The organism is Gordonia sp. 852002-51296_SCH5728562-b (assembly GCF_001665475.1).
In the GTDB taxonomy this organism is placed as follows: Bacteria; Actinomycetota; Actinomycetes; order Mycobacteriales; family Mycobacteriaceae; genus Gordonia; species Gordonia sputi.
Genome location: NZ_LZMI01000135.1, coordinates 1 through 57671, shown reverse-complemented (window position 1 = coordinate 57671; position 57671 = coordinate 1). Strand labels below are relative to the sequence as shown.

Sequence of the window (57671 nt, the reverse complement as noted above, 5' to 3'; positions counted from 1 at the left end):
GCGGCCACATCTCGACGTACGCGTCGTCTGCCTCGCTCTACGAGGTGGGGTACAACCACTTCTTCCGCGGACTCGACCATCCCGGTGGCGGCGACCAGGTCTTCATCCAGGGGCATGCCTCACCGGGTATCTATGCGCGCGCCTTTCTGGTCGGCAGGATCAGCGCCGATCGCCTGGACGGTTTCCGTCAGGAGCACAGTCATGCCGGGCTCGGCGGCGGGTTGCCGTCGTATCCACACCCCCGGCTCATGCCCGACTTCTGGCAGTTCCCGACCGTCTCGATGGGTTTGGGCCCGATGAATGCGATCTACCAGGCCCGCTTCAACCAGTATCTGCACCACCGCGGCATCAAGGACACTTCCGACCAACACGTGTGGGCGTTTCTCGGCGACGGCGAGATGGACGAGCCGGAGTCACGCGGACTTCTCCAGTTGGCCGCGACCAATGCGCTCGACAACCTCACCTTCGTGGTCAACTGCAATCTGCAGCGCCTCGACGGTCCTGTGCGCGGCAACGGCAAGATCATCCAGGAACTCGAGTCGTTCTTCCGCGGCGCGGGCTGGAACGTCATCAAGGTCGTCTGGGGCCGCGAGTGGGACGAACTCTTCCACAACGACAAAGACGGCGCGCTGGTCAACCTGATGAACGCGACCGCAGACGGCGACTTCCAGACATTCCGCGCCAACGACGGCGCCTACATCCGAGAGCACTTCTTCAACCGTGATCCACGCACCAAAGAACTAGTCAAAGACTGGTCCGACGATCAGATCTGGAATCTCCACCGCGGCGGACACGACTACCGCAAGGTGTACGCCGCGTACGCGGCAGCGATGGCGCACAAGGGGCAACCGACCGTCATCCTCGCGCACACCATCAAGGGCTACACGCTCGGTCCGCACTTCGAGGGCCGTAACGCCACCCACCAGATGAAGAAGCTGACCCTCGACGATCTCAAGGCGTTCCGCGACCACACCGAGATCCCGATCAGCGACGAAACCCTCGAAGCCGATCCCTACCTGCCCCCGTACTACACGCCGGGGCCCGATGCGCCCGAGATCGAGTACATGATCGAGCGGCGCAACGCGCTCGGCGGATTCATGCCCAATCGGCACACCGCTCCGAAGGTCCTCAAGGCCGATACCGGCCGGATGCTGCAGACGATGGCAAAGGGCTCGGGCAAACAGCAGGTCGCCACCACCATGGCACTGGTGCGGGTCTTCAAAGACCTTCTGCGCGACAAGGAAATCGGCAAGCGCATCGTGCCGATCATTCCCGACGAGGCACGCACGTTCGGGATGGACTCCTGGTTCCCCACCCTGAAGATCTACAACCCGTTCGGACAGCTCTATACCTCAGTCGACGCCGACCTGATGCTCGCCTACAAGGAGAGCCCGGACGGCCAGATCCTGCACGAGGGCATCAACGAAGCCGGATCTGCAGCATCTTTCACCGCCGTCGGCACGTCGTATGCGACGCACAACGAGCCGATGATCCCGCTCTACATCTTCTATTCGATGTTCGGTTTCCAGCGAACCGGCGACAGCTTCTGGGCGGCAGCCGACCAGATGACCAAGGGCTTCATCATCGGTGCGACCGCAGGCCGGACGACGCTCACCGGAGAGGGTCTGCAACATGCGGACGGGCACTCGCCCCTTCTCGCGGCCACCAACCCCGCTGTGGTGTCCTACGACCCCGCGTTCGCTTACGAGCTCGCGCACATCGTCGACGACGGCCTGAGGAGGATGTACGGCGAGGATCAGGAGAACATCTACTACTACCTGACCGTCTACAACGAGCCCATCACACAACCGGCGGAACCCGAGAACCTCGACGTCGCGGGTGTCCTCAAGGGCATGTACCTCTTCCAGCAGGCGCCGTCGGACAAGCAGCTCTACGCCAACATCCTCGTCTCCGGCGTGACGATGCCCGATGCGTTGAAGGCCGCGGCGATACTCGCCGACGACTGGGGCGTCGGAGCGAACGTCTACTCGGTCACCTCGTGGGGCGAGCTTGCTCGTGACGGGATCGCGTTTGACCGCGCCGCCGTGCGCGAACCGGGCGTCACACACCCTGAGCCTTATCTGACCGAGGTACTAGCGCAGACCGTCGGCCCGTCGATCGCGGTCAGCGACTACATGCGCGGCGTCCAGGAACAGATCCGCGCATACGTTCCGGGGACCTATCTGACGCTCGGCACAGACGGTTTCGGGTTCTCCGACACGCGCCCCGCTGCACGCCGGGTATTCAACGTCGACGCCGAGTCGATCGTCGTCGCGACGCTTGTCGGCTTGGCACGCGACGGCAACATCCCGTTCACCACCGCTGCAGAGGCCGCCGAGAAGTACCAGATCACCGACGTCCACGCAGCCAAGGTGTCCTACGCCGACACCGGCAGCGCCTGAGCGCAGCAGGGTCTCGGCGACGAGCGACGGTTCAGCGTCGAGGCCCGGCGACCTCGTGGTCGCGACTACATTGAGGGTGTGTCCGAGCCCAACATGACGCCCCCGCCCGTCGATGTCTTCGGCGCGCGGGGCGCTCATGTGCCCGCACCGGCAACCGTCCACGACGCACTGCCCGACACCCTGTTGCGCCGCGTCAAGCAGTACAGCGGCCGACTGGCGACCGAGGCCGTGCATTCGATGGCCGATCAGCTGCCGTACTTCTCCGACCTCGACGCCGCGCAGCGCGCGAGCGTGCAGTTGGTCGTCCAGACCGCCGTCGTGAACTTCGTGGAGTGGATTCAAGACCCCGAGGGCAACGTCAAGTTCACCGTTCAGGCGTTCCAGGTGGTTCCCCAAGACCTCGCACGACGCATCTCGCTGCTTCAGACGGTCGAGATGGTTCGCGTCGCCATGGAGTTCTTCGAGAAGTGGCTGCCGTTGCTCGCGCGCAACGACACACAACTGCGCGCCCTGACCGAATCGGTGCTGCGCTACGGCCGTGAGATCGGATTCGCCGCGGCGTCGATCTACGCGTCGGCCGCGGAATCGCGCGGAGCGTGGGATTCGCGCCTTGAAGCGCTCGTCGTCGACGCCGTGGTCCGCGGCGACAGCGGACCTCAGTTGATGTCGCGCGCGGCAGCCCTGAACTGGGACTCGGATGCGCCTGCAACCGTGATCATCGGAGCGCCCCCGCCGGAACAGAACGTGTCGGTACCGCTCGCCATCCACAACACGGCCAAACAGCACGACCGCGCCGCACTGTCGGTCGTGCAGGGGTCGATGCTGGTGGCCATCGTCAGCGGACCGATCGCGACGAGCGACGCCTTCAGCGGCGCGCTCCTCGATCACTTCGCCGACGCCCCGGTCGTCATCGGACCGACAATGCCCAATCTGACCGCCGCACATGCGAGCGCCAACGAGGCAATGGCCGCGATGGCCGCCGTCGACGGCTGGCCGAACGCCCCGCGTCCGGTACACAGCGTCGAATTACTCCCGGAGCGCGCGCTGAATGGAGACCCGTCGGCGACCACGGCACTCATCGATACCCTCGTTCGGCCACTCGCCAAGGGCGGGCCCACGTTGGCGACGACCCTCGAGACCTATCTCGACACCGGCGGCTCCGTGGAGGCGTGCGCACGCGAACTGTTCATTCATCCAAATACTGTTCGCTATCGCCTCAAGAAGGTCGCCGAATTGACCGGACGTGATCCAACACACTCCCGAGATGGCTATGTCCTACGAATCGCCGCCACAGTAGGACGTTTGACACACTTCAAGAACGAATCATCGTCACGAGCCACATGAGAAACATCGTTAACAAGACCTCCGTACCGTTTTCGCAGGCAGACGCGTTTTGGGCACATTTGTGTAACGAATCTCAGAGTGGTGACGATGGGGTAGCCACTGAGGTCACCATTGTGGGAACTCCACAAAAACTCTCGTGAAGGTTCATCGACCTCAACACCCACAAATTCACGCCAGAGGGTGTTCTCTGGTCACGTGCTTTCCTTGCTAGCGCCCGGACAGGGCTCACAGACACCCGGCATGCTCGCTCCTTGGCTAGAGCTTCCCGGCGCGCGTGACCAGCTGGCCATCTGGTCCAAACTCGCGGGACTCGACCTCGAACGGCTCGGGACGACCGCAACTGCCGACGAGATCACCGACACCGCGGTCACCCAGCCGCTCGTCGTGGCGAGTGCGCTTCTGGCGTTCAACGAGTACGCCAAGAACCACGAGCTACCCGACGATGCTGTCGTCGCGGGCCACTCCGTCGGCGAGCTCACCGCGGCAGCCATCACCGGTGTGATCACCTTCGACGAGGCCGTTACGCTCGCCGCCGTGCGCGGCGCCCAGATGGCCAAGGCATGCTCGCTGCAGCCGACCACGATGGCCGCCGTTCTCGGAGGCGACGAGCAGGAAGTCCTCGCACGTCTCGACGAGCTCGATCTGGTCCCGGCGAACCGCAACGCCGTCGGCCAGATCGTCGCAGCCGGTGACGTCGCAGCGATCGACGAACTCATCGCCAATCCGCCCGAGAAGGCACGCACCCGCAAACTGGCTGTCGCGGGCGCCTTCCACACGCGCTTCATGGCACCGGCACGCGACGCCGTCGCGCAGGCGGCCGCGTCGATCACCCCGTCCGACCCCACGCGCACGCTGCTGTCCAACTCCGACGGCCAGCCCGTCACGACGGGCACAGAAGCCCTGAGCAAGCTCGTCGAGCAGGTCACCTCACCTGTCCGCTGGGATCTCTGCTCGGCCTACATGCGCGACGCGGGCACCGACAGCATCATCGAGCTGACACCGGCCGGAACCCTGGTCGGCATCGCCAAGCGCGAACTCAAGGGCGTCGGTTCGGTGGCGCTCAAGGTCCCCGCCGACATCGAAAAGATCTGACCGAGAAAACCTGACCGAGAAGGTCGACAAGCTTGGATAGCGGTCGTGCTCATCCGCGACCCCCGGAAACCGGATGAACCGGTTGTCCAAACATCAGTGGCCACGCGCCAGCGATGTTCCGGAGTTCACATTCACAAGCACAACGAAGGGAACCACACAGTGGCTGCCACCCAGGAACAACTCATCGCCGGCATCGCCGAGATCATCGAAGAGGTCACCGGCATCGAGCCGTCCGAGGTGACCATGGAGAAGTCGTTCGTCGACGATCTCGACATCGACTCGCTGTCGATGGTGGAAATCGCCGTGCAGACCGAGGACAAGTACGGCGTGAAGATCCCCGACGAGGACCTCGCGGGCCTGCGTACCGTCGGCGACGCCGTCTCGTACATCCAGAAGCTCGAAGCAGAGAACCCCGAGGCTGCGGCCGCGATCCAGGCACAGGTCGCGTCCGATCAGAAAGCCGGCTCGTGACCTCATCGCTCCGCGATTACTCCACGCTGGGGGGCAACTTCCCCAGCGTGGTGGTCACGTCGATGGTTGCTTCGACATCGCTCGGTGAGGACCTCGATTCGACCTGGAAGGGTCTTCTCGCAGGCGAAACCGGCATTCGTGAGCTGACCGACGACTTCGTCACGAAGTACGGTGAGCTCCCCTGCCGCGTCGGTGGCCGCATGGTCAAGGACCCCGCGGAAGAGGTGACCCGGATCGAGGCACGCCGCATGGCGTACGTCGAGCGCGTCGCCCACGTCATGAGCAAGCGCCTCTGGGCGCAGGCGGGCGAGCCCGAGGTCGATCCCGACCGGTTGGCCGTTGTGATCGGCACCGGACAGGGTGGCGGCGACGCGATGGTCGACGCCGTCAAGGCGATCGAACAGTCCGGCAACTACCGCAAGGTGTCGCCGCTGGCCGTCTCGATGGCCATGCCGAACGGTCCCGCGGCGGTCGTCGGACTCAACATCGGTGCCCGTGCGGGCGTCATCACCCCGGTCTCGGCGTGCTCGTCGGGTGCTGAGGCGATCGCCCACGCATGGCGTCACATCGTGCTCGGCGAGGCCGACATGGTGGTTGCCGGCGGCGTCGAAGGACACATCGATGCGATCCCGATCGCGGCGTTCTCGATGATGCGCGCGATGAGCACCCGCAACGACGACCCGGCAGGCGCTTCGCGCCCGTTCGACAAGGATCGCGACGGCTTCGTCTTCGGTGAGGCCGCAGCCATGCTGATCATCGAACGCGAAGAGCACGCCAAAGCACGCGGTGCGCATATCCACGCGCGCATCCTCGGTGCGGGTATCACGTCGGATGGCTTCCATCTGGTCGCACCTGATCCGAGTGGTCAGGGCAACGCGCGGGCGATGACCCGCGCTATCCAGACGGCGGGCCTGCAGCCCTCCGACATCACCCACATCAACGCTCACGCCACCTCGACCCCCATCGGCGACACCGCCGAGGCAGCGGGTATCGCGGCGGCGATCGGCAATCACGCCGCCATCTACGCGCCCAAGTCCGCTCTCGGTCACTCGATCGGCGCGGTCGGTGCGCTCGAGTCGGTGCTGACCATCAAGAGCGTCGAAGAAGGCGTGATCCCGCCGACGCTGAATCTGGAGAACCTCGACCCCGAGTGCGGCGACATCGACGTCGTGCACGGCGAGTCGCGGTATGGGCAGATCGATTACGCCCTGAACAACTCGTTCGGATTCGGTGGACACAACGTGGCATTGGCCATCGGTCGCTACTGAGTAGCACCCCGACCGGTCAGTGCTACTGACCGCGACGTCGACGTCTCCGATGTATCACCTGACACCGGATGGTCGACGTCGCGGTCGGCGCCACCACACCTCCCCAACTCGCAACGCAGCAGTAGGAGACAGCGATGACCACACTGGCCCCCCTCACCGGCCACGAGGACGCGGTCGATCCCCGCGATCCGATGCTGCGACTGACCAACTTCTTCGATGAGGGCGCCCTCACGCTCCTCCACCCGCGTGACTCCTCGGGTGTGCAGGCTGCGATCGGACTCGTTCACGGCGTGCGCACCGTCGCCTACTGCACCGACGGGACCGTCATGGGCGGCGCGATGGGCATCGTCGGATGCGCACACATCGTCAACGCCATCGACACCGCGATCGCCGAGCAGGCCCCGGTCGTCGGAATCTGGCACTCGGGCGGAGCTCGCCTCGCCGAAGGTGTCGAAGCACTACACGCCGTCGGCGGAGTGTTCGAGGCGATGGTGAGGGCCTCCGGCTACATCCCGCAGATCTCCGTGGTCGTCGGCTTCGCGGCAGGCGGCGCGGCATACGGGCCCGCACTGACCGACGTCGTGATCATGGCCCCCGCCGGACGTGTCTTCGTGACCGGTCCCGACGTCGTCCGCAGCGTGACCGGCGAGTCCGTCGACATGGAATCGCTCGGCGGACCGCACACCCACGGCAAGAAGTCCGGCGTCAGCCACATCACCGCCGACTCCGAACCCGACGCGTATTGGCGCGCACGACGACTCGTCTCGACGTTCGGCAAACAGGGCCACTTCAACCGAGAGCAGGCAGAAGCAGGCGACTCCGACCTGCAGGCCCTGCTACCCGAATCTCCACGACGCGCCTACGACGTCCACCCCATCGTCGCGAAACTCCTCGACACACAACTCGCCGCCGACGGTGAGACCGAAGTGTCGAGTTTCGAAGAGCTGCAAGCGAAGTGGGCTCCCAACATCGTCATCGGCTTCGGCCGACTCTCCGGCCGCAGCGTCGGCGTCGTCGCCAACAACCCACTGCGCATGGGTGGCTGCCTGAACTCCGAAAGCGCCGAGAAGGCCGCGCGTTTCGTGCGCCTCTGCGACGCCTTCGGCATCCCACTCATCGTCATCACCGACGTCCCCGGCTACCTGCCCGGCGTCGACCAGGAGTGGAACGGCGTTGTTCGACGCGGCGCAAAACTGTTGCACGCCTTCGCCGAATGCACCGTGCCCCGCGTGACGCTGGTGACCCGCAAGATCTACGGCGGCGCCTACATCGCGATGAACTCACGCTCACTCGGCGCGACCGCCGTATTCGCCTGGCCCGGATCCGAAGTCGCCGTCATGGGCGCCAAAGCCGCCGTCGGCATCCTCCACAAGAAAGCACTCGCCGCCGCGCCAGACGACGAACGCGACGCACTCCACGATCGGCTGGCCGTCGAACACGAACAAATCGCAGGCGGACTCGACCGTGCACAATCTATCGGCGTCGTCGACGAGGTCATCGACCCCGCCAAAACCCGCAGCATCATCGCCGAAGCACTCGCGTCCGCCCCCGCGCGGCGCGGGAGGCATAAGAACATACCCCTGTAATTGGCGGCGACTCCGTCGCCGCGTGTTGTCGGGCCTTAGCCCCCGGTCTTCCCTCCTCGTCGCATCGGTCGCTTCGCTCCCTCGCTCCTCGTCAGTCCAGACCGGGGTCGGCCCGACAACTTTGCGGGCCGCATCGGTCGCTTCGCTCCCTTGCTCCCTCACTAACGCTAGCCGGCCCGCATCGGTTGCTACGCTCCCTCGCTCACCAACGCGATTCGGCCCCGGCAGTACTCTGCCGGGGCCGAATCAGTGTGTCGGGTCGGTGATCGGAGGTTGGTCACCAACTCCGATGTGGTTCATCCGACGCGTTGCGTCAGCCAGGTCACCTCGGCGCCCGCGCCGCCCATGCGGTACGCCTCGAGAGCGTCGTCCCATGCGGTACCGAGCGCAGCTTCGAGTTCGCCTGCGAGCCCAGCGCTGTCCGGCTGGGCCTCGATCAGCGAACGCAGTTGCATCTCGCCGATGATCACGTCGCCGTTGGCGCTCGTCGATCCGCGCCACAAGCCAAGTCCCGGAACATAACTGAACCGCTCGCCGTCGACGCCCTCGCTGGCATTCTCGGTCACCTCGAAGCGCAGCGACGACCACTCGCGCAGCGCATTCGCCAGCCGCGCAGCAGTACCTACCGGACCCGTCCAGTCAACGGTTGCCCGTTGCATGCCGGGTTCGGCATCCTGGGCGGACCACTTCAGGTTGGCCCGCGCATTAAGGGTCGACGACAGAGCCCACTCCACATGCGGGCACAGCGCAGCCTGCGCTGAGTGGATGTACACCACTCCGGTCGTCATGTCCGCAAACTGATTCAGGTTGCGCACCTTGTTCACCTCCGTTGTCGACGAGGAACGTCTTCCCCAACACACCTCGCGACAGCGGATATCACACTCGTGTTGTTTATTGTGCCTGATGTTGTACGTGTTGCGCTAGTTTCCGAAGGTGATTGGTGTGAATTACTGATTCACCGGCCCGCCCGATGTCAATCGTCCGCGACGAGAGTGTCGACGACGGCGTCGTTGAACTCGGTCCACAGCGGCTTGGCCCAGGCTCCGAACGGCCGGTCCGTCAACACGACGCAGGCCGCGGCCAGCTCCGGATCGACCCAGAGATAGGTTCCCGACTGTCCGAAGTGCCCGAACGTCGACGGCGAGTTACGTGTGCCCGTCCAATGCGGCGACTTGTGCGAGCGGATCTCGAATCCGAGGCCCCAGTCGTTCGGCTTGTGCTTGCCGTAGCCGGGCACGAAGCCGTCGATACCCGGAAACCACACCGAATGCGCCGAGTCGGCGAGGTCCGACGAGAGCAGGCGTGGTTGCAGCAGCTCGGCAGCGAAAACGGCAAGGTCGTCGACGCTCGATCGTGCTCCGTGGCCGGCAGGTCCGTCGAGCGTCGTCGACGAGAGTCCCAGTGGCGCACAGACTCCCTCGGCGAGGTAGTCGGCGAATGCAATCTCCGTTGCGGCCTCGACGGTCTCGGCAAGCACCTCGAACCCGGCGCTCGAGTAGATCCGCTTCGCCCCCACCGGCGCCTCGACCTCTCGCTTGTCGAATGCGAGTCCCGACGCGTGCGCGAGGAGATGAGCGATGGTCGCGCCGGGCGGCCCGGCCGGGTCGTCGAGTTCGACGGCGCCCTCCTCGACCGCAACGAGAACCGCCTCGGCCACCAGGAGTTTGGTGACCGAGGCGAGCTCGTAGATGCGGGCGGTGTCCCCGTGTGCGACGACCCCCTCGGGAGTGACGATTGCCGCGGCGACATTGTCGACCGGCCAGGAATCGAGGGCCTCGAGAACACTCACGGGGACCTACGTTACCGGTAGACGACGATCAGTGATCCTCGTCGGTGTAGCGGATGACTCCGCGAATGTTCTTGCCGTCGAGCATGTCCTGGTAGCCCTGGTTGATCTGATCAAGCCGGTACTGCCGCGTGATCATGTCGTCGATGTTGAGTTTGCCGATCTTGTACATCGAAAGCAGTTGCGGGATATCGAGCTTGGGGTTCGCACCGCCAAAGATGCTGCCCTGCAGGTTCTTCTGCAACAGGGTGAGCATCGCCAGATTGAGCGTCACCTCGGTGTCGAGCATGTTGCCCATGCCGGTCAGCACGCAGGTGCCCGCCTTGGCCGTGATGCCCAACCAACTGTCGACATCCTTGCCGTGTACCTCTCCGACCGTCACGATGACCTTGCGGCACATCGCTCCGTGAGTGGTCTCGGCAATCGCTCCCGCAGCCTCGTCGATCGACGCAAACGCCGCCGTCGCACCGAATTTCAGTGCCTGCTCACGCTTCCACTCGACCGGGTCGATCGCGAAGATGTTGCGCGCTCCCGCGATCACCGCACCCTGCAGTGCCGCTGTTCCGACGCCGCCGACACCGACGATCGCGACGTCTTCGCCCGGTCGGACATCGCCACTACGCGTCGACGACCCGTAGCCGGTGGGAATGCCACAACCGACGAGAGCCGCCACCTCGAATGGGATGTCGTTGTCGATCTTCACCACCGATGCCTCATGCACCACCATGTACGGCGAGAAGGTACCGAGCAGCGTCATCGGATAGACGTTCTCACCCTTCGCGGTGTGAATACGGAAGGTGTGGTCCGACACCGCTTCTCCCTGGAGGAGCAGCGCGCCGAGGTCGCACAGGTTCGCCAGCCCCGACCGACACGACGGACACTTGCCGCAGGACGGGATGAAGGACAGGACCACGTGGTCGCCGACCTCGAAATCGGTGACACCCTCGCCGAGTTCCTCAATGACACCCGCACCCTCGTGACCGCCGAGAATCGGGAAGCCGCCCAGCGGGATACCACCGGTCATCAGGTGATGGTCGGAGTGGCACATCCCGGCGGCTTCCATCCGGATCTTGATCTCGTGCGCCCTGGGCTCGCCGATCTCAATTTCTTCGATCTCCCACGGCGAGTTCAGTTCTCGCAGCAACGCACCCTTGGTCTTCATTCATGTCCTCCGCTTGTTGTCGTACACGCGCAGCGTGCCCTTGGTGCCGGCACGGCCTGGCGTCCCTACTGAGACGATAGTCACTTTTCGTCGGAAATGGAACGTGTTCTACTTTTGTGGCGAGATCAGTTGGCCAGACCCTCGTCTTTGCTGCCGTAGCTCTCGCGCAGACGCGGCTTGACGACCTTGCCACCCGCGTTGCGAGGTAGTTCTTCGACGAGAACGATGTCCTTGGGCTGCTTGAACCGCGCCAGGTTCTCGTCGAGGTACGGCTCCATCTCCTCGAGGGTGAGGTCGGCGCCGTCGACCGTCACCACCACGGCGACCGGCACCTCACCCCACTTCGGATCGGCCCGTCCGATCACAGCGGCCTCGACGATCCTCGGGTGGCCGTAGAGGACGTTCTCGACCTCGGCGCAATAGATGTTCTCGCCGCCCGAGATGATCATGTCCTTCGCACGGTCGACCACGTAGAGGAAACCCTCGTCGTCGCGACGCACGAGGTCTCCGGAGTGGAACCAGCCCCCGCGGAAGGCATCCTGTGTGCCCTGCGGGTTCTGCCAGTACCCGAGCATCATGTTCGACCCGCGGTACACGATCTCCCCGACCTCGCCGTCGGCGACGTCGTTCATCATCGGGTCGACGACGCGCGCGGTGACCGCCGGAACCACCTTGCCGATCGATCCGATCTTGCGCAGCGCGTCGGCGCCGTCGAGAACGCAAGTGATGGGCGACATCTCGGTTTGTCCGAAAACCGCGACGTTGAGCGCATCGGGAAAGGTCTCGTTCATCGCGTTCAGCACGGTGTCCGAGGCGGGCGCCGCGCCCCAACTGATCACGCGGAACTTCACGTCGCGTGGTTGTGCCTGCTGCGCCGCGCAGACCGCCTGCCACTGGGCCGGTACCAGGAAGATCGACGTGATGGCCTCGCGTTCGCACATGTCGAGCATCTGGTCGGGGTCGAACGCGCCGAGCGGATGGATGACCGACGTCGCGCCCATGTAGAACAGCGGCGCCATCGCTCCGATACCGGCGATGTGGAACATCGGCGCAACACCGGCACAGATGTCGTCACGGCTGGTGTGCAGCGCCTGTAGGCAGGTGAGTGCCTGCGACTGCATGTTCGTGTGAGTCAGCATGGCGCCCTTGGGTTTTCCCGTGGTGCCCGACGTGTACATGATCAGCGCGACGGTCTCTTCCGGAATGTCGATCTCCGGGAGGTCGGACGCGTCTTCGGCGATGAGATCGGCGTAGTCGAGGTGGGCATCGTTGTCGGAGCCACCCACCACGATCACCTGATCGACGTCGCCGGTTGCGGCGACAACCGCATCGGCAAGTGGGGCGAGCAACGTCTCGGTGACGATCGTCCGCGCGCCGCTGTCGGTCACCAGGTAGGCGACCTCGGCGGGGCTCATCCGCACGTTCACCGGCACCGGGATGGCACCAATGATGTTGGCCCCCAGGATCGCTTCGACGTATTCGGTCCTGTTGAGCAAGATCATCAGCACCCGATCGCCGAACCCGACGCCACGACGACTCAGCGCCGCCGCGAACGCAGTGGTGCGCTCGTCGAGTTGCTTCCAGGTCGTCGTCTCACCCAAGAACTTGAGTGCGGGAGCGTCTGGCTGCATCAGCGCATGCCTGCGGACCTGGTTGTTCCAGTGGTTGCGGCGAGACCGCAGCGGTTCTGTGTTGAGGTCTTGGCCCGAGGCGACGGTCGCGGTCATGGAACTCTCCTTGGATTTCTCGACGTTGGTTCGCAACGTCAGTGTCGGCGTGCGGTGGTGAATGCGGCTATGGCCGCCTGGAATTCGTCAGATTGCAGAAGTCGAGTCTGTCCACTGGTCTCCCGTTCCAGGGTCGACTCGAATCCCGCGAGCGTGTTGGCGTCGAGCGCGGATTTCGCCAGACGCAACGCCTGCGTCGAACTCTGCGCGAATCGCTTGGCGACGCCGGCGATCTCGGCGTCGAGCGCGGTTCTGTCGTCGACGAGTCCACTGATCAGGCCGGCGTCGAATGCTTCTGGCGCAGGCAACTTTTCGCCGAGGAGGACCAGCCGATTGGCGCGCGCCCGACCGATCGCGGCCGACACCGTCGCGGTCGCTCCGCCGTCGGGCATGAGCCCGATGTTGGTGAATGCCAGAAGAAAGTAGGAACGTCGGGTGGCGAAGATGAGGTCGGAGGCGAACGCCAGCGATGCCCCGATCCCGACCGCGGCGCCGTCGACGGACGCGACAACCGGAACCTCGACGCAGCGCACGGCACGAGCCAACGCCGACCCTCCGCCGATCACGGATGCCGCACTCCGCTCGTCGATGCCGCCGTTCTCCGACGCCCGGGCAGCGATGTCGCGAATATCGGCGCCGGTGCTGAAGTGTCCCCCTGCGCCGTCGATGATCACCGCGCGTATGTCGTCCGCGGCGCATCGAACGGTGAGGAAGTCGATCAGCGCGCTCGAGGCGTCTCCGTTGAGCGCATTCATCCGTTCCGGACGATCGATCGTGACGCGGGCGATCCCCCGATCGTCGACCTCGGTCCTGATTCCGGTAGCGATCGAGGCGTCAGACCCTGCGCCACCGGTCACCCGACTGTCAGACCCAGTCGCCCGATTGTCAGACACAGCCCGTCCCATCGCTCGCCGGTCGCGTGATCATGCCGCCACCATACATGCTAATGAGATGTAGACCACAGGAATCGCGATTAACTTAGCCAACTCGTACGACGCCGCTACCACCCGTTTTAGACGATTCAGCAATTTGTTCTCTGACAAAGGCGCTCTCGCTCTACTCTGGACCGATGAGCAGTCAGCCCTCGACTGACCACCCTCCGACACACATCGACGGACCGCCACGTCGACGCCCCGCCGACCGCCGAGCGCTGATTCTGCGTACCGCGGCACAGGAGTTCAGCGACCGCGGATACCACGCGGTGCGCCTCGAGGAGATCGCCGACGTCGTGGGCATCTCCACTCCCGCGCTCTACCGCCACTTCCCGACGAAATACGCACTTTTCGCCGAGGCCACCGGACTACTCGCCGACGTGCTGGCCGAGGCGCTCGAGACATCGCAGAGCGACCTCGAGTCGGCACTGACCGCTCTCGCACAGTCGGCCATCGACCACCGCAGGACCGGTGGCCTCTACCGCTGGGATCAGCGCTACCTCGACGGTGATGACGCCACGAAGGTGAAAGTCGTTCTGGTGGACCAGCATCGACGAATCCGCGCAGCGCTTCTCGATGCACGCCCGAACATCCCCCGCCCACACGCCGACCTTCTCGTCGCGGCGATGATCAGTGTCGTGGCAAGCCCGACCACACATCGGACTGCGTTGGCAGACCGCGACATTCGTCGACTACTCGTCGCCACCGCGCTCTCACTGGCCGACGTCGCACCGCTGCTCGCCACCGACGCCTCAGTCCAGCGCCCGCCATCCGGGCTGGCGCCGGCGTCGAAACGCGAACTCATACTCACCGAATCGATCTCACTCTTCTCCGCACGAGGCTTCCGAGAGGTCACGATCGACGAGATCGCCGCTGCCGCAGGCGTTCCCGCATCCGGCGTCTACCGCCAATTCGAGAACAAAGCCGCGATACTGTCGGCTGCATTCTGGCGAGCGTCCGACCGCGTCAGTGCCGCCACTTCCGACGCACTCGCGGCGTCGACGACCAGCCGCGCAGCGCTCGAGTCGCTCGTTGCCCGCTACGTACGACTCTTCGTGCGCGACACCGCACTCGTGACGGTGTACCTGAGCGAGATCGGGCACCTGGCCCCGTCGGAGCGCAGCGCGTTGCGGCGTCAGCAGCGTGCCAACGTCGACGAGTGGGCCGCATGGGTCACGCGCGACCGCCGCGACGCGATCAGTCGTGGACAGGCCCGCTTCCTCGTGCACGCGGCACTGAACGCCATCTCGGATCTGCTTCGACTACGCCGCCCACCAACCGCCGAGCAGGTCACCGCGATCGGCTGCGCCATTCTCGAAGGCCCCCGACCGGGCCCACAGCAGCGCTGACGTGTTGGCTGCCTGATGTCAGACGGTCGCCAGATCGTCGAGCAACCACGTGCCGTTCCGCTTGGCGAGCGTGATCTCGACACGCGATTGGTACGGGATGCCGTCGGGAACCTGCGCGGCGATCTCCGACGACTTCACCGTCTGATCCAAAGCCACGAGGACCACCGCACGGTCGGCAGTCATCGATTCGATCCCCGCACGCTGCGCCTTCGCCGTCGACACTCCCTTGGCGTTCGCGTTGCCCTTGCGCGCATCCTGCGACGAGGCGATGTAGGTCTTACCGAACTCCGGGGTGGATATCTGCGTGATTCGACGATCGAGATCGCCGTAGTCGGCGGGATCGTAGGTGGTCAGCTCGACGGCGTAGCGACGCGCGGTGTCGAGGACCGTTGTGCGATCGGCATCCGACGGTCCGGCGTCGGACGCTCGGCGATCTGCCTGCGCGTACAGGTACGCGAGTACCCCGGTCGAGATCGCGAGGACCACCACGAGCGATGCCAGCACACCGACCAGTAGCCGCCCGCGGCCCGGGCGCGTCGCTCGTGCGGCGCTCTCCGCCTCGGCTCCCACGCCACCGCTCTTCTCGCCGCGACTCTTCTCAGTACGGCCACTCGTGGTGTCGAGTTTGCGTGGCACCCGGTCGGCGGCCTCGGCGCGCAGTTGTTCACGCCTGCTGCGATTCGCCGCGAGGAACTCATCTCCGTCGAGTGGCGAGACGTCGGCGCTGGTCGGCCCGGCGCTCTCGGCCTCCACGCTGTCCTCTGCCTGCACACTCTCCTCGGCCTGCACGCTCTCCTCGGCCTGCACGCCGTCGTCGGACGGGATTCGCGATTTGGGCATGGCAACCAATCTAGCCATCGATTATGTGGTCCAGACCACGGCCCGACATATCACATATATGATTTAGCCAGAGCCGCCTACGGCTTCGCACATCGAGAGGACAACGGTGAACTTCACTGAGGAACAGCGCGCATTCGCGACGTCGGTCGCCGATTTCTGCCAACGCGAGGTCGGTACCCGCGACCAGCGCAATCGCTACACAAAAGACGGGACGGAGCTGCACTCGCGCGAGCTCTACCAGAAGATGGCCGACCTCGGCTGGGCTGGCATCATGCTGCCCGAAACCTACGGCGGGTCGGGCGCGGGCAATGTCGAGATGTGCATCTTGCTCGAAGAAGCGATGCGCGGCATGGCCCCCATCGGCGGGATCGGGCCCACCTTCATCACCGCCCTCGCCTACAACCGATTCGCCGACGACCAGCTCAAGAAGGAAGTCCTGACCGGCGTCGTCAACGGCGATGCGCTGTCGATCTCGATGTCGGAGCCCGAGGCCGGTTCCGACGTCGCGAACCTCACGTGCCGTGCCGAGAAGGTCGACGGAGGGTGGGTCATCAACGGGCAGAAGACCTGGTGCTCCAACGCACACTTCGCACGGTCGATCCTGCTGATCGCCCGCACCTCGAACACCGGCAAGAAGCACGAGGGAATCACGCAGTTCCACATCCCTGCCGACACACCGGGTTTGGAGATCAAGGGCATCGACACGCTCGGCGGTCGAGAGGTCAACGATCTCTACTTCACGGACTGTCGAGTGCCCGACTCGGCGGTCGTCGGCGAGGTCGGCAACGGCTGGAATCAACTCATGGCCGGACTCAACACCGAGCGACTCATCCTCGCGGCCATGCAACTCGGTGTGGCCGAGCGATCATTTGCCGACACACTGGCGTTCATCACCGAGCGCAAACAGTTCGGGCGTCCCATCGGGTCGTTCCAGGTTCTGCGGCATCGCATGGCCGACCTAGCCACGGAGATCGAGTGCACCAAGCAACTCGTCTACTCGGTGGCTCAACTCGCCGACGACAATCCCACCAAGCTCCTCCCCCGCGAGGCGTCGATGGCGAAACTCAAAGCCACCGAAACCTCCAAGCGCATGACCATCGATGCCATGCAGATGATGGGAGGCTACGGCTACGCAACGGAATTCGACGCCGAGCGCTTGATGCGTGGTGCGATCATCTCGACGGTCTACGGTGGCACCAATGAGATCCAGCGCGACATCATCGGCAAGACCTTCGGACTCTGACGGGTCGAGGGCGCCGCGACGGATTCCTCGGCGCCCTCAACTGTCCGAAGAGGTTGCCGCACACCTGAGACACCGCATCATGACCGCCGACATCAGACCCGGCGAATTCATCAGGCTCGACGACATCGCGGCCGAGCTGGGCGTCAGTGTGACCCCTGTGCGCGAGGCGTTGCTGACCCTGCGTGGCGAGGGCATGGTCGACCTCGAGCCGCACCGCGGATATCGGGTCGGTCCGCTCGACCGTGTCGACGTCGACGACCTGTTCTGGTTGCAGGGCGAGATTGCGGTGCGGCTCGCTCTGCGCACCGCAGCCGCGGTGACATCCGACGACCTCGACGAGTTGCAGTGGTGGACGCGACGACTGCGCACAGCAGTCGAGAGTGGCGATGAGAATGGCGTCATCGAGGCGGAGTTCGAGTTTCACCGCGCGCACAACGTCATCGCGGGAGGCACCAAGTTGGCATGGTTCCTCCTCGCGGCCACGCGGTACACACCCGCACGGCTCTACGCCAACGACCCCGAGTGGGGCCACACCGCGGTCGACAGCCATGAACGACTGATCGACGCCTACCGTTCATCCGACGTCGACGAGGCGGTGGTGCAGACACGTCGCCAATTCACCGATGGCGCAGCACGTTTGACTCGCCACCTCGAACAGAGCGGCATCTGGGGCGCAACCGACTCAGACCGAACCCAGGTCTGACGCGACCCACTGTTGTGGTCGCACAACGACTTTCGTCTGCTTACCGTGCTCGGAGGTGGCGAATTCGACGTAGCCCGCGACTTTCTCGGCAGGCAGGTACCGCGTCGCCATCTCGACGAGATCGTCCTTGGTTCCGTCGACGTAGTCGATCACCTGACCCGACACCGCGGCGTAGGCAATCGTTGGCGAGACCACCTCGGCCATGACAGTGCAGCGCCCGGCTGCACGCAACAGCGAGATCTTGCGTGACTCGGCACCTGTCAGAAACCAGAGGTCGCCGCCGGGACTGTACTGATACCAGATCGGCACCACCAGGGGGGCGCGGTCGGCGCCCGCCTCTATCGAGAGCGCGCCGATGTGCGGCTGCGCGAGAAATGCTTGCCGTTGTTCCTTGTTCATCGCCATGACCCGAGGCTAGTGATTTCCTCCGTCGAGCGTCGGCACCCAGTTCTACGGCCGCAACTCAGTGGGCGAGCTTGAGTCCCACCACGGACACGATGATGAGAAAGATCAAGCCGGCCTTGATCAGGGACGCTGATTCCGCACCGGTCACCATCGCATACGTGACTGTCAGCGCGGCTCCGATACCAACCCAGATCGCGTAGGCGGTGCCAGTTGGCAACTCCCGCAACGCAAACGCCAGCCCGGCCATCGATCCGATGAGCGCGACGGCGAAGACAATTGTGGGGACGATCTGGGTGAACCCGTGCGACTTACCGAGAGCAGTCGCCCACACGGCCTCGAGAACACCAGAAATGATCAACACGATCCACGACACGAGACGTCGAACCTCCGAGCGCCGTCTTGTCGCTGGCCGGGTACGGCGCGCCTCGTCCGGTTGTCAGCATTGACAATGTCAATACTAGCAAATCGGACACCCGAAAATTCCTGGCGCGAGACGCTACTCCGACGAACCACCCTTGCCGACTGCGACCACTCCCGCCCCCACCACCACGATCGCAAGGCCGAAGATCGTGTAGAGCCACGCGGCGACCCCGCCACCGTAGTTGTCGATGTCACCGATACCTGCAGCAGCGAAGATGAGTCCCATCGCGATCGCCAGTCCGGGAAGTACATAGAAGAGCGGTGAATGCGTTGACACGGCGTTGACCTCCTCGACACTCCACCTTCCGTCGCTGACCGACGGAAGTGTTGGTCACGATCAACGTTAGAACCAGCTCCACGCCCACGACAGGGTATTTGGTCGAGTCTCCGCACTCCGAAGGACAAAACAAGAAAGGCCCGGCGGATACCGGGCCTGACCTGCTCTAACTCTGCTCCCCCAACTGGACTCGAACCAGTAACCGTTCGATTAACAGTCGAATGCTCTGCCAATTGAGCTATGGGGGATTGCTCTCGATTCGGGCGCCGCGAACAGCACCAGAACCGAACGCTGACTCTAGCGTATGGACTCACGTCAGGACAAAACGGCTGGTCACGGGGGTGCGAGGCAGAGCCGGTCTGGCGACGTCCCGGACACAAGACATCACATCGTCTAGTAGCACCATCGTGCCTTTCCGGAGATGCAGTGCGATAGGGTGTCAGCGCTGGCCCGGGTAGCTCAGTTGGTTAGAGCCGTCGACTCATAATCGATAGGTCGCGGGTTCAAGTCCCGCCCTGGGCACGCCCAACCCCTTCCCGCAGATCCGAGTGCGGGAAGGGGTTTCGCGTCTCAACGCCTCGAACCGCCCGCCCGGTGACCCGACCCACATTCGCGCCACCACGAGCTGAGAATTTCGGTCGCTTCGCTGTCGCAGCGCAGCCGTCGAGCCGCAATCCCGGGGCACAGGAACTAGGGGAAGCGTTCTTTCCGCGGGTCTCTTCGGTTTCCCCGCGCAACTTCTGGCGGAAGGGTCAGCAACCCGAGGAAGGATTCCTTCCCCTACTTTCCGTCGGGCGGGCGGCCCGAGAGCCGTGCAGTTCGACGCCGCGCGACGTCGAGCGGTCGTGCAGCTCGACGTCGAGCCGCGATCCCGAGGCGCAGGAACTAGGGGAAGCGTTCTTTCCGCGGGTCTCTTCGGTTTCCCCGCGCAACTTCTCGGGGACAGGTCAGGAACCCGAGGAAGGATTCTTTCCCCTACTTTCTGCCGGGGCACCCCAGCCCAAAAAGCCGTGCAGTTCGACGTCGAGCCGCGATCCCGAGGCGCAGGAACTAGGGGAAGCGTACTTTCCGCGGGTCTCTTCGGTTTCCCCGCGCAACTTCTCGGGGACAGGTCAGCAACCCGAGGAAGGATTCTTTCCCCTACTTTCTGCGGGGCCGCCCCGGCCCGACTAGCCGTGCCGCCCTGCCCCGAGCAGCCCAACCCCCCGCCCGGTGACCCGACCCACATTCGCGCAACCACGAGTGAAACCTCGCGTCAACTGGCCGATCGGTCAGGTGTCGCCCCATACTTTCGGTAGGCCATCGAGCCGAGAATTCCGGTCGCTTCGCCGTCGCAGCGCCGCCGTCGCCCACTGTCCGAGCCCGAGGAGGCGAGCTGATGAGTGCAGACCACATCTGGGGACGCCCGCGCCCAACGCCCGACCGCTGCGAAGGCCCCCACACGTACTCCGGTGGCTGCCGGTACAACTCCGAGGATCCGCACCGGCCGATGTTCCCCGAGGAACTGCGACCAGGCGGCAGGCTCAACGCCGCCTGACCACCGTCATCCGACGTCGACGACAGGGTCGACGGCCTGCTCGAGCAGACTGCGTCGATACGCCTCCAACGCCACGAGGTCGCCGAATACCGCGTGATAGCCGTCGGGGTCGTCACCCGGGGCCATGCGGCGCAGCCGTGACTTGATGTCGGCGATCTGCGCGCCCACCCAGACCTCCTGCAGTCGGGCCAGCACACTGCCGATGTAGCGCGAGATGTTCTGCTCGCTGACCGGCATCGGTTCGACGGCGAGTTCGGTCACCATCGGCCCGACGACGGGGTTGTCGACCTCGTGGTTGACGGCGTCGATCCACTCGGTGCCGCCCATCCCCGACGACGTGCCACCCAACGCCGACATCGCATTTCGGACGCCGGTGTAGGCGGGTTCGGTGAAGCACTCCTCGGGCAGCGAATCGAAGACGGTGCCCGCGATGGCCGGGTATTGCAGTGCCGCCTTGAGCGCCTCGCGCTGCGGCCAGAGGCGGGGGTCATCCGGGTTGGGTCGCCCGGGTCCCGGCGCCTTCTCCGCTTCGGGACGGTCACGACGCATCTGCCGCCCACGCCCCGACGCCGATGCACGTCCGCTCACCCGAGCGACGCGCGCACCCTCCTCACGGACCCGCGCGAGAACCTGCCCGACTTCTTCCCAGCCGACCCAACCGGCGAGTTGACGGGCGTACTCGTCGCGCAGCGCCACGTCTTTGATCCGGGCCACCACCGGCACCGTGTCGCGCAGTGCGTGGACGCGACCCTCCGCGGTGTTCAGATCGAACCCGGCCAGCAGGGCCTTGATCGCGAACTCGAACATCGGCACTCGACGCGCGATCAGATCCCGGACCGCGGCGTCTCCCCTGTTCTGCCGCAACTCGCACGGGTCCATGCCCTCCGGCGCGATGGCGACGAAGGTCTGACCCGCGATGGATTGCTCGCCTTCAAACGCCTTGAGCGCCGCAGCTTTTCCGGCCGCGTCGCCGTCGAAGGTGTAGATCACCTCACCGCGGAAATACGAGTCGTCCATCATCAGACGACGGATTAGCGCCAGGTGATCCTCACCGAATGCGGTGCCACACGAAGCGACAGCAGTCGTCACCCCCGACAGGTGCATCGCCATCACGTCGGTGTATCCCTCGACCACGACGACCTGATGACTCTTGGCGATGTTCTTCTTGGCGTGATCGAGCCCGAACAACACCTGAGACTTCTTGTACAGCATGGTCTCCGGCGTGTTCATGTACTTGCCGAGGTTGTCGTCGTCGAACAGCTTGCGCGCACCGAAACCGATGATGTCTCCACCGAGATTGCGGATCGGCCACAGCAGACGGCGATGGAATCTGTCGATGGGGCCCTTGCGGCCCTGCTTCGACAGGCCGGCTGCCTCCAGTTCGGCGAACTCGAAGCCCTGCGACAGCAACGCCTTGGTCATCGTGTCCCAGCCTGCGGGGGCGTAACCGCAGCCGAAGGCCGACGCCGCAGCGGCGTCGAAGTTCCGTTCGGTGAGGTAGTCGCGCGCAATCTGCGCGTCGGGGGTTCGCAACTGCTCGGCGTAGTACTTCTGCGCGGCGGCGTTGGCAGCTACCAAGCGGGCGCGGGTTCCGCGATCACGTGCGACCGACGTCCCGCCACCCTCGTAGTGGATCTGATATCCGATCCGGTCGGCGAGTTGCTCGACGGCCTCGACAAAGCTGACGTGCTCCTGCTTCTGCAAGAAGCTGTAGACATCGCCACCCTCGCCGCATCCGAAGCAGTGGAAATGACCGTGATGCGGACGGACGTGAAACGACGGCGTCTTCTCGTCGTGGAAGGGACACAGACCCTTGAGTCGGTCGGCACCGGCCGGACGCAATGCGACGTAGTCGCCGATGATCTCCTCGATGCGTGTCTGTTCACGGATTGCCGTGATGTCACGATCGGGAATTCGGCCTGCCACGTGCCCAGTGTAGTGACCTCTGCGGTTCGCCTCGTCCGCTACATCCACAAGCGCGCGGACCGACCCCGAACACGCACGGCTTCCGACGACGGATCGGCTACGGTCGAAAGCGGGGGGCCGAGTCGTCGCACCGAGGAGTACCTATGGCTACATCGTCGTTGTCCACCGCAGAGCAGGCCCGACTCACCAGCGGCAAGAACTTCTGGCAGACCAAGTCCGAGGGCGACCTGCCGTCGATCGCAATGACCGACGGCCCGAGCGGACTGCGCAAACAAGAGGGCTCCTCCGACGCGCTCGGCTTGTCGGAGAGCGTTCCCGCGACCTGCTTTCCGCCCGCTGTCGGACTCTCCCAGACCTGGAACCCCGACCTTGCCGACCGCATCGGCAAGGCCATCGGCACCGAGGCACTCGCCCGCCAGGTCTCGGTCGTTCTCGGCCCCGGCATCAACCTCAAACGCTCCCCGCTCGGCGGCCGCAACTTCGAGTACTACTCCGAGGATCCGTTCCTGTCGGCGGCATTCGGCGAAGCATGGGTGCGCGGCGTGCAGAGCGTCGACGTCGGTGCGTCGCTCAAGCACTTCGCGGCCAACAACCAGGAGACCGATCGCATGCGGGTGAGCGCGGCAATCGACGAGCGCACACTGCACGAGCTATACCTTCGAGCGTTCGGCCACATCGTCCGCACCGCACGACCCTGGACGGTGATGTGCTCGTACAACCGCATCAACGGTGTCCACGCGAGCGAGAGCCGCGAGCTACTCACCGGAATCCTGCGAGACACTTGGGGATTCGACGGCGTGGTGGTCAGCGACTGGGGTGCGGTGGTCGACCGCGTCCGCTCGGTGGCCGCCGGACTCGACCTGATGATGCCGTTCGGGGGCGACGAACTCGACGACGACGTGGCGGCCGCTGTGGATGACGGCCGCCTCGACCCGCAGGCACTGCAGGAGTCTGCCGACCGGATGATCGCGCTCGTCGAACGAGCAGCACCGCACATCCGTTCGGAGAACGGCACATTCGACGTCGACGCCCATCACTCGCTGGCGCGTGAGGCGGCCGCGCAGGCGATCGTGTTGTTGCGCAACGACGACGACCTCCTCCCCTTCGACAGCTCCGAAAAGTTGGCCGTCATCGGCACGATGGCCGCGCAACCGCGCTATCAGGGCGGCGGGTCGTCGAAGGTCAACGCCACCAAGGTCGACATCCCGCTCGACGAGATCAAGCGGCACGCCGACTCCGAAGTCGTCTACGCCGCCGGATACACCACCGACGACAACGATTCCCAGAACCGCAGCGACCTGATTTCCGATGCCGTCGCCGCGGCGCGATCCGCGACCAACGTCGTGCTGTTCCTCGGACTCGCCGAGCACCAGGAGTCAGAGGGATTCGACCGGACCACCATCGACCTTCCCTCCGATCAGCTCGAACTCGCAGGGGCGGTACTGGCCGCGAATCCCCGTACGGCCGTGGTGCTCTCACGCGGCGGAGTGCTCCGCGTCGCACCGCTCCTGGCGCCCGCGATCCTCGACGGCGCGCTCCTCGGACAGGCGGGCGGAGGCGCCATCGCCGACGTTCTGTTCGGCAGCGTCAATCCGTCCGGGCGACTGTCGGAGACCATTCCGCTGCGTCTCGAGGACAACCCGAGCTACCTGAACTTTCCCGGCGAGTTCCAACACGTCACCTACGGCGAGGGACTCTTCATCGGCTACCGCTGGTACGACGCGCGCAAAATGAACGTCTCCTATCCGTTCGGACATGGCTTGTCCTACACCGACTTCGACTACCGCGACCTCTCGGTCACCGAGAATGCCGACGGCCTGACCGTCGAGGTGACCGTCGCCAACGTCGGCAAGGTCGACGGACGCGAGGTCGTGCAGGTCTATTCAGGCATCGAGACGTCGTCGGTCTCGCGGCCGGTGCGCGAACTGAAAGCGTTCGCGAGCGTCGACGTCAAGGCGGGCGACGAGCAGCGCGTGACCATCAGCGTGCCGCGAGATGTGTTGGCGTACTGGGATGTTCGCGTCCACGATTTCCTCGTCGAAGGCGGAACGTATCGGATCGACGTGGGAGCGTCGAGTCGCGATATCCGCGTGCACGCCGACGTCGAGGTCAAGGGAGACGAGATCTCCGTCCCGCTGACCACCAATTCGACGATCGCCGAGGTGGTTTCGGTCCCCAGCGGCAAGGACGCGTTGACCGAATTGGTCAAGAGCTCCTTCCCCGACGTCACCGAGGCCGACGGCCCGGGGCTGCTCGCCATGATCGGCTCGGTGCCTGTCGACAGACTGCCGGAGTTCACCACGGGCGCGGTCACCAAGAAGGCGCTGGCGGAAAAGCTCGACGCCGTCAACGCCGGGAACTCATCCGCCCAGTAGTGTGCAGCCCAGCAGTCTCAGCCCAGGTGCGCCTGGGCGCCGGAGTTCTGTTTGTCCATCCGTTCGAGGCGTCCCTCGGTCATCGAGGCGATCTGGTCGACGATGACACGCAGTCGCGCGGCGTCGGTCTCGGCGGCCTGCCAGGTCGGAACGAAGATCGGATCGAGTCCTCCGGGAGCCGCGGCCATCAACCACCCCGCGACCCGGTGGATGCGCTCGCGTTGGCGGGCCTGGTGCGACTTGTGGCGTTCGTTGGAGAAGATGAATCGCAGCGCCAAGGTCTTGAGGATCGCAACCTCGGCAGCGATCAGCGGTGGCACGGTGAGGTCGGCGTCGTAGCGAGAAATCGAGCGCCCGCCGACCTGTTCTCGGGTACCCGTGATGGCGGCGGACGCGAACCTGCCGATGAGTTCACTCGTGAGTCTCTTGAGCCGTACAGACGCGTCGAGACTGCCGTCGAACACCCCGACCGCCCGCACGATGTCCATCTGCGAGAGCCTGCCCGCGGCGTCGATCAGCGGTTCCGGTTCGAGCTCGGGAAATTCTGCGACACCTATCGCCGCCAGCGTGCGTTGATCGTCCGGGTCGCCGAGTGACCGGAGATCGATGCGGTTGGCGATGACGCCGTCTTCGAGGTCGTGGACCGAATACGCGACGTCGTCGGACCAGTCCATGACCTGCGCTTCGATACACTGCCGATCGCCGGGCGCACCCTGCCGAACCCACGCCAGGGTGTCGGCGTCGTCGTCGTACGCACCGAACTTGCGGGCCGGCGGCCGACGCAGCCACGGGTATTTGAGGGTCGCGTCCAACGACGCGCGGGTCAGGTTGAGACCCGCGGACGCGCCGTCGGCGTCGAGAAGTTTCGGTTCGAGCCGCGTGAGGATGCGCAGGTTCTGCGCATTGCCCTCGAACCCGCCGATGTCGACGGCGACCTCGTCGAGCGCTCGTTCGCCGTTGTGTCCGTACGGCGGATGCCCGATGTCGTGGGCGAGACCTGCGAGTTCGACGAGGTCTGGCTCGCAGCCGAGACCGATCGCGATCCCCCGCCCGATCTGCCCGACCTCGAGCGAATGCGTGAGACGGGTACGCGGAGTATCACCCTCGCGTGGTCCGACGACCTGGGTTTTGTCGGCGAGCCGACGCAGTGCGGCCGAATGGAGTACGCGCGCACGGTCGCGCGCGTACTCGCTGCGGTGATCTGTCCTGGTGCCGGGCAGGCTGGCCGTCTTCGCGCCCTCGCGAACGATGCGCTCGACGGCCTCCTCGCCGTACTCGGCAGTCGGAGGTATACCGGTCCGGCCAGAGAGCGGGGTACTAGTCAAGCACCCAGCCCCGACCGACCGCGAAGTCGGTGACGCGCTGACGGATGGCGACGATCTGCTTGGCAGTCAGGTCGCCGGAGGCGTCGAGGAGCAGTTCGGTGATCTCCTCGGTGAACGCCGCTGAGTCGAGTGACCCGCCGCCTCCGCGCGGACGTCGACGGTCGGCCCCGTGTGAGCGATCCGAACCGTGTGAGCGACCGTGGTGATCGTGCGAATCGCGACGATGCGGGCGCCCCGATCCCGACTCGTCGGCCGGCGCTTCTTCGGTGACCGCGACGTTGACCGCCTTGGCCCCGCGATCGGTTTCCTCGATGTCGAACGAGACCTTGGCACCCGGCTTCAACGAATCCTCGTCGATGTCGATGTCATTGATGTGCAAGAACACATCGGCACCGCCCGACTCCGGGGCCAGGAATCCGAATCCTCTATTCGTGTCGTAATGCACGACTTTCCCGCTGACCGCCACGACTCCACTCACTCTCCTCGCCGCCCGGTCGGACCCCGTGTCCGGCCACGCACGGCAAACTCTCCTCAATTGTGACAGACCACCGCAGGTCAGGCCTACTCAACGACCGACCCGCGACCCGTAGACGTCACGCCCCGAGCAGTTTGCTCCCGAGATATTCGACGACGCGGTCCAAGGCGATGCGCTCCTGGCTCATCGTGTCGCGTTCGCGAATCGTGACGGCCTGATCGTCGAGGGTGTCGAAATCGACCGTTACGCAGAACGGTGTTCCGACCTCGTCCTGCCTGCGGTAGCGCTTGCCGATCCCCTGCGCGTCGTCGAAGTCGACGTTCCAGTACTTGCGCAACTCTGCGGCGAGATCCTTGGCCTTCGGTGACAGCTTCTCGTTGCGCGAGAGCGGCAGCACCGCCACCTTCACCGGGGCAAGTCGACGATCGAGGCGGAGCACAGTGCGGGTATCGGTGCCGCCCTTGGCATTCGGCACCTCTTCCTCGGTCAGCGCGTCGCACAGGAATGCCATCACCGAACGGGTCAGACCGGCCGCGGGCTCGATCACGTACGGGGTGTAGCGCTCGCCCGTCGCCTGATCGAAGAACGACAGGTCTTCACCCGAATGCTTGGCGTGGGTGGACAGATCGAAGTCGGTGCGATTGGCGACGCCTTCGAGTTCGCCCCACGGGTTGCCCGAGAAGCCGAACTTGTACTCCACGTCGACGGTGCGCTTGGAGTAGTGCGACAGCTTTTCCTTGGGGTGGTCGTAGAGCCGCAGATTCTCCGGATTGATACCGAGATCGGTGTACCAGGCGAATCGCTGATCGATCCAGTACTGGTGCCATTCCTCGTCTTCACCCGGCTTGACGAAGAACTCCATCTCCATCTGCTCGAACTCGCGGGTGCGGAAGATGAAGTTGCCCGGGGTGATCTCGTTGCGGAAACTCTTGCCGATCTGCGCGATACCGAACGGCGGCTTCTTACGCGAGGTCGTCATGACGTTCTTGAAGTTGACGAAGATTCCTTGCGCGGTCTCCGGACGGAGGTAGTGCAAGCCCTCCTCGTCGTCGACAGGTCCCAGGTAGGTCTTCATCAGACCGCTGAACGCACGCGGCTCGGTCCAATTGCCCGGCTGCCCCGTCTCCGGGTCGTTGATGTCGGCAAGACCGTTCTCAGGAGGGTGGCCGTGCTTGAGCTCGTAGGCCTCGATCAGGTGATCGGCGCGGTAGCGCTTGTGGGTGTAGAGCGATTCGACGAGCGGATCGGTGAAGACCTCGACGTGACCGCTGGCTTCCCACACGGGCCGCGGGAGGATGACCGACGAATCGAGTCCGACGACGTCGTCGCGACTGGTGACCATGCTCCGCCACCACTGCCGCTTGATGTTCTCCTTGAGCTCCACTCCGAGCGGCCCGTAGTCCCACGCCGACCGTGTCCCGCCGTAGATCTCGCCGCTCGGGTACACGAGACCCCGACGCTTGGCGAGGTTGACGACGGCTTCGACTTTGGCAGGGGCAGCATTCGACGGGCGGGAGGCCACAGGGATCTTTCTCCACGGACGTTGGGACAGGTCACAAACTTCTCGCCGACGCGCAGGCCGGCAACCCTTACAGCCTAGCCGTCGGCCGACGACGCCTGACCAGCGCCGTCGAGCATCCCCTGGTGCGGCCAACGCAACCAGTGGGGCGTCGACCACAAATGACAACCACTTCCTTTAAGATGGAGGGATGGGAACTCGCGGCCAGTGTTCAGAAGACCTCGGCTCGCGCAGCGTCGGCGCCCGCGATGTTGCTGCGCGCGAGGCCGCCAGCGACCTGCTCAGAGCACTCGCATCGCCCATGCGGATCGCCATCGTGTTGGCACTGCAGGAAGACGCCCGCTGCGTGCACGAGCTGGTCGGCTCGCTCGGCGTGAGCCAGCCCCTGGTCAGCCAGCACCTGCGCGTACTGAAGGACGCGGGCGTCGTGCGCGGTGAACGCAACGGCCGCGAGATCATGTACTCGCTGATCGACGACCACCTCGCACACATCGTCACCGACGCCCTCACACACGCGACCGAACCGCGTCCGACGACGCAGCCGACTAGTCCGGATGCGCCCGCCGCGAACACTGCAGCCGCGAACACGGCAGCCACTAACACCGGGGCGCCATCGACAACTCACAGCGACGAAGCGGCCCGATGAGCAGCACCGACACCACGGCGACGACCGACACCGCAGCACCCACCGACACCGCGGGCCGCGAGCGTCCCGTCACCGGCATCCGTTCCACCCGGCAACGCGCGGCAATCGCCGACGCACTGTCGGAAGGCGACGACTTCCGCTCGGCTCAGGAACTTCACGAGCAACTCAAGGCGCGTGGCGAATCGATCGGATTGACCACCGTCTATCGCAATCTGCAGGCACTGAGCCAAGCGGGTCAGATCGATGCTCTCTGGGACGGTTCGGGCGAGATGCGCTACCGGAACTGCTCGTCGGTGCATCACCACCACCTGGTGTGCCGGGTGTGTGGAACGACGGTCGAGGTCCAGGCGGAGCCTGTGGAGCGCTGGGCGTCGAAGATCGCGGCAGAACACGGATTCAGCGACATCCACCACACCGTTGAGGTGTTCGGAGTGTGCGCCGACTGCCGCGCCGCACGCTGACACTCCGCGGAGATCAGCTCGCGTCGACGAGCTTGCGGGCGATGTCGTCGCCGCCGGAGAGCACGATGTGCAGCACCGTCAGCAGTGGGATGTCGGTGAGGCCGTCGACCGGAAATGTGTAGTACTGCAACACATCTGTGGTGACGCCGGTCAGATCGGAGCGTCGTAGGTTACCGAAGCTCAGCGTCGCGTCCAGTTCTTCGACGTCGGAACGGAGCGCGTCGGTGTTGGGAAGGTTGAGCGCGAGCAACTGCGTCACCGAGACCACCTGAAGGTCGTCGGCCAGCGCGATGACGCGAACCGACGCTCGCGTCGAGCCGACGGCCACAACCACCGATTCTGCGTCGGCGTCGGTGACGTCGCCGATCTCGGTCAGGAGCGCGGCCACCCTGTCGAGGAGAACCTGTTGCGCGGCAGAAGAATTCGGGCCCGACTCATTGCTCATCGACTCATCGCTCACCGACTACTCACGCTCACTCCGTCGTCATCACGCCGCCGAAGCGACGGTCGCGAGACGCGTACTCGACGCACGCTGCCCACAGGTCGCGGCGATCGAAATCGGGAAACAGCTTCTCCTGATAGACCATCTCGGCGTAGGCCGACTGCCAGAGCAGGAAGTTCGAGATGCGCTGCTCCCCCGACGGACGCAGGAACAGGTCGACGTCGGGCATACCGGGCTCGTCGAGATACTTCGCGAACGACGCCTCGGTGATCCGCTCGGGATCGAGCTCGCCCGCCGCGGCGCGTCGAGCGATCTCCTTTGCCGCGTCGGCGATTTCGGCTCGTCCGCCATAGTTCACGCACATCGTCAGGGTCATGACCGTGTTGTCCTTGGTCAGTTCCTCGGCCACCTCGAGTTCTTTGATCACGCTGCGCCACAGGCGTGGTCGGCGTCCGGCCCAGCGCACGCGCACGCCCATCTCGTTCATCTCATCGCGACGGCGTCGGATCACGTCGCGGTTGAAACCCATCAGAAACCGGACCTCGTCGGGGCTGCGCGACCAGTTCTCCGTCGAGAACGCGTAGGCCGACAACCACGTCACGCCCATCTCGATGCAGCCACAGACGGTGTCCATGAGGACCGCCTCGCCACGCTTGTGCCCCTCGGTACGCGGCAGTCCACGCTCGGTGGCCCACCGGCCGTTGCCGTCCATCACGAGCGCGACGTGGCGTGGGATCAGTTCGGCGGGCAATGCGGGCGGCGTAGCGCCGCTCGGATGCGGGTCGGGTGGACGAACCGCGCGTCGTTCCTGTGCTGCGGCTTGCTTTGCCCGTTCATCCCGAGCCGCGGACCGCGACCGTAGCGCCATCGCCGGCTCCTCTCACGTTCGGTGAAACCAGACTATGAGGGGTTGCGCGTTCGATGAGCGGCAGGGTGCGCAATTGGCGCTCGAGGTGCCATTGCAGATGCGCGGCGACCAATCCGCTGGCTTGACGTCGTAGCGATTCGGTCGCGTCCGCGGTGTGTTCCCACTGCCCCCGGTACAACGAGTCCATGAGGTCGAGGACGCCGGGCGACGGGGTCGCGGCTCCCGGCGGACGACAGTGCAGGCACACCGCACCACCGGCAGCGACGTGGAACGCCCGATGCGGGCCAGGCGAAGCGCAGCGTGCACACACATCCAACGCGGGCATCCAGCCTGCACAGTGCATTGCCCTGAGCAGGAAGGCGTCGAGGATCAGCCCTCCCGGCCGTCGATCATCTGCCAGCGCCTCGAGGGCACCGACGGTGAGGCGGTGCAACTGCGCGGCGGGAGCACGTTCCTCACCGGCAAGGCGTTCCGCAGTCTCGAGGACGGCGCACGCCGTGGTGTAGCGGGCGTAGTCGGCGACGATCGCGTCGGCGAACGCGTGGATCGAATGGACCTGTGTGACGACGTCGAGGTTGCGTCCCGGATAGAGGTGCACGTCGACGTGGGCGAACGGTTCCAACCGGGCACCGAACTTCGACCTCGTCCGTCGCACGCCCTTGGCGACCGCACGCACCAATCCGTGCTCCGCGGTCAGCAACGTGATGATGCGGTCGGCTTCACCGAGCTTGTGCTGGCGCAGCACAACCGCTTCATCCTGGTAGAACCTCACCGTGCCATTGTTCCACCGGCGACCGACATGGCCCGCCGAGACATGCCGCTAACCGCTGCCACTTCCGGAGTCGCCCGGCTCACGCTCGTGGGAGCCGACATGAGTGCCTGCCGTCGCCTCTCGCTTGCGGGCGCTGGCGCCCGCGACCCCGGCCACGTGCTGGGGTGCAGGCGTGGTGATCGTCGGGAGGCTGCCGCTTCCGCCGTCGAAGATCTTGGCCATCCGCGGCGTCAGGCGCATGCCGCCGGGGAAGCGATGCCAGCCCTTGTGGTCGTAGAACTTGGTTCCCGCCCAGCCGAGCAGTCCGCCCACGATCAATCCGATGATCGTCTGGATCACCGCCCGGCCGAGGCCGGCATCCCAGTCGGCATCGAAGTACAGGATCGAGCGAACCCCGAGGTACACCAGATGCATCGGCTCGACCGACGCGATCCAGGCGAACAGTCGTGGACTGGCCTCCAGCGGCACGGTGCCACCCGACGACGGCAGGCCGAGAATCACGAAGAACACCAGATTCAGGATCAGACCGGGGTTTCCGAAGACGGCCATCGCCGACGCCGCCGACACACCGACGGCGAAGATCACCAACACCGAATACGTCCACAACACAAACGCGTTCGGTAACGAGGTCCCCACCGCCGTACAGACACCGATGTACAGCGCCGACTGGATGAACGCGATCAGCAACATGATCGTCCACTTGGCGGCGAGAGTTCCCCAGCGCGAGATCGGCAGTCGCAGACGCAGTTGGTAGAAGGGGCCGAATTCGATGGGTGTCTGGCCGAGCGCGGCGTCGACCACGATGCTCACCATCATCGCGCCGGTGAAACCGGCGAGAATCAGCAGCAGTGTGTAGTAGAACGCCGACAATCCGTTTCCGGAGCCCTCGGGCAGCGGATTGGGTTCGACGGTCCGCACGTCCACCGGTTGCGAGAGCGCGAGTTGCGCTGCGCCGCTGAACGGTACGTTGGCCTTGGCGAGTTGCTCTCTGACCGACTGCGTGAGCTGGTCGCCCACCTGCTTGTTGACCTGCGTCGACACCCGCTCAGAAAATGTCGTCGTGATAGCCGAGGCGAAGGTTCCCGACCCGCGATTGATGTAGATGTCGATCGGCAGCTTCTCGGGCTTGGCCTGCAGTACCGCCGATTGGCCAAGTGCCACAGCCTTATTGGTGAAGTTCGGGCTGATGATCACGACGCCGTAGACCTTGCCCGTGTTCAACTCGTTCAGCGCGGTGGTGCGGTCGGTCTTGTGCACCGCGATTCCACTCTTCGCCGCTTCGTCGATGATGCCCTTGGCGATCTGATCGCCGTAATTCTGTTTGTCGGTGCCGCCGTCGGCGTTGGGGACCTCGCCCCCGTTGTCCTGGTTGGTCAAGGCGATCGGGAAATCGTGCAGATTGCGTTCGGGATCGGCGATCGCGCCCATGTACAGCGCCGCCATGAACGACATGATGACGACGACGAGCAACACCGGGAGGAGCCAGAACTTGGGCGCACCGAGCACCTCGGAGATGGTGCTGACCGCCTGCTCCTCGTGCGGGTAGCCGTCAGCGCCGGTCTGCTCGGTGCGACTCTCGTCGGTGCGAGTGCCCCCACCGTGACTGTTCTGACCGTGACTGCTCTGATCGTGACTGCTCTGATCGTGACTGTCCTGCGTCGAATCGACCGAGTCGGCTGGTGCCGTTTCGTCCGATCCCTCATGCTTGCCCACCGTCGTACCTCCTGAAGAGATCGGCCGTCAGAAGCCCATTCGTCCCAGCTGTTTGGGGTCTCGCTGCCAGTCCTTTGCCACTTTCACGTGTAGATCCAGGTAGACCTTCACGCCGAGCAGGTTCTCGATCTGCGCCCGAGCGGTGGTACCCACCTGCTTCAGACGCGAACCCTTGTGTCCGATGATGATGCCCTTCTGGCTGTCGCGCTCCACGTAGAGAATCGCGTGGACGTCGACCATCGGTGCCTGATCGGGGCGTCGGTCCTCGCGCGGGATGACCTCCTCGATCACGACCGCCAGTGAGTGCGGCAACTCATCGTGCACACCCTCGAGGGCGGCCTCGCGGATGAACTCCGCCATCAGGACCTGCTCGGGTTCGTCGGTCAGCTCGCCGTCGGGATAGAACGCGGGGCCCGGTTCCATCAGCGAGACGAGAACGTCTGTGAGGACGTCGAGCTGCGCGCCGCTGGTCGCCGACACCGGCACCACCTCGGACTCGCTGCCGAGCAGTTCACTCAGTGCGAGCAGTTGGGCCGCGACCTTGTCGGGCGTCACGCGGTCGATCTTCGTCACGACGCCGAGCACCGTCGTCTTGGGCGCCATCTGTCGCACCTGCGACACGATCCACCGGTCGCCGGGACCGATCGCCTCGTCGGCCGGGATGCAGATCCCGATCACGTCGACCTCCGAGTAGGTGTCGCGAACGAGATCGTTGAGTCGCTGCCCGAGAAGCGTGCGTGGTCGGTGCAGGCCAGGGGTGTCGACGATGATCAACTGCGCGTCCGGCCGGTTCACGATTCCGCGAATCGTGTGCCGAGTTGTCTGCGGACGATTCGACGTGATCGCGATCTTCTCGCCGACGAGGGCGTTCGTCAGCGTCGACTTCCCCGTGTTGGGCCTGCCGACGAAACAGACGAATCCTGAGCGGAATTCGTCGCTCATGACTCGACGCGATCGACGACGGCGCCGCTTCCATCGGCGACGATCAGAGGTGCCGACGGGCTGATCTCGTGCAGGGTTGCCAGGCCGGGATCGTCTGCGCGGCCGCCGACGACGACGGCGGCCTCGAACTCGCCTGCACCGCTGCCGAGCGCCGTCGCGAGCGCGACCTGAAGACCTGTCAACTGCAGCGAGCGCGTCTCGACGTCGGCTCCGGCGTAGGTCCGCCCGTCACCGTCGCGAACCGCCGCACCCGATGCGGTCTCTGCGCGGGCGCGCGCTCCCCTGGCGAGCACGACGAGTTTGTTGTCCTCGTCGTCGAGTGTCTGGGTCACCTGTGATCCTTGCCGTTGCGTGCGTGAACCGACGTGCCGCGGTCGGAGCCGTTCCGCTCAGAGTATTCCCCATCGGTGTCGGGGTCGGCGTCACGCACTCGACGTAGCGCGCCCGCGTCGGATTCCGAGCGGGCGTCACCGCGGCGTCGATCACGTCGTGAGTCGTCGTCATCCCGCGACGCCGCGTCTGCGTCGTCATCATCCGCAGACGGCAACTTGGTCACCAACACCGTGGTGATACGTTGGCGCCCTTGATGATTGGGCCCTCCCTCTGCGACAAGCCGCAGCCCGTGGGATTCGACGTCGGCACCCGGCAACGGCACGCGGCCCAACTCCAGCCCGACGAGTCCGCCGACGGTTTCGACCTCATCGTCGTCGATCTCGATGTCGAAGAGTTCGCCGAGATCCTCGACGGGCAGTCGGGCCGACACCCGAATGCTGCCGTCGCCGAGATCTTCGATGGGGGCGACCTCGTCGGTGTCGTATTCGTCGGTGATCTCACCGACGATCTCCTCGAGGACGTCCTCGATGGTGACCAAACCTGCGATGCCGCCGTACTCGTCGACCAGGAGCGCCATGTGGTTGCGGGTGCGCTGCATGTCTGCGAGCACCTTGTCGAGTGGCTTCGAGTCGGGCATGAACTCGGCCGGACGCATGAGATCTCGCGCCCGGATGACCGTGATCGGTTCTCCCGCATTCAGTGTCGAGGCGAGGTCTTTGAGGTAGAGGACCCCGAGCACGTCGTCGGGGTTCTCGCCGATCACGGGTATGCGCGAATGTCCGGACCGCAGTGCGAGATTCAGCGCCTGCGCGACGGTCTTGTCGTCTTCGATCCAGATCATCTCGGTGCGCGGGACCATCACCTCGCGGGCATTGGTATCGCCGAGGTCGAAGACGGATTGGATCATCCGGCGCTCATCTGCCGCCACCACTCCGCTTGCCTCCGCGAGGTCGACGACCTCACGTAACTCGACCTCGGTGGCGAACGGCCCGTTGCGGTATCCGCGTCCGGGGGTCAATGCGTTGCCGATGAGGATGAGAAGTCGGGTGACCGGTGTCAGCAGCACGCCGAGCGCCTGCAGGAACACCGCAGAGGCCAGCGCGACGCTGTAGGCATGTTGCCTGCCCAGCGTGCGAGGTCCGACGCCTGCCGCGATGTACGAGAGCACGGTCATGCCCGCGATCGTGACGACGAGTCCCCACCCGACCCCGAGCGCATCGACCGCGGCGACAGCGGCGAGTGCAACCGCCGCCGTCTCGCAGGCGACGCGCAGGAACACGGCGAGACCGACGTAGGTGGCGCGCGCATCCAACACCGACACGAGCCTGCGCGCTCCGGCGCGCTGCTCTTTGACCATGTCTTCGACGCGAGCGATCGACACCGTCGACACCGCGGTGTCGACGGCCGCGAACAAGCCTGCGGCAGCGAGCAAGACGAGAGCGACGATGAGGAACCAGATGTCTTGCGACAAGGTCACGTGTCCTTGGGCGGGGTGTGTCCCGGATCGGAGGCGTCGGGAGCAGCGTCGACCGACGCGATGTCGGAGAAACCGATGTTGGTCAACAGTTTGGTGTCACGGTCGGACTGACGCTGTACCTGCGCGATGCGGTGACGTTCGGCGTAGAACTCTTCGAGAATGCTGTTCTGCAGCCCGAACATCTCCTTCTCCTCCTCCGGCTCGGCGTGGTCGTAGCCGAGGAGGTGCAGGACACCGTGGATCGTGAGCATCGCGAGTTCGTGGTCGAAGGAGCGTCGTGCCTCTTTGGCTTGACGCTTCGCGAAAGCGGGACAGATCACGATGTCGCCGAGGATCGCCGGACCGGGTTCCGCGGCGTCGGGGCGGCCGCCTGGGACGAGTTCGTCCATCGGGAAGCTCATGACGTCGGTCGGCCCGGGCAGATCCATCCACTGGACGTGCATGTCGGCCATCGTGTCCTCGTCGACCAGCAGCAGCGAGAGCTCGGCTGCCGGATTGACATCCATCGCCCCCACGGCGAACCGTGCCGCACCGATGATCAGTTCCGCCGGGGCCTCGACGCCTGACTCGTTGGCGAGTTCGATACTCATGAGCGTCGTCCTCCTCCGGCGGCGCGTCGGGCCGCACGATTGCCGCCCTGGGCGCCCGCGTCGCGCAGCCGACCCGACGAACGGTGTGCCTCGTCGTCGCGGCCGTACGCGTCGACGATGTCGGCCACGAGTCGATGACGCACGACGTCGGAGCTGTTCAGATGCGAGAAGTGGATGTCGTCGATGCCCTCGAGAATGCGTGTCGCGGCGTTGAGGCCGCTCTGCGCTCCGCCGGGCAGGTCGACCTGAGTGACGTCGCCGGTGACGACGACCTTCGATCCGAACCCGAGGCGGGTCAGGAACATCTTCATCTGCTCGCTCGTCGTGTTCTGCGCCTCGTCGAGAATGATGAAGGCGTCGTTCAGCGTGCGGCCTCGCATGTACGCCAGCGGCGCGACCTCGATGACGCCCGCCGCCATGAGTTTCGGTATCGACTCCGGATCGATCATGTCGTGTAGGGCGTCGTACAGGGGCCGCAGGTACGGGTCGATCTTCTCGCTGAGGGTTCCTGGAAGAAAGCCGAGTCGCTCCCCGGCCTCGACAGCGGGGCGCGTGAGGATGATGCGGTTGACCGCTTTGCCCTGCAGCGCCTGCACGGCCTTGGCCATCGCCAGGTACGTCTTGCCCGTTCCGGCTGGTCCGAGGCCGAAGACGATCGTGTTGTTGTCGATGGCGTCGACGTACTTCTTCTGATTGAGCGTCTTGGGGCGGATCGTCTTTCCGCGACGGGAGATGATGTCGAGTGACAACACTTCTGCCGGCGACTCAGCCGATCCCTCGCTCAACATGGACACGCTGTGGCGCACGAGGTCAGGGGTCAGCGGGGTTCCGCGTCCCACCAGGTCGGCCAGTTCGGCGACAACTCTTTCCGATGCCGCGACGTCGGCGTGCTGACCGCTGAGCGTCACCTGGTTGCCGCGGACATGGATATCGGCGGGGAGAAGTTTCTCCAGGGTGCGCAGGTTGATGTCACTGGCCCCGAGCAGACCGAAGACCACCTCGGGAGAGATTTCCACGTTGGAGGTGACCACAGGTCTGCCCCCTGATGTTCCGCTGTTCGGCGCGTTCACGTCGGGGGTGCCGTCACTCACGTATGCAATCACTCCTGGTGTCTGGGGCTTTGGGCTCTATGCGTGCACTCGGATCCGGATCGAATCCGTGTCCGATACGAGTCTATCGCGCCACAACGGCCGATCAGCAGGCAATATTCCGGCGCACGGCGGTCGTCGCACCGCACCGACCACGGCACTCAGATCCCGAGCACGCGCAGTGTCTGCCGGTTGCACACGCTTCGCGGATCGACGAAAGCATCGTGTCCCTCGTCCGGCACCACGATGAGTTCGGCGGATTGCCCACGCGCACAGACCGTTTCGACGTAATGCCGACTGACGTCGACGGGGATCGCGGTGTCGAGCGTGCCGTGAATGGCGACGACGTGCGCGTCGAACGGCTCCTGTTCGATCGGCGAGGCCTGCCGGTAGCGTTCGGGCGCGGCGTCGTACGGCCCTCCCATCAGGCCCTCGACCGAGGGTCGCGCGGCACGACCGGCACCCACGAGATCCAGTGCCGCCGCCTGCGCGACGACCGTGGTGATCGTCGTCGACGCTGTCTTCGCTCGCAGTTGCGCAACCGACCAGAGCGCGAGTTGACCACCGGCCGAGTGCCCGACGACAGCCACATCGGTCCAGTCGACACACGCCCGCAGGTCGGGTTCGAGTGCGTCGGGAATCTCGGTGTCGAGCGCCTCGATAGCGGACCGGACGTCGGTTCCCGAGGCGGGCCATCCGGCACCCGCTTCACCGATGCGTCGATACTCGACGTTCCACACCAGTGCGCCCCGCTCCGCGTACTGTCGCGCGATCGCCGATTCGATGGTCAGGCTGAACTCTGTGGTCCAGTAGCCGCCGTGCACGAGGACCACCGGGCGCATCCGGTCAGGACGGTCGTCGGGGCTCGCCACGTGGTAGAGGTGACCGAACTGCGACGGCTCACCGCCGTACGCGATCTTCGAGCGGTGCACCGCGCACCGCTTCACCGCTCCCACCGATCGGTGAGCACGCCGATCGCTCCGAGCGCGACAGCGGCGGCGGCCGACGTCCGCAGCACCTCGGGACCCAGGACCACCGACGTCGCCCCCAGCGCGGTCAGATCGGCGATCTCGGCGTCGTCGAGTCCACCCTCTGGCCCCACCACGAGGGCGATCTGGGAGGCACCCGCCAGCGGTAGCGACCGCAGCGGCACGGCTCCGTCCTCGTGCAGCACCGCGACCACACCGCCGTCCGCGGCGACGCCTGCGCAGATCGCGCGCACGTCAGTCGTCGTCGCCAATTCACCGATGTCGGGAATCCATGGGCGCCGACTCTGCTTGGCCGCCGCGGACGCCGCGGCCTTCCACTTCGCAATTCCCTTGTCCGCCTTGCCAGTCCATCGCGCAACGCATCGCGCGGACTGCCAGGGCACGATGCGATCCGCACCCGCCTCCGTCGCGAGGTCGACGGCGAGCTCCGAGCGCTCGCCTTTCGGGAGCGCCTGGATCACCGTGACGGTCGGGCGCGGACGGTCGATGAACGTGTACCCGTGAGCGCGCGCAACAAGCGTGTCTTTCGACCGGACCGCCTCGACCGCGCAGTCGGCGACAGAACCCCGGCCGTCCCCGACGAGGAGTTGTTCGCCGACGCCGAGGCGAGTGACGGTCACGGCGTGCCGCCCCTCGCTACCGGCGAGCACGACCTCACCACCCACGCGGGGCACCTCGTCGACCCAGAACAACGGAGGACTCACCGACGTCGACCTTTCAGTTCACGATCCACTCGGCGTGCCACTCCGCTGCGACCTGTCAGCGTCCGGCGAAGGCGTTGCGCAGCCGCGAGAACAGGCCGCCGGGTGCCGCGGCAGCCGTGGTGGTGACCAGGTCGATCTGCTCCCCCGACGTCTCGCGAAACGCCGAGAGCGCCGCCGACTGTCCGGCGTCGAGCTTGGTCGGTACATGCACGTCGAGATGCACGTGCAGGGTGCCGCGCACACCACTGTTGACATGCGGCATACCCTGCCCGCGGACCTTGACCACCTGGCCGGGTTGAGTACCCGGCTCGATGGCGACGGTGATGTCGTCGCCGAGGATCGATTCGACGGTGAACTCCGCGCCGAGCGCGGCGTCGGCCATCGGCACCCGCAGCGTGCAGTGCAGGTCGTCCTTGTCGCGGATGAAGACGTCGTGCGGACGTTCCGAGACCTCGACGTACAGGTCGCCTGCGGGTCCACCACCCATGCCGACCTCGCCCTGGCCTGCCAGGCGAACCCGCATACCGCTCTCGATACCCGCGGGGATGCGCACGGTCATGGTGCGTCGCGAACGTACGCGGCCATCGCCACCGCACTTGTGACACGGATCCGGGATGACCTCGCCCGTTCCGTGGCAGGTCGGGCATTCGCGGACAGTCATGACCTGGCCGAGGATCGAGCGCTGCACGGCCTGGATCTCGCCCGCACCCCTACAGGTGTCGCACGTCACGGGCTTGGAGTCGCCATTGGTGCCCGAACCCTGGCACACGTCACAGAGGATGGCCGTGTCGACGGTGATCTCTTTGTTGACACCGGATGCGCACTCTTCGAGTGTCAGTTCCACCGCTACGAGGGCCGGCTCGCCGGGCTGCACGCGTCCCTTGGGTCCACGACTTCCGCCGAAACCTCCGCCCCCACCGAAGAACGCCTCGAAGACGTCGCCTAGGCCGCCACCACCGAAGCCTCCCGCGAATCCACCGGCGCCGGGCCCAGCCAGCGGATCGCCGCCCGCGTCGACGATTCGACGCTTCTCCGGGTCACTGAGCACCTCGTAGGCGGTGGTGACCTCTTTGAAGCGCTCCTCCTCATTGGGATTCACATCGGGATGCAGTTCTCGGGCCTTCTTGCGATACGCCCGCTTGATCTCCTGGTCGCTGGCACCCCTCGCCACGCCAAGAACTCCGTAGTAATCAGTTGCCACGCTGTCGTCCGGTCCTCTGTGTCCGGGCCGGTCTGTCCGGCCCCGCTATGTACTGTCTCGAGTCCCAGCATGCGCCGGGTGTCGATTCCCGGCATGCGCCGGGCTTGGGCAGTCCGGCTCGGTGCCGGGAATGTGACGGGATGGTTCGCTGCGCGTCGCGCCGATCAGCGCTCTGCGAGGACCTCACCCACATACTTCGCAACGGCCGCCACCGAGGCGATTGTTCCCGGGTAGTCCATGCGGGTCGGGCCCACCACGCCAACGCTGCCGAATATCGTTCCCGAAGCACCGTACCCTGTGGAGACCACCGAGGTTCCACGGAGGTTCTCGGTTTGCGTCTCTTCGCCGATCTGCACTGTGACGCGGCCCATCCGCTGTGTTGTCGCCAACAACTTGAGCACGACTACCTGCTCCTCGAGCGCTTCGAGCACGGTGTCCATGCCACCGTTCATCGGAGCGAAATCGGCAGCCGAGCGCGCCAGATTCGACGTTCCGCCGAGCACCAGACGGTCGACGCCGCGTTCGACGAGAGTCTCGACGAGCACGGTGGCGAGCCCGATGACCTCGTCGCGGATGTCGCCGGGGGCCTCGTTGGCGAGTTCGGCCACCGCCGCCGACGCCTCCTCCAGCCGCTTACCGTGGAGCGCCGCCGAGAACATGTCGCGCAGCCGTGAGATGTCGTCCTCGGAACGGTCGGCACCGAGCGCGACCATCCGCTGTTCGACGCGGCCGGTATCGGTGATGACCACCAGCAGCAGGCGCGACGGCGACAACGTGACCACTTCGAGGTGCCGGACCGTCGCCGACGACAACACGGGGTACTGAATGACAGCGACCTGCCTGGTCAACTGTGCGAGCAGGCGCACAGACCTGCGCAACACGTCGTCGAGGTCGACGCCTCGATCGAGAACGGACAGGATCGCACGACGTTCCGCTGCCGAGAGGGGCTTGACCTCGCTGATCCGGTCGACGAACATCCGGTAGCCCTTGTCGGTGGGGACACGACCGGAGCTGGTGTGCGGCTGCGCGATATATCCCTCGGCCTCGAGCACAGCCATGTCGTTGCGGACCGTCGCACTCGAGACACCGAGATGGTGTCGTTCGACCAGCGCCTTGGAACCGATGGGTTCCTGAGTGTCCACGTAGTCGGTCACGATGGCACGCAGCACCTCGAACCGCCGATCGTCGGTAGCCGACACGTCCGCCACACCTCCTCGGGGCCCACTGTGCAATAAGCTCGGGGCAAATAAGCTCAGGGCAATTTAGCTTCCGGGCACATAAGCTCAGCACAAATACAGTCTGGTCAATCAGTTGTCAGACTCCATCCTAAGTGACGGCCGACGTCGAATCAGGGCCATCGCGTGGGCGTGAATCGCGGCGAGTCGGCCCTCGTAACGGTGGAACTGACGACCGACGAGCCGGGACGATTCGACAGAGAAGACAGTGAGAACGTCGGGATGATTTTCAAGGGTGTGCGGGAGGGGAAGCCCTACCCCGACCACGGGTTGTCCGTCCGCGGATGGGCCAAGATCCCTCCTCGCCAGTTGCGTCTCGACGAACTCGTCACCGTGACGACAGTGCTCGCTCTCGACAAGCTTCTCAGCGAGGACTCCACCTTCTACGGCGACCTCTTTTCCCATGTCGTGCGCTGGCAGGGCGAGCTGTACCTCGAAGACGGCCTGCACCGTGCGGTGCGTTCGGCGCTACGGAACCGGCACATCATCCACGCACGGTTGCTCGACCTCGACGCCTACGACCTCTCACCCGGAGCGCTACCTCTCGAAGAACAGCTCCACGACACCGCCGAGATTCCGACGACGACGAGCCGCCCGACCCGTCCGGTGGACCCACCACGAAGCCCGGCAGGCCAGGGTGGCGCGCATCGTCGACCGACCCGCGGCACGGGCTGGTCGACGCCGCCGCGCCGACCCTGATCCGACGCTCCCTGGCTCTGGGCAGCCCTCACACCTCCATCGTCTTCTCGGTCGGCAGATCGTAGACGGGACACTCCGCGACGCCGATCGTGTCGCGGGTGATGGCCTCGACGGCCGCCTGTGTCGCCTCGGCGTCGTTGACCCAGTTCTTGTAGAAGTCGAACGGGCACTCGGCAACACCCTTGTCGCCGTCACCACCGGCGAGCACACCGGTGTAGCCGCGGTGGAGAAGTTTGAAGAGGTGATTCTGCGACTGGTCGTACTTGCGGGCATCGCGGATGGTCGACAGTGACAGTTGCGCGTACTGGATGCCGTAGTCCTCCTCGCCGCACTCGCCGAGGGTCCGACCGTCGAATCCGATGATCGAGCTGTGCCCGAAGTAGGTGTAGACGCCGTCCCATCCGGTGGCGTTGGCGACGGCGACGTAGCAGTTGTTCGCCCACGCCATCGCCTTCGCCATGAGCACCTGCTGGTCCTTGGCGGGGTACATGTATCCCTGCGGGCGCACGATGAGTTCCGCACCCTTCATCGCGCAATCGCGCCAGATCTCGGGGTAGTTGCCGTCGTCGCAGATGATCAACGAGATCTTCATGCCCTTGGGGCCGTCGGTCACGTAGGTCTGACCACCGGGGTACCAGCCTTCGATAGGCGTCCACGGCAGTATCTTTCGATACTTCTGCACGATCTCGCCCTCGTCATTGATCAGGACGAGGGTGTTGTACGGCGGCTTGTTCGGGTGATCTTCATGGCGCTCGCCGGTGATCGAGAAGACACCCCAGGTCTTCGCGTCACGACACGCCTTGGCGAAGATGTCGGTTTCGTCGCCCGGGATGCTCGCGGCCGTCGCGTACATCTCGTCGTTGTCGTACATGATGCCCATCGTCGAATACTCCGGGAACACAACGAGATCCATGCCCGGAAGGCCGGTCTTCATCCCGACAACCATGTCGGCGATCTTGCGCGCGTTCTCGAGAACCTCGGCCTTCGTGTGCAGGCGCGGCATCTTGTAGTTCACCACCGCGACGCCGACGGTGTCCGGACTCGATGAGATGTCTCCGTGCCGCATTATTGCCTCCTCCAGCCTCGTGGGCTTCGACGTTTCACTTCCACTTGGAAGTACTATCACCGCCAGAGTAGGAGATCGGGCATTACTGTCGGATTGCGTCGATGTTCGAATATGGTTACCCGGCAACGATTGTGGCCGGTCCACGATGGCAACACCCTGCACGACGCCCGCACATCTGCTTTCATTCGAAAGTAGCTGCTCGCACTGTGAGACCGCGCGAGGCGACGAACGACGAAGGGACGAACAGTGTCGGGGTACCTGTCGCAGAAGGTCGACGACCTCAACTCCGGTCATCTCACCGCGGGACCCGCGCGATCGTTCCGCATGGGCCGGGCGTCGTCGCCCAAGCAACTCTCGGCGTCGCTGCGAGCCGCGATCATCGGCCAGGATCACGCCATCGACGCCGTCGTCCGTGGATTGACGATCGCTGCCGCGGGAATCCGGGATCCACACCGGCCCATCGCCTCTCTGCTCTTCGTCGGACCGACGGGTGTCGGTAAGACTGAGCTTGCCCGCAGGCTCGCCGCCGAGATAGCGGGTGATCCGGACAGACTGTGTCGCATCGACATGAATTCCCTTGCCCAGGAGCACTACGCCGCGTCGCTGTCCGGCGCTCCGCCGGGCTACGCGGGCGCCAAGGAGGGTTTCACGCTGTTCGATCGAGAGCTGGTGGAGGGCAACATCTCCCGGCCGGGCATCGTGTTGTTCGACGAGGTCGAGAAGGCGCACACGACCGTGTTGCGCTCGCTACTGCAGATACTCGACAGCGGCACACTGCGATTGACCGCGGGCACGTCGAGCATCACCTTCCGCAACAGCGTGGTGCTGCTGACCTCCAATCTCGGCTCCGCAGAACTCGCCGCGAAGACACGTACCGGGGCCCCCTCGTCACTGCGACGTTTCCTCGGCGTCAGGTCACCCGACCCGACACACTCCGACGGCGAGCTCGTCGACCGCGCCGTCGAGGAGTTCTTCGATCCCGAGCTCTACAACCGATTCGACGAGATCGTCCGGTTCACCCCGCTCGACGAAGACAACGCAGGCGCCATCGTCGACCTCGAGCTGCGGCGACTGACCCAGACGCTCAGCGACCGCGGAATCACCTGGGCAGCAGATGATTCCGTGCGCCGCTACCTTCTCGTTCACGGCTTCGACAGGGTGTACGGCGCGCGCAATCTCAAGCGCGTCATCCGACGTGAACTGCACGCGTCGGTCGCGCAGGTCATCGTTCATCACGACGCCGACAGCCCACTGTCGATGAGCAGTACGGTTCGTGACGACTCGATCGTCACCTCGCAGCAATGACCCGACAACGCCCGGCGCGGGGATCACGCAACGTGGATACGTTCGAGCACGTCGAGGTCGAGATGACGCGCCGCGGCCACGTAGACGTCCTGATCCGTCTGACCGGCGCCGAGCCGCAGGGCACCACGCGACCCGTCGATCGTTGCGCCGCGTGCCGCAGCCTCGAGCGCTGGTACCGCGAGCGATCCTGCGCGCGTGGCGATTTCGCCGAGCACGTTGATGGCCTCGTAGCAGGACTGCCCGATACTGTTGAGCATCGGCGCGTCGACACCGTGGAACCGGTGGTAGCGGGCACCGAAATCGAGCGTCGACGTGGTGGCGAGCGAGTCGAAATAGCCTGCGGCAGAGTACATGTTGGCAGTCGCCGAGGCTCCCATGCCGAGAACCTGGTTCTCCTCGAGAATGGGGCTGAATCGCAGAGTGATCTCGTCGAGACCACGTCTGGCGAACGCGCGGCCGAACCGGACGGCGTCGTCGCCGATCAGCAATACGAGCACCGCGTCGGGACCATGCACCTCCAGCCAATCGAGCGTCTCGGTGAAATCCGACGTTCCCAGCGGCGTGAAGGTCGATCCCAGGTGCGACATGCCCGTTCCGGCAAGGTGCGCCTCGGCGCGCGCCGCGATCTGCCTCGGCCACACGTAGTCGTTGCCGACGACACACCACGTGTGCGCGCCGAACTGACTGCGCAACCAGTCGAGCGCCGGCAATACCTGCGCGCCCGGCGACTCGCCGGTCATGAACAAACCCGGTGTGCGAAACTCGCCTTCATGCAGTGCCGCATACACGTAGGGCAACTCGCCGCCGACGTACCGGAGGATCTCCTTGCGCACCGCGGAGATGTGCCAGCCGACGACGGCGTCGATCGCACCTGCTCGCCACAGAGTCGCGACCTCCTGGGCGACGACTGCGGGACGTCGGCCTCCATCGACGATCACGAGTTCGATTTCACGGCCCAGAACTCCTCCGCCACCGCACAATTCGGCGACGGCGAGATCGCCGCAGGCTTCACACGACGGCCCGAAGATGCCCGCGGATCCCTGCACGGGAACCACGTAGGCGATGCGAATCGGCAACTCGCGATGGGTCATTGGACTCCCCTGGCATCCGCGATCGCGGCCTGCATATGAGCGGCAAGACTACACGCGCATCGACCGGGCGGCGCGCGGACGACGCCGAGCTCCCGCTGCTCCTGCGCCTGCTCAGCGCGGCGCGCAGCGTCGAATCCGGCATCGCCGAAGCCCTGGCGTCAGCAGGTGTGACGCCCGAGCAGTGGCGCGTCCTCAGCGTCCTCGAGGCGGGCGGGGGTCGCGCCATGAGCGATCTCGCACAGACCGCGGTGCTGCCTGCGGCCACCGCAACACGCATCGTCGACCAGTTGGTGTCGAACGGCCTGGTCTATCGCCGCGCCGATCCCGTCGATCGACGTCGGGTCGTCGTGCATCTCAGTGCACGGGGACGTCGGACGATCGCGCCGATCCTCGACGCCGAGGCCGCGCTCGAGCGTGCGGTGGTCGAGGGGCTCGGACCTCGTGGATACCTCGGCGTCGCGGCATCGCTCGACCTGATCGCGCACACTCGGCCCGCCGACTCGGACGCCACGCCCTCGCGTTCGCTCAGCCGTCCATGAGCAGGATGTCGCGAATCACGCCGTCGGCGAGGAGCCTGCCGCGGTCGGTCAGCACGAGCCGCTCTGCGACGTCGTCGCGCAACAGTCCCGCCGCGCGGGCGCGCTCTGCCGCCACCAACTCGCCCTCGCTGAGGACCTCGGTGGGCAGTCCCTCACGGCACCGCAGCGCGAGCATGACCTGCTCTTCGTGTCTATCGGTCGCCGTGAGCGTCTCGGAGTCGTCGACCGCAAGGCCGCCCATCTCCAGGGACCGCGCATAACGCGCGGGATGCTTGACGTTCCACCAGCGCACGCCGTTGACGTGCGAGTGGGCGCCGGGACCGATTCCCCACCAGTCGTCGCTGCGCCAGTAGCCCAGGTTGTGTCGGCACTCGCTCGCCGGTGTCCGCGACCAGTTGGAGACCTCGTACCAGTCGAAACCGGCGTCGTGCAGGCGCTGATCGAGCAGCACGTACCGGTCGGCGAGCACGTCGTCGTCAGGCGCGGGCAGTTCGCCGCGTCGGATTCGACGTGCGAGCGCGGTGCCGTCCTCGACGATCAGTGCGTAGGCCGAGACGTGGTCGACCGGGGTGTCGAGGACTGCGTCGACGCTGCGATGCAGATCCGCGTCCGTCTCACCGGGTGAGCCGTAGATGAGGTCGAGGTTGAGGTGTTCGAACCCCGCAGCCGACGCCTCACGCGCGGCAGCGACCGCCCGCCCCGGCGTGTGGGTGCGATCGAGTGTCGCCAGCACGTGTGGAGCGGCCGACTGCATGCCGAGCGAGATGCGGGTGAATCCCGCCTCGAGGAGGCCGTCGAAGAACGCAGGCGACGTCGACTCCGGGTTGGATTCCGTCGTGATCTCGGCGTCGGCGGCGAGGTCGAATCGCTCGCGCACCGCGTCGAGCAGTCGACGCAGGCCGTCGGCGCCCAGAAGCGACGGCGTCCCGCCGCCGACGAAGATCGTCGAGACGGGGCGTCGGGGACTCAGCAGGGCTGCCGCTGTGTCGAGTTCGCGGCCGACAGCTGCGAGCCACGACTCCGGCGACGACGACGAGCCGAGCTCCCCCGCCGTGTAGGTGTTGAAATCGCAATACCCGCAGCGCGTGGCGCAGAACGGCACATGCAGGTACAGACCGAATCCGGTATCCGGATCGACCCGGGAACACGCATCGACGATCGGCTCGATCACGCGAGCGGGCGCATCGCCCCGCTGCTCGACAATCGTCTCGACATCCACCCGTCCATGATGCGCGTCGCCTCACGTCGACTTCTGTGCGGGGCAGGTCGTCGACCGACTTTGCCTCAGCATGACGCAAAATAAGTGCAAGTAGACGATGGGTACCCTCCCGTGGCACTATGGATGGCGTGAATTTCCCCGGGGTGTGGCTCGCAGCACGACGCCACGTCGATTTCAAGCGCGTCTGTAGCGCTAGCTGTCGTCCTTAGACGACGACCGGCCCCGAGAGTTCCCCGCACGCTGCGGGAATGCCGGCAGATACCCGGTGGAACACCGACGGTGTCGCCCGACGGAACACCACCGTTGCGCCCACACGGAACCGCCCAGTCACAGCCCAGACCGCGCGAAAGCCGGTGCCCGTGCGCCCGGCATCAGGAGACTTCATGACGTCCACGACAGACATCACGCCGAACAGTGGTGCAGGCTCGAACGAGCAGCCCGGTGACGGCGCGTCGGGTCAGAACGGCGATCGCCGCACGACCCGCGAACGTCCTGCCCGCACCCCCCGTGCGCAGAACGGCGACCGTCCCGCCCGTAAGCCCCGCCCGACCAAGCGTCGCGCGGAGGGCCAGTGGAAGCTCGGGTATCGCGAGCCGCTGAACCCCAACGAGCAGGTCAAGAAGGACGACAACCCGCTCAACGTGCGCGCCCGCATCGAGAACATCTACTCCAAGCAGGGTTTCGACTCGATCGACAAGCAGGATCTGCGCGGCCGGATGCGCTGGTGGGGCCTCTACACGCAGCGCGCGCAGGGCTACGACGGCACCTGGACCGGCGACGAGAACATCGACATCCTCGAAGACAGCCACTTCATGATGCGCATCCGGTGCGACGCAGGCGCGCTCAACGTCGAACAGCTCCGCACGCTGGGCCAGATCTCCACCGAGTTCGCCCGCGACACCGCCGATCTGTCCGACCGTGAGAACGTCCAGTACCACTGGATTCGCATCGAGGACGTCCCGACGATCTGGGAGCGCATCGAGGGCGTCGGCCTCAAGACCACCGAGGCGTGCGGCGACTGCCCTCGCATCATCCTCGGCTCCCCGCTGGCAGGCGAGGCCATCGACGAGGTCCTCGACCCCACCCCCGCGATCGACGAGATCGTGCGCCGCTACATCGGCGATCCGCAGTACTCGAACCTGCCCCGCAAGTTCAAGACCGCCATCTCGGGTCTGCAGGACGTCAGTCACGAGACCAACGACATCGCATTCATCGGTGTCGAGCATCCCGAGCACGGCCCCGGCCTCGACCTCTGGGTCGGCGGCGGACTGTCGACGAACCCGATGCTGGCCCAGCGCGTCGGCGCCTGGATTCCGCTCGACGAGGTTCCCGACGTCTGGGAAGGCGTCGTGTCGATCTTCCGTGACTACGGCTACCGGCGCCTGCGCGCCAAGGCGAGGCTGAAGTTCCTCATCAAGGACTGGGGCATCGAGAAGTTCCGCCAGGTGCTCGAGGACGAGTACCTGCACCGCAAGCTGATCGACGGCCCCGCCCCCACCCCGCTCACGCAGCCACGTGACCACGTCGGCTTCCAGAAGCTCAAGAACGGCCTCAACGCAGTCGGATTCGCCGCCATCGCCGGACGCGTGACCGGCACCAAGCTCACCGCTGTCGCCGACGCCGCCGAGCGCGTCGGCTCCGACCGCATCCGGTTCACGCCGTACCAGAAGCTCGTCGTGCTCGACGTCGCCGACGACAAGGTCGAGGAGCTCATCGCCGATCTGGCCAAGCTCGGACTCGTCGCCCGTGCGTCGAACTGGCGTCGAAACCTGATGGCCTGCAGCGGAATCGAGTTCTGCAAGCTCTCGTTCACCGAGACGCGCAAGCGCTCGCAGGTCCTCGTTCCCGAACTCGAGGATCGCCTGGCAGACATCAACGCCGAGCTCGACGTCCCCATCACGGTGAACATCAACGGCTGCCCCAACTCGTGCGCGCGGTCGCAGATCGCCGACATCGGGTTCAAGGGCCAGCTCGTCGAGGACGCCGACGGCGGACAGACCGAGGGCTTCCAGGTACACCTGGGCGGCAGCCTCGGCCAGGATGCGGGCTTCGGCCGAAAACTGCGCCAGCACAAGGTGACATCCACCGAGCTCGGCGACTACATCGAACGCGTGGTCCGCAACTTCGTCGAACAACGCGAAGAAGGCGAGCGGTTCGCACAGTGGGCAGTGCGGGCCGACGAGGAGGCATTGCGATGACGACGAGCACCCAGAGCAGAACCGGACGTCGGTTCAGCGAGAACGAGTTGCGTGAGATCGCTGCGCGCGGCGCAGCCGAACTCGGCGACAGCGCCACCCCCGAGGAGTTGCTGCGCTGGACGGCAGAGACATTCGGCGACAACTTCGTCGTCGCGTCGAACATGCAGGATGCCGCGCTCGTCGATCTCGCCGTCAAGCACGTCGACCGCGCCCTGCTCGACGGCGACCCGGTGAAGGTGCTGTTCCTCGACACCGGGTACCACTTCGCTGAGACGATCGGCACGCGCGACGCCGTCGAGCAGGTCTACGGCGTCGACATGATCAACCTGACGCCGCAGCACAGTGTCGCCGAACAAGATGAACTCCTGGGCCGTAACCTATTCGCCCGCAATCCCGGCGAGTGCTGCCGGCTGCGCAAGGTGGTTCCGCTGAAGGCGGGCTTGGGCAACTACGACGCGTGGGTCACGGGCATCCGACGCGTCGAGGCCCCGACACGCGCCAACGCTCCGCTCATCTCGTTCGACGAGGGATTCGGTCTCGTCAAGATCAACCCGATCGCCGCATGGTCGGACGAGCAGATGCAGGACTACATCGACGCCAACGGCGTCCTCGTCAATCCTCTTGTAGACGAAGGCTATCCGTCGATCGGCTGTGCACCGTGCACCGCGAAACCCGAACCCGGATCCGATCCGCGCAGTGGCCGCTGGGCCGGTCGCGCCAAGACAGAATGTGGGCTCCACGCATGACCATCACCGAACCCTCAGCGAGCGCAGGACGTGCCGTGACCGAACCGGACGATTTCACCACTCTCGATGCCCTCGAGTCCGAGGCCATCCACATCTTCCGCGAGGTGGCAGGTGAGTTCGAGCGCCCGGTGATCCTGTTCTCCGGCGGCAAGGACTCGACGGTGCTGCTGCACGTGGCACTCAAGGCCTTCTGGCCTGCGCCACTTCCGTTTTCGTTGCTCCACGTCGACACCGGCCACAACCTCCCCGAGGTTCTCGAGTTCCGCGACCAGGTCGTCGAGCGGCATAATCTGCGACTGCACGTCGCCAAGGTCGAGGACTACCTCGCCGACGGCAGGCTCACCGAGCGACCCGACGGTGTGCGTAACCCGTTGCAGACCATCCCGCTTCTCGACGCCATCACCGAGAACCGTTTCGACGCGGTCTTCGGCGGCGGCCGACGCGACGAGGAGCGTTCGCGCGCCAAGGAGCGGATCTTCTCCCTGCGCAACGCATTCGGCCAGTGGGACCCCAAGCGTCAGCGCCCCGAACTGTGGAACCTCTACAACGGTCGGCACGCTCCGGGCGAGCACGTGCGCGTCTTCCCGCTCTCCAACTGGACCGAGCTCGACGTGTGGCGCTACATCACGCGTGAGCAGGTCCTGCTCCCACCGATCTACTACGCGCACGAGCGCGACGTGTTCAACCGCGACGGCATGTGGATGACATCAGGCTCGTGGGGCGGTCCGCGCGAAGGCGAAGAGGTGCAACGACTCTCGGTGCGTTACCGCACCGTCGGCGACGGCTCGACGACCGGCGCGGTGCTCTCCGACGCCGCAACCAACGACGCGGTCCTCGCAGAGGTCGCCGCGTCCCGACTGACCGAACGCGGCGCAACCCGTGGCGACGATCGCGTCTCCGAAGCCGCCATGGAAGACCGCAAGCGCGAAGGATATTTCTGATGGCATCGACCACCCAGCACGTCCCCGACCTGCTCCGCATCGCGACCGCGGGCAGCGTCGACGACGGCAAGTCCACGCTCGTCGGCCGACTCCTCTACGACACCAAATCGGTGTTGGCAGACCAGATCGACGCCGTGACCAAGGCATCGGTCGACCGCGGTCTCGAAGGACCCGACCTCTCGCTGCTCGTCGACGGTCTGCGCGCCGAGCGCGAGCAGGGCATCACCATCGACGTCGCATACCGCTACTTCGCCACTCCCGCACGGTCTTTCGTGTTGGCCGATACCCCCGGCCACGTCCAGTACACCCGCAACACGGTGTCCGGCGCGTCCACAGCACAGCTGGTCATGCTGCTCGTCGACGCCCGCAACGGGGTCGTCTCCCAGACGCGCCGCCACGCCGCGGTCATGGCGTTGCTCGGTGTGCCGCAGCTCGTGTTGGCGGTCAACAAGATCGACCTTGTCGACGACGCCGCGTCGGTGTTCGCCGAGATCTCCGCCGAGTTCGGTGAGCTGACTCGCACGCTCGGCTGGTCGCCCGAGCAGGTGACCTCGATTCCCGTGTCCGCATTACACGGCGACAACGTCGCCATCCGTTCGGAGAACACGCCGTTCTACGACGGCCCCACGCTGATCGAGCATCTCGAGACCGTGCCGAACGCCGTCGAACGCCACGACGAGGTCGGACTCCGCTTCCCCGTGCAGTACGTCATCCGACCGCGCACCCCCGAGTACCCCGACTACCGCGGATACGCCGGACAGATCGCTGCCGGTCGTGTCTCCGTCGGCGACGAGGTCACCGTTCTGCCGTCCGGCGTGCGTACCACCGTCACCCAGATCGACACGGCCGACGGTCAATTGGCGACGGCACACACCGGCCGCAGCGTCACCCTGCTGCTCGCAGACGACGTCGACATCTCGCGCGGCGACCTCATCGCCGCCGCTGCCGACGCCCCCGAGCCCATCAACCAGTTCACCGCGACGGTGTGCTGGCTCGCCGAGAAGCCGCTGCGCCCAGGCGCGCGGCTGCTCCTCAAGCACGGCACCAAGACCACCCAGGCCATCGTCGGTGGACTCGACGCCCTGTTCGACGAGCAGAACCTCACACTCGTCGACGCCCCGGACACCGTCGAGCTCAACCAGATCGGCCGCATCACGGTGCAGACCGCGGAGCCGATCCCGGCAGACGACTACCAGGTGAGCCGCGAGTCGGGCAGCTTCCTGCTGATCGATCCGCAGGGCGGCAACACTCTGGCGGCAGGCCTGGTGGGCGACGCACTGTCGACGCTGCACCTCAAAGAGTTGGTGTGACACCGACACTGCTCCTCGTCGCGCACGGTAGCCGCGATCCGCGCTTCGGCGACACCGCACGGCGCGTGCGGTCAGTCGTGGCACGCAGACTACCGTGCGTCGACGTCCGGCTCGGCTTCCTCGACCTCGACGCCCCTTCTGTCGCAGCACAACTCGCGGCACTGCGGGGCGAGTGCGTCGTCGTGCCGCTACTTCTCGCGCCCGGCTACCACAGTGAAGTCGACCTCCCTGCCCTGGTGGCCGAGCATCGTCGGGCACGCGTGACGACCACACAGGTCGTCGGGTCGTACCGACTGACCGATGCACTCGCGGATCGACTCGACGAGGCGGGCGCGCAACCCGGCGACGGCATCGTCGTGACTGCGGTCGGTTCGACGAATCCCACCGCCGCGCATGTGGTTCGACGCCGCGCCATCGAGTTGTCGACACGCCTGCACCGTCCGGTCGACGTGGTGTTCGCGACGAAGCTGGGCGCCGGCGACATCATGCTGCGCAACGCGATTCGACGACTCCGCACTGCCGGAGCGGAGCGCATCGCGCTCAGTCCGTACTTCTTGTCGGCGGGGCTGCTCACCGAACGCGTGGAGACCGCGCTCGATCGGCTGGTCTCCGACGCCGTCGTCGCCGGTCCGATCGGAACGCACCCGGTGCTTGTCGACGCGGTCGTCGACAGCTATCGCCGGGCATGCGCCGACACGGCGGTCGACATGGACTCTGCCGCAAGCTGAGTCGCCGCCTGCTGGGCCGCGAACCCCATCATGTACGAGTGCGGCGGACGGGATGTCGCATCCCGGCCGCCGCGTCCTCACACTCTCACACCTCGCTGAGCGCAGGCACCTTCGTCGCGCGGGCGTAGATGGTCTCGCCCTGCTGCAGGTGCAGCGCGTTGGCGTCGCCGCGGGTGATCTGCGCCTGGAACTCGTCGCCGGTCGCCGCGGCCACCAACTCCACCCTGGTCTCGAATCCGAGGTTCACCACGCGCTGAACCGTCGCCTTGATGACGCCGGTGTCCAGCGAGGCATCGGCCGCGGGCAGCGCGAGTTCAGGGTTACGCCCGATGCGAATGTCGTGCGGGCGCACCAGTTCTCCGTTGAGTCGCACAGTGGAGCCGAGGAACGACGCAACGAACGGGTTGATCGGACGGTCGTAGAGATCATCGGGTGCGCCGATCTGCTCGATCTTGCCCTTGTTGAGCACCGCGATCCGGTCGCTCACGTCGAGCGCCTCCTGCTGGTCGTGCGTGACGAGAACCGTCGTCACCTGCATGTCCTCATGCAAGCGGCGCAACCACTTTCGCAGATCCTCACGCACCTTGGCGTCGAGCGCGCCGAACGGCTCGTCGAGCAGCAGCACCTTGGGATCGACTGCCAGCGCACGGGCGAGCGCCATGCGCTGACGCTGTCCGCCGGACAACTGAGCGGGAAAACGCTTCTGGAAGACCGTGAGTCCGACGATGTCGAGCAGTTCGTCGACCTTGGCGTCGATGTCCTTCTTGGCACGCTTACGGATCTTGAGTCCGAACGCGATGTTGTCGCGCACCGTCAGGTGCTTGAACGCCGCGTAGTGCTGGAACACGAAACCGATGTCGCGCTTCTGCGGCGACGCACCGGAGACATCGTCACCGTTGATGACGATGGTCCCCGAATCGAGGTCGTCGAGACCTGCGATCGCACGCAGCAGCGTCGACTTACCGCTGCCGGACGGACCGAGCAACGAGGTGAGCGAACCCGCCGGGATCTCGATCGAGACATCGTCGAGTGCGGCGAAGTCGCCGTATCGCTTGTTGGCACCAACCACCGAGATGGACATGTCAGACTCTTTCTTTCTCGTGAAGTACCTGCTGCGAATCGATGTTCTCGGGCGCATACGGCGGGGTCAGATGGATGTCGTCGGGCTCGGCGGCGTCGTCGCCGGTGGCCGTACTCGCCTCCGCGTACCGGTTGCGTGCACGTCGATCGACGAACGACATGGCGACCAGGACGAGGACCGCGACGAGCATCAGGAGCGTCGCGGCGGCGTAGGCGCCGTACTCGTTGTAGTCGTCGGTGTAGCGGGAGTGCACCAGCAGCGTCAGCGTCTGCGAGATGCCGGGGTAATTCGACGACACCATCGTCACGGCGCCGTACTCGCCGAGCGCACGTGCGACGGTCAGCACGATGCCGTAGGTCAGGCCCCAGCGGATCGCGGGAAGCGTGATCCGCCAGAACGTCTGCCACCCACTGGCGCCGAGGGTTGCAGCTGCCTGTTCCTGCTCAGTACCGATCTCGCGGAGGACCGGCTCCACCTCACGCGCCACGAAGGGCAATGTGACGAAGAGTGTTGCCAGCACAAGGCCCGGGAAGCCGAAGATGACGCGGAAGCCCAGGCTCTCGACGCCGCCGAACCATCCCCCGTACCCCCACAGCAGGATCAGCGCGACACCGGCGACCACGGGCGACACCGCGAACGGGAGGTCGACGACGGCCTGCAGAACACCCTTTCCGGGGAATCGGCCTCGGGCGAGCGCCAGCGCGATGATGATGCCGAAGATGACGTTCAGCGGCACCACGATGACCACGATCAGCAGGCTCAGCTGCAGCGCCGAGATCGCGGCCGGTGTAGTGATCCACTCCCAGAACTGGCCGAGGCCGTGTTCGAAGGACCGCCAGAAGATCAGTGCCACGGGCACGATCAGTAGGACGAACAAATACACGAGCGCGATGGTGCGGAGCCCGTATCGGGTCGACGCCGACAGTTTCATCGGTCCAGTTCCTCACGCTTGGTCTGGCGCCGACCGACGATACGCAGCACGAGAAGTGCGACGAAGGCGATCAGCAGGAGTACGACCGAGATGGCTGCGGCATTGACCGGCTCGTCGATCTCGATCTGTTGCTGGATGTACTGCGAGGCGACCTGGGTCTTGCCCGGGATATTGCCGCCGATGAGGACCACGGAACCGAACTCACCGATCGCGCGGGTGAACGCGAGACCCGCGCCGGTGAGGATTGCGGGCAGGAGCGACGGCAGCACGATCTTGCGGAAGATGGTGCCGTTCCTGGCCCCGAGAACCGCCGCGGCCTCCTCGACGTCGGTGTCGAGTTCGATCAACACCGGCTGCACCTGACGGACAACGAACGGCAGCGTGACGAACGTCAGGGCAATGATCAACGCGGGCTTCGTGGCCGCGAGATGGATGTCGATGGGACTGTTCGGCCCGTACAGCGAGAGCAGCACGAGGCTGGCGACGATGGTCGGCAGCGCGAACGGAAGATCGATGATCGCGTTCACAAAGCCCTTGCCGCGGAAGTCATCTCGCACCAACACCCACGCGATGATCGTGCCGAAGACGACGTTGATGAGTGCGGCGACGATCGACACGAGCACGGTGATCCCGATGGCGTCGAGAGCATTCTCGTCGGTGACAGCATCCCAGAAGCCACTCCAGCCGTTGTCGAACGACTGAACGGTGATCGCGGCCAGCGGCAGCAGGACGATGATGCTCAGCCAGAGCCACGCCGTACCGATTGCCGCGGGGCTCACACCCGCGAAGGTCCGCGAGCGACCGAGGAATCCCTTCGGCGGCTGCGAACTCGACGACGGTGCGTGCTGGGCCGACGCATTGTCGGTAGCGCTCGCCACCTCTCCTGCGGCGGTCATTGCTTACTGCCTTCGTTGTAGATCTTGGTGATCGAGCCCTTGGTACCGAAGAGTGCGTTGTCCACGGCTTTCCACCCCTTCAGGTCTTTGCCCTTGTTCTTGGCCGCGGTGCCTTTACCCAGGGTCTTACCGAGTTCGTCGATTGTCCATAGTTTCGTGATGTCGCCGGGGAAAAGGGATTTCGTCTCGGCGATCACCGAAGGCACCACCGGCCGGAACCCCTGCTTGGCCCAGATGTGTTGTGCCTCATCGGTGAACAGGAAGTCGACGAAAGCCTTGGCCGCCGGCAGGTCCTTCGACGTATTGACCACTGCGACAGGATTCTCGATCTTGAACGTCTGCGGCGGAATCAGGTACTCGACCTGCGAACTCTCCACCGCTCCGGCGTTCTTGCGCTGCAACATGATCGCTTCGTTCTCGTAGCTGATCAGGACATCGCCCTGACCCTGCTGGAACGTGGTGGTCGCCTCACGCCCCGACTTCGGACGCACCTTCACGTGGTTGTGCACGAGGTCGCTCACGTAGTCGAGTCCGGCCTGCGGGTTCTTGCCACCCTCGCTCTTGGCCGCATACGGCGCGAGGAGGTTCCATTTGGCGGAACCCGAGCTGCCCGGGTCGGGGGTGATCACCTGCACGCCCGGCTTGAGTAGGTCGTCCCAGTCGTGAATGTTCTTGGGATTGCCCTTGCGCACCACGAGGGCGACGACCGAGCCGAACGGGACGCTGTTGTTCGGTTCGGCCTTCTTCCAGTCCTCGTCGACGAGGCCAGCCTTGACCAGACGCGTCACGTCGGGCTCGACGGAGAAGTTGACGACGTCGGCCGGCACGTGGCGAGCGACCTTGCGCGACTGGTCGCCCGACGCCCCGTACGACGCCGAGAAGCCGATGCCGTTGCCCTCGGGGGTTGCGCGGAAGGCGGGGATGATCTTGTCGAATCCGGGCTTCGGAGTCGCGTAGGCGACGAGATCGAGGTGGCGACTGCCGCTCGAGATGTCGACACCGTTGGGCGTGTCCGTCGAGCCGCCCCCACACCCGGCGACCAGTGCAACAGTTAGCGTCAATAAGCACGTCACTACTGGTAGGCGCCATCTGCGGGCCTGACTTGGACTCACGGATCCTCCACGATGATTCCCGGCTTCGCGGGACGTCGCGGCCGGAGCAGGATCACGCTAGCAACGCCGAGCGCCTACCCCAACATGAGAACGGACGCCCCGGTGTCGGTCCGAGCCGATCAGCGCGTGAGGAGCCAGGCGAGGACGACGAGAACGACGAGCGCAAGCAGCGCCCAGGTCACTC

The 57671-nt window shown here is 65.4% G+C and carries 55 protein-coding genes, 2 tRNA genes and 1 riboswitch (1 of these 58 running past the window's edge); of the genes, 22 read left to right on the top strand and 35 right to left on the bottom strand.

What is annotated here, in order from left to right; translation table 11 throughout:
- The 6 genes from aceE to A5766_RS23365 all read left to right on the top strand — a co-directional run.
- Positions 1-2402, top strand: partial view of a pyruvate dehydrogenase (acetyl-transferring), homodimeric type gene (gene aceE, locus A5766_RS23390; protein WP_051993867.1) — the 3' portion only. The gene continues 493 nt to the left of window position 1, outside the view; only the last 2402 of its 2895 coding nucleotides appear in the window; its start codon lies off the left edge, out of view; it ends in the stop codon at positions 2400-2402.
- A gap of 93 nt (positions 2403-2495) precedes the next feature.
- Positions 2496-3746, top strand: coding sequence for a PucR family transcriptional regulator (locus A5766_RS23385; protein ID WP_197494428.1), 1251 nt, complete (start codon positions 2496-2498; stop codon positions 3744-3746).
- A gap of 195 nt (positions 3747-3941) precedes the next feature.
- Complete coding sequence (locus tag A5766_RS23380; protein ID WP_064906657.1) at positions 3942-4838, top strand: ACP S-malonyltransferase; 897 nt, start codon at positions 3942-3944, stop codon at positions 4836-4838.
- A gap of 159 nt (positions 4839-4997) precedes the next feature.
- The gene (gene acpM, locus A5766_RS23375; RefSeq protein ID WP_005206424.1) at positions 4998-5309 is read left to right on the top strand and encodes a meromycolate extension acyl carrier protein AcpM; all 312 of its coding nucleotides are present in this window, start codon (positions 4998-5000) and stop codon (positions 5307-5309) included.
- A complete protein-coding gene (locus A5766_RS23370; protein WP_005206423.1) occupies positions 5306-6577 on the top strand; it encodes a KasA/KasB family beta-ketoacyl-ACP synthase in 1272 nt (423 codons plus the stop codon). Before acpM ends, A5766_RS23370 begins: the two co-directional genes overlap by 4 nt.
- Positions 6578-6711: 134 nt before the next feature.
- Positions 6712-8163, top strand: coding sequence for an acyl-CoA carboxylase subunit beta (locus tag A5766_RS23365; RefSeq protein WP_064906634.1), 1452 nt, complete (start codon positions 6712-6714; stop codon positions 8161-8163).
- A gap of 296 nt (positions 8164-8459) precedes the next feature.
- On the opposite strand, the gene A5766_RS23360 is transcribed toward A5766_RS23365, so the two are convergent.
- From A5766_RS23360 to A5766_RS23340, 5 genes are all read right to left on the bottom strand, one after another.
- Positions 8460-8978, bottom strand: coding sequence for a DUF3145 domain-containing protein (locus A5766_RS23360; RefSeq protein ID WP_005206476.1), 519 nt, complete (start codon positions 8976-8978; stop codon positions 8460-8462).
- Between the two features lie 158 nt (positions 8979-9136).
- Positions 9137-9952 carry a serine hydrolase domain-containing protein gene (locus tag A5766_RS23355; protein ID WP_064906633.1) on the bottom strand — a complete coding sequence of 272 codons (816 nt, stop codon included), beginning with the start codon at positions 9950-9952 and terminating at the stop codon, positions 9137-9139.
- A gap of 28 nt (positions 9953-9980) precedes the next feature.
- Entirely contained in the window at positions 9981-11111 is a 1131-nt protein-coding gene (locus A5766_RS23350; protein WP_064906632.1) for an NDMA-dependent alcohol dehydrogenase, read from the bottom strand.
- Between the two features lie 125 nt (positions 11112-11236).
- Complete coding sequence (gene fadD5 / locus A5766_RS23345) at positions 11237-12838, bottom strand: fatty-acid--CoA ligase FadD5 (protein ID WP_064906656.1); 1602 nt, start codon at positions 12836-12838, stop codon at positions 11237-11239.
- Positions 12839-12876: 38 nt separating this feature from the next.
- The gene (locus A5766_RS23340) at positions 12877-13653 is read right to left on the bottom strand and encodes an enoyl-CoA hydratase-related protein (protein ID WP_387313226.1); all 777 of its coding nucleotides are present in this window, start codon (positions 13651-13653) and stop codon (positions 12877-12879) included.
- Positions 13654-13907: 254 nt separating this feature from the next.
- On the opposite strand from A5766_RS23340, the gene A5766_RS23335 reads away from it, so the two are divergent.
- Positions 13908-15119, top strand: a complete 1212-nt coding sequence (locus A5766_RS23335; RefSeq protein WP_064906629.1) for a TetR/AcrR family transcriptional regulator — start codon at positions 13908-13910, stop codon at positions 15117-15119.
- An 18-nt stretch (positions 15120-15137) separates the two neighbouring features.
- Here the strand turns inward: A5766_RS23335 and A5766_RS23330 are convergent, their stop codons facing one another.
- Complete coding sequence (locus tag A5766_RS23330) at positions 15138-15959, bottom strand: hypothetical protein (RefSeq protein WP_064906627.1); 822 nt, start codon at positions 15957-15959, stop codon at positions 15138-15140.
- A 106-nt stretch (positions 15960-16065) separates the two neighbouring features.
- On the opposite strand from A5766_RS23330, the gene A5766_RS23325 reads away from it, so the two are divergent.
- Positions 16066-17202: an acyl-CoA dehydrogenase family protein gene (locus A5766_RS23325; protein ID WP_064906625.1), complete on the top strand. Its 1137-nt coding sequence runs from the start codon at positions 16066-16068 to the stop codon at positions 17200-17202.
- Positions 17159-17905 (top strand): GntR family transcriptional regulator, encoded by a 747-nt coding sequence (locus A5766_RS23320; protein ID WP_082965621.1) that lies wholly within the window; start codon positions 17159-17161, stop codon positions 17903-17905. Before A5766_RS23325 ends, A5766_RS23320 begins: the two co-directional genes overlap by 44 nt.
- Here A5766_RS23320 and A5766_RS23315 read toward each other — a convergent pair.
- The 4 genes from A5766_RS23315 to A5766_RS23300 all read right to left on the bottom strand — a co-directional run bounded on the left by A5766_RS23315 (position 17885) and on the right by A5766_RS23300 (position 19255).
- Positions 17885-18310, bottom strand: a complete 426-nt coding sequence (locus A5766_RS23315) for a pyridoxamine 5'-phosphate oxidase family protein (RefSeq protein ID WP_005206486.1) — start codon at positions 18308-18310, stop codon at positions 17885-17887. The genes A5766_RS23320 and A5766_RS23315 overlap by 21 nt on opposite strands.
- Before the next feature lie 58 nt (positions 18311-18368).
- The gene (locus A5766_RS23310) at positions 18369-18683 is read right to left on the bottom strand and encodes a DMT family transporter (RefSeq protein WP_005206487.1); all 315 of its coding nucleotides are present in this window, start codon (positions 18681-18683) and stop codon (positions 18369-18371) included.
- 15 nt (positions 18684-18698) lie between these two features.
- Positions 18699-18762, bottom strand: a riboswitch (guanidine-III (ykkC-III) riboswitch).
- 44 nt (positions 18763-18806) lie between these two features.
- The gene (locus A5766_RS23305) at positions 18807-19007 is read right to left on the bottom strand and encodes a hypothetical protein (RefSeq protein ID WP_005206488.1); all 201 of its coding nucleotides are present in this window, start codon (positions 19005-19007) and stop codon (positions 18807-18809) included.
- A gap of 175 nt (positions 19008-19182) precedes the next feature.
- Positions 19183-19255: transfer RNA gene (locus tag A5766_RS23300), tRNA-Asn, on the bottom strand.
- Between the two features lie 200 nt (positions 19256-19455).
- Between A5766_RS23300 and A5766_RS23295 the strand changes: the two genes are divergently transcribed.
- Both A5766_RS23295 and A5766_RS24805 read left to right on the top strand, forming a co-directional pair.
- A tRNA-Ile gene (locus tag A5766_RS23295) sits at positions 19456-19529 on the top strand.
- Positions 19530-20385: 856 nt separating this feature from the next.
- Positions 20386-20544: a hypothetical protein gene (locus tag A5766_RS24805; protein WP_168431277.1), complete on the top strand. Its 159-nt coding sequence runs from the start codon at positions 20386-20388 to the stop codon at positions 20542-20544.
- Between the two features lie 6 nt (positions 20545-20550).
- Here A5766_RS24805 and dnaG read toward each other — a convergent pair whose 3' ends face one another.
- A complete protein-coding gene (gene dnaG, locus A5766_RS23290) occupies positions 20551-22470 on the bottom strand; it encodes a DNA primase (protein WP_005206489.1) in 1920 nt (639 codons plus the stop codon).
- A gap of 143 nt (positions 22471-22613) precedes the next feature.
- Here dnaG and A5766_RS23285 point away from each other — a divergent pair, with 143 nt between their 5' ends.
- A complete protein-coding gene (locus A5766_RS23285) occupies positions 22614-24845 on the top strand; it encodes a glycoside hydrolase family 3 C-terminal domain-containing protein (protein WP_005206490.1) in 2232 nt (743 codons plus the stop codon).
- A gap of 17 nt (positions 24846-24862) precedes the next feature.
- Here A5766_RS23285 and A5766_RS23280 read toward each other — a convergent pair whose 3' ends face one another.
- The 3 genes from A5766_RS23280 to A5766_RS23270 form a co-directional block, all read right to left on the bottom strand.
- A complete protein-coding gene (locus A5766_RS23280) occupies positions 24863-26170 on the bottom strand; it encodes a deoxyguanosinetriphosphate triphosphohydrolase (RefSeq protein ID WP_005206491.1) in 1308 nt (435 codons plus the stop codon).
- Complete coding sequence (locus A5766_RS23275) at positions 26163-26636, bottom strand: cold-shock protein (RefSeq protein WP_005206492.1); 474 nt, start codon at positions 26634-26636, stop codon at positions 26163-26165. Before A5766_RS23275 ends, A5766_RS23280 begins: the two co-directional genes overlap by 8 nt.
- Before the next feature lie 127 nt (positions 26637-26763).
- Positions 26764-28167 (bottom strand): glycine--tRNA ligase, encoded by a 1404-nt coding sequence (locus A5766_RS23270; RefSeq protein WP_005206493.1) that lies wholly within the window; start codon positions 28165-28167, stop codon positions 26764-26766.
- A 187-nt stretch (positions 28168-28354) separates the two neighbouring features.
- Here A5766_RS23270 and A5766_RS23265 point away from each other — a divergent pair, with 187 nt between their 5' ends.
- Positions 28355-28810, top strand: coding sequence for an ArsR/SmtB family transcription factor (locus A5766_RS23265; protein ID WP_005206494.1), 456 nt, complete (start codon positions 28355-28357; stop codon positions 28808-28810).
- Positions 28807-29271 carry a Fur family transcriptional regulator gene (locus A5766_RS23260; RefSeq protein ID WP_005206495.1) on the top strand — a complete coding sequence of 155 codons (465 nt, stop codon included), beginning with the start codon at positions 28807-28809 and terminating at the stop codon, positions 29269-29271. Before A5766_RS23265 ends, A5766_RS23260 begins: the two co-directional genes overlap by 4 nt.
- Before the next feature lie 13 nt (positions 29272-29284).
- Here A5766_RS23260 and A5766_RS23255 read toward each other — a convergent pair whose 3' ends face one another.
- The 13 genes from A5766_RS23255 to hrcA all read right to left on the bottom strand — a co-directional run bounded on the left by A5766_RS23255 (position 29285) and on the right by hrcA (position 41589).
- Complete coding sequence (locus tag A5766_RS23255) at positions 29285-29716, bottom strand: hypothetical protein (RefSeq protein WP_064906655.1); 432 nt, start codon at positions 29714-29716, stop codon at positions 29285-29287.
- Between the two features lie 28 nt (positions 29717-29744).
- A complete protein-coding gene (locus A5766_RS23250) occupies positions 29745-30581 on the bottom strand; it encodes an isoprenyl transferase (protein WP_064906623.1) in 837 nt (278 codons plus the stop codon).
- Positions 30547-31353, bottom strand: coding sequence for a DNA repair protein RecO (recO, locus tag A5766_RS23245; protein WP_039855844.1), 807 nt, complete (start codon positions 31351-31353; stop codon positions 30547-30549). Before recO ends, A5766_RS23250 begins: the two co-directional genes overlap by 35 nt.
- 48 nt (positions 31354-31401) lie before the next feature.
- Positions 31402-33066, bottom strand: coding sequence for a YhgE/Pip domain-containing protein (locus tag A5766_RS23240; protein WP_005206499.1), 1665 nt, complete (start codon positions 33064-33066; stop codon positions 31402-31404).
- Positions 33067-33093: 27 nt separating this feature from the next.
- Positions 33094-34008, bottom strand: coding sequence for a GTPase Era (gene era / locus A5766_RS23235; RefSeq protein WP_005206500.1), 915 nt, complete (start codon positions 34006-34008; stop codon positions 33094-33096).
- Positions 34005-34340, bottom strand: a complete 336-nt coding sequence (locus A5766_RS23230) for a hypothetical protein (RefSeq protein ID WP_005206501.1) — start codon at positions 34338-34340, stop codon at positions 34005-34007. Before A5766_RS23230 ends, era begins: the two co-directional genes overlap by 4 nt.
- Entirely contained in the window at positions 34337-35812 is a 1476-nt protein-coding gene (locus tag A5766_RS23225; RefSeq protein WP_141630878.1) for a hemolysin family protein, read from the bottom strand. Before A5766_RS23225 ends, A5766_RS23230 begins: the two co-directional genes overlap by 4 nt.
- Positions 35813-35814: 2 nt before the next feature.
- Entirely contained in the window at positions 35815-36408 is a 594-nt protein-coding gene (gene ybeY, locus A5766_RS23220; RefSeq protein ID WP_005206503.1) for an rRNA maturation RNase YbeY, read from the bottom strand.
- Entirely contained in the window at positions 36405-37499 is a 1095-nt protein-coding gene (locus tag A5766_RS23215) for a PhoH family protein (RefSeq protein WP_005206504.1), read from the bottom strand. Before A5766_RS23215 ends, ybeY begins: the two co-directional genes overlap by 4 nt.
- Positions 37500-37657: 158 nt before the next feature.
- Positions 37658-38428 carry an alpha/beta hydrolase family protein gene (locus tag A5766_RS23210; protein WP_005206505.1) on the bottom strand — a complete coding sequence of 257 codons (771 nt, stop codon included), beginning with the start codon at positions 38426-38428 and terminating at the stop codon, positions 37658-37660.
- Between the two features lie 11 nt (positions 38429-38439).
- Complete coding sequence (locus tag A5766_RS23205) at positions 38440-39189, bottom strand: 16S rRNA (uracil(1498)-N(3))-methyltransferase (RefSeq protein ID WP_039855846.1); 750 nt, start codon at positions 39187-39189, stop codon at positions 38440-38442.
- Positions 39190-39244: 55 nt separating this feature from the next.
- Positions 39245-40390 carry a molecular chaperone DnaJ gene (gene dnaJ, locus A5766_RS23200; protein WP_039855847.1) on the bottom strand — a complete coding sequence of 382 codons (1146 nt, stop codon included), beginning with the start codon at positions 40388-40390 and terminating at the stop codon, positions 39245-39247.
- Between the two features lie 164 nt (positions 40391-40554).
- A complete protein-coding gene (gene hrcA / locus A5766_RS23195) occupies positions 40555-41589 on the bottom strand; it encodes a heat-inducible transcriptional repressor HrcA (protein ID WP_005206508.1) in 1035 nt (344 codons plus the stop codon).
- A 258-nt stretch (positions 41590-41847) separates the two neighbouring features.
- On the opposite strand from hrcA, the gene A5766_RS23190 reads away from it, so the two are divergent.
- Positions 41848-42324, top strand: a complete 477-nt coding sequence (locus tag A5766_RS23190) for a type II toxin-antitoxin system VapB family antitoxin (RefSeq protein ID WP_039855849.1) — start codon at positions 41848-41850, stop codon at positions 42322-42324.
- 28 nt (positions 42325-42352) lie between these two features.
- Here A5766_RS23190 and A5766_RS23185 read toward each other — a convergent pair whose 3' ends face one another.
- Entirely contained in the window at positions 42353-43390 is a 1038-nt protein-coding gene (locus A5766_RS23185) for an aliphatic amidase (RefSeq protein WP_005206510.1), read from the bottom strand.
- Positions 43391-43636: 246 nt separating this feature from the next.
- Here A5766_RS23185 and A5766_RS23180 point away from each other — a divergent pair, with 246 nt between their 5' ends.
- Positions 43637-44695 (top strand): AAA family ATPase, encoded by a 1059-nt coding sequence (locus tag A5766_RS23180; protein ID WP_064906615.1) that lies wholly within the window; start codon positions 43637-43639, stop codon positions 44693-44695.
- 23 nt (positions 44696-44718) lie between these two features.
- Here the strand turns inward: A5766_RS23180 and A5766_RS23175 are convergent, their stop codons facing one another.
- Positions 44719-45786, bottom strand: coding sequence for a substrate-binding domain-containing protein (locus tag A5766_RS23175; protein WP_005206512.1), 1068 nt, complete (start codon positions 45784-45786; stop codon positions 44719-44721).
- Positions 45787-45821: 35 nt separating this feature from the next.
- On the opposite strand from A5766_RS23175, the gene A5766_RS23170 reads away from it, so the two are divergent.
- Positions 45822-46325, top strand: a complete 504-nt coding sequence (locus A5766_RS23170; RefSeq protein WP_005206513.1) for a MarR family winged helix-turn-helix transcriptional regulator — start codon at positions 45822-45824, stop codon at positions 46323-46325.
- Here the strand turns inward: A5766_RS23170 and hemW are convergent.
- Both hemW and A5766_RS24800 read right to left on the bottom strand, forming a co-directional pair.
- Complete coding sequence (gene hemW / locus A5766_RS23165) at positions 46312-47529, bottom strand: radical SAM family heme chaperone HemW (protein ID WP_064906653.1); 1218 nt, start codon at positions 47527-47529, stop codon at positions 46312-46314. The genes A5766_RS23170 and hemW overlap by 14 nt on opposite strands.
- 220 nt (positions 47530-47749) lie before the next feature.
- Positions 47750-47929, bottom strand: coding sequence for a hypothetical protein (locus tag A5766_RS24800; protein WP_169330944.1), 180 nt, complete (start codon positions 47927-47929; stop codon positions 47750-47752).
- On the opposite strand from A5766_RS24800, the gene A5766_RS23160 reads away from it, so the two are divergent.
- The 5 genes from A5766_RS23160 to A5766_RS23140 are packed head-to-tail and all read left to right on the top strand — an operon-like array spanning position 47928 to position 53467.
- Positions 47928-49742 carry a nitrite/sulfite reductase gene (locus A5766_RS23160; protein WP_064906651.1) on the top strand — a complete coding sequence of 605 codons (1815 nt, stop codon included), beginning with the start codon at positions 47928-47930 and terminating at the stop codon, positions 49740-49742. The two genes, A5766_RS24800 and A5766_RS23160, sit on opposite strands and share 2 nt — an antisense overlap.
- On the top strand, positions 49739-50488 hold the full coding sequence (locus A5766_RS23155) for a phosphoadenylyl-sulfate reductase (protein ID WP_064906613.1): 750 nt from the start codon (positions 49739-49741) through the stop codon (positions 50486-50488). Before A5766_RS23160 ends, A5766_RS23155 begins: the two co-directional genes overlap by 4 nt.
- Positions 50485-51429: a sulfate adenylyltransferase subunit CysD gene (gene cysD, locus A5766_RS23150; protein ID WP_005205087.1), complete on the top strand. Its 945-nt coding sequence runs from the start codon at positions 50485-50487 to the stop codon at positions 51427-51429. The genes A5766_RS23155 and cysD overlap by 4 nt, the downstream gene beginning before the upstream one ends.
- Positions 51429-52739, top strand: coding sequence for a sulfate adenylyltransferase subunit 1 (locus A5766_RS23145; protein ID WP_005205090.1), 1311 nt, complete (start codon positions 51429-51431; stop codon positions 52737-52739). Before cysD ends, A5766_RS23145 begins: the two co-directional genes overlap by 1 nt.
- Positions 52736-53467 carry a sirohydrochlorin chelatase gene (locus A5766_RS23140; protein ID WP_064906611.1) on the top strand — a complete coding sequence of 244 codons (732 nt, stop codon included), beginning with the start codon at positions 52736-52738 and terminating at the stop codon, positions 53465-53467. Before A5766_RS23145 ends, A5766_RS23140 begins: the two co-directional genes overlap by 4 nt.
- An 85-nt stretch (positions 53468-53552) precedes the next feature.
- Here A5766_RS23140 and A5766_RS23135 read toward each other — a convergent pair whose 3' ends face one another.
- Genes A5766_RS23135 through A5766_RS23120 form a run of 4 tightly spaced genes read right to left on the bottom strand, consistent with a single transcriptional unit; the run spans position 53553 to position 57436 of the window.
- A complete protein-coding gene (locus A5766_RS23135) occupies positions 53553-54548 on the bottom strand; it encodes a sulfate/molybdate ABC transporter ATP-binding protein (protein ID WP_005205094.1) in 996 nt (331 codons plus the stop codon).
- A gap of 1 nt (position 54549) precedes the next feature.
- Positions 54550-55479, bottom strand: a complete 930-nt coding sequence (gene cysW / locus A5766_RS23130) for a sulfate ABC transporter permease subunit CysW (RefSeq protein ID WP_005205096.1) — start codon at positions 55477-55479, stop codon at positions 54550-54552.
- On the bottom strand, positions 55476-56375 hold the full coding sequence (cysT, locus tag A5766_RS23125; protein ID WP_005205098.1) for a sulfate ABC transporter permease subunit CysT: 900 nt from the start codon (positions 56373-56375) through the stop codon (positions 55476-55478). The genes cysW and cysT overlap by 4 nt, the downstream gene beginning before the upstream one ends.
- A complete protein-coding gene (locus tag A5766_RS23120) occupies positions 56372-57436 on the bottom strand; it encodes a sulfate ABC transporter substrate-binding protein (protein ID WP_005205100.1) in 1065 nt (354 codons plus the stop codon). Before A5766_RS23120 ends, cysT begins: the two co-directional genes overlap by 4 nt.
- Positions 57437-57671 lie beyond the last annotated feature (235 nt).

Coding starts and splice junctions, on each gene's coding strand:
- A5766_RS24805 (WP_168431277.1), top strand. CDS start 20,386: ATGAGTGCAGACCACATCTGGGGACGCCCGCGCCCAACGCCCGACCGC.
- A5766_RS23330 (WP_064906627.1), bottom strand. CDS start 15,959: ATGCCCAAATCGCGAATCCCGTCCGACGACGGCGTGCAGGCCGAGGAG.
- A5766_RS23155 (WP_064906613.1), top strand. CDS start 49,739: ATGACGACGAGCACCCAGAGCAGAACCGGACGTCGGTTCAGCGAGAAC.
- A5766_RS23260 (WP_005206495.1), top strand. CDS start 28,807: ATGAGCAGCACCGACACCACGGCGACGACCGACACCGCAGCACCCACC.
- cysT (WP_005205098.1), bottom strand. CDS start 56,375: ATGACCGCCGCAGGAGAGGTGGCGAGCGCTACCGACAATGCGTCGGCC.
- A5766_RS23265 (WP_005206494.1), top strand. CDS start 28,355: ATGGGAACTCGCGGCCAGTGTTCAGAAGACCTCGGCTCGCGCAGCGTC.
- era (WP_005206500.1), bottom strand. CDS start 34,008: ATGAGCGACGAATTCCGCTCAGGATTCGTCTGTTTCGTCGGCAGGCCC.
- A5766_RS23170 (WP_005206513.1), top strand. CDS start 45,822: ATGAGCGGCAAGACTACACGCGCATCGACCGGGCGGCGCGCGGACGAC.
- A5766_RS23145 (WP_005205090.1), top strand. CDS start 51,429: ATGGCATCGACCACCCAGCACGTCCCCGACCTGCTCCGCATCGCGACC.
- A5766_RS23285 (WP_005206490.1), top strand. CDS start 22,614: ATGGCTACATCGTCGTTGTCCACCGCAGAGCAGGCCCGACTCACCAGC.
- A5766_RS23350 (WP_064906632.1), bottom strand. CDS start 11,111: ATGAAGACCAAGGGTGCGTTGCTGCGAGAACTGAACTCGCCGTGGGAG.
- A5766_RS23315 (WP_005206486.1), bottom strand. CDS start 18,310: ATGGCGATGAACAAGGAACAACGGCAAGCATTTCTCGCGCAGCCGCAC.
- ybeY (WP_005206503.1), bottom strand. CDS start 36,408: ATGAGTATCGAACTCGCCAACGAGTCAGGCGTCGAGGCCCCGGCGGAA.
- A5766_RS23135 (WP_005205094.1), bottom strand. CDS start 54,548: ATGTCCATCTCGGTGGTTGGTGCCAACAAGCGATACGGCGACTTCGCC.
- A5766_RS23175 (WP_005206512.1), bottom strand. CDS start 45,786: ATGACCCATCGCGAGTTGCCGATTCGCATCGCCTACGTGGTTCCCGTG.
- A5766_RS23385 (WP_197494428.1), top strand. CDS start 2,496: ATGACGCCCCCGCCCGTCGATGTCTTCGGCGCGCGGGGCGCTCATGTG.
- A5766_RS23320 (WP_082965621.1), top strand. CDS start 17,159: ATGAGATCCAGCGCGACATCATCGGCAAGACCTTCGGACTCTGACGGG.
- A5766_RS23190 (WP_039855849.1), top strand. CDS start 41,848: ATGATTTTCAAGGGTGTGCGGGAGGGGAAGCCCTACCCCGACCACGGG.
- A5766_RS23160 (WP_064906651.1), top strand. CDS start 47,928: ATGACGTCCACGACAGACATCACGCCGAACAGTGGTGCAGGCTCGAAC.
- A5766_RS23250 (WP_064906623.1), bottom strand. CDS start 30,581: ATGGCGCTACGGTCGCGGTCCGCGGCTCGGGATGAACGGGCAAAGCAA.
- A5766_RS23335 (WP_064906629.1), top strand. CDS start 13,908: ATGAGCAGTCAGCCCTCGACTGACCACCCTCCGACACACATCGACGGA.
- cysW (WP_005205096.1), bottom strand. CDS start 55,479: ATGAAACTGTCGGCGTCGACCCGATACGGGCTCCGCACCATCGCGCTC.
- fadD5 (WP_064906656.1), bottom strand. CDS start 12,838: ATGACCGCGACCGTCGCCTCGGGCCAAGACCTCAACACAGAACCGCTG.
- cysD (WP_005205087.1), top strand. CDS start 50,485: ATGACCATCACCGAACCCTCAGCGAGCGCAGGACGTGCCGTGACCGAA.
- A5766_RS23365 (WP_064906634.1), top strand. CDS start 6,712: ATGACCACACTGGCCCCCCTCACCGGCCACGAGGACGCGGTCGATCCC.
- A5766_RS23255 (WP_064906655.1), bottom strand. CDS start 29,716: ATGAGCAATGAGTCGGGCCCGAATTCTTCTGCCGCGCAACAGGTTCTC.
- A5766_RS24800 (WP_169330944.1), bottom strand. CDS start 47,929: ATGAAGTCTCCTGATGCCGGGCGCACGGGCACCGGCTTTCGCGCGGTC.
- A5766_RS23185 (WP_005206510.1), bottom strand. CDS start 43,390: ATGCGGCACGGAGACATCTCATCGAGTCCGGACACCGTCGGCGTCGCG.